Source organism: Cryobacterium sp. Y82, from assembly GCF_002929495.1.
Classification (GTDB): Bacteria; Actinomycetota; Actinomycetes; order Actinomycetales; family Microbacteriaceae; genus Cryobacterium; species Cryobacterium serini.
Map to the genome: position 1 here is coordinate 114,065 of NZ_PJJJ01000027.1, position 44,073 is coordinate 158,137.

General features: G+C 60.6%; 41 protein-coding genes (1 of these 41 running past the window's edge). 10 read left to right on the forward strand and 31 right to left on the reverse strand.

Annotated elements, in window-relative coordinates:
• The 3 genes from CXY70_RS05245 to CXY70_RS05255 all read left to right on the forward strand — a co-directional run.
• Nucleotides 1-366, forward strand: partial view of a phosphotransferase family protein gene (locus CXY70_RS05245; protein ID WP_199183375.1) — the final stretch only. 735 nt of this gene lie to the left of the window's left edge; the window shows 366 of its 1,101 coding nt (coding positions 736-1,101); its start codon lies off the left edge, out of view; it ends in the stop codon at nt 364-366.
• A gap of 45 nt (nt 367-411) precedes the next feature.
• Entirely contained in the window at nt 412-1,596 is a 1,185-nt protein-coding gene (locus tag CXY70_RS05250) for a thiolase family protein (RefSeq protein ID WP_104191327.1), read from the forward strand.
• A 222-nt stretch (nt 1,597-1,818) separates the two neighbouring features.
• A complete protein-coding gene (locus CXY70_RS05255) occupies nt 1,819-3,129 on the forward strand; it encodes an MFS transporter (RefSeq protein WP_104191328.1) in 1,311 nt (436 codons plus the stop codon).
• Between the two features lie 127 nt (nt 3,130-3,256).
• Here the strand turns inward: CXY70_RS05255 and CXY70_RS05260 are convergent, their stop codons facing one another.
• The 5 genes from CXY70_RS05260 to CXY70_RS05280 are packed head-to-tail and all read right to left on the reverse strand — an operon-like array spanning nt 3,257 to nt 8,411.
• Complete coding sequence (locus CXY70_RS05260) at nt 3,257-4,198, reverse strand: aldose 1-epimerase family protein (protein ID WP_104191329.1); 942 nt, start codon at nt 4,196-4,198, stop codon at nt 3,257-3,259.
• 29 nt (nt 4,199-4,227) lie between these two features.
• The gene (locus CXY70_RS05265; RefSeq protein ID WP_233205752.1) at nt 4,228-5,205 is read right to left on the reverse strand and encodes a glycoside hydrolase family 43 protein; all 978 of its coding nucleotides are present in this window, start codon (nt 5,203-5,205) and stop codon (nt 4,228-4,230) included.
• Between the two features lie 6 nt (nt 5,206-5,211).
• Nucleotides 5,212-6,090 (reverse strand): carbohydrate ABC transporter permease, encoded by an 879-nt coding sequence (locus tag CXY70_RS05270; protein ID WP_233205753.1) that lies wholly within the window; start codon nt 6,088-6,090, stop codon nt 5,212-5,214.
• Nucleotides 6,087-7,100, reverse strand: coding sequence for a carbohydrate ABC transporter permease (locus CXY70_RS05275; RefSeq protein WP_104191331.1), 1,014 nt, complete (start codon nt 7,098-7,100; stop codon nt 6,087-6,089). Before CXY70_RS05275 ends, CXY70_RS05270 begins: the two co-directional genes overlap by 4 nt.
• Before the next feature lie 3 nt (nt 7,101-7,103).
• A complete protein-coding gene (locus CXY70_RS05280; RefSeq protein WP_104191332.1) occupies nt 7,104-8,411 on the reverse strand; it encodes an ABC transporter substrate-binding protein in 1,308 nt (435 codons plus the stop codon).
• Between the two features lie 219 nt (nt 8,412-8,630).
• On the opposite strand from CXY70_RS05280, the gene CXY70_RS05285 reads away from it, so the two are divergent.
• Both CXY70_RS05285 and CXY70_RS05290 read left to right on the forward strand, forming a co-directional pair.
• On the forward strand, nt 8,631-9,644 hold the full coding sequence (locus CXY70_RS05285) for a LacI family DNA-binding transcriptional regulator (RefSeq protein WP_104191333.1): 1,014 nt from the start codon (nt 8,631-8,633) through the stop codon (nt 9,642-9,644).
• 55 nt (nt 9,645-9,699) lie between these two features.
• Nucleotides 9,700-11,535, forward strand: a complete 1,836-nt coding sequence (locus CXY70_RS05290) for a glycoside hydrolase family 2 protein (RefSeq protein ID WP_104191334.1) — start codon at nt 9,700-9,702, stop codon at nt 11,533-11,535.
• A 97-nt stretch (nt 11,536-11,632) separates the two neighbouring features.
• Here CXY70_RS05290 and CXY70_RS05295 read toward each other — a convergent pair whose 3' ends face one another.
• The gene (locus tag CXY70_RS05295; RefSeq protein ID WP_104191335.1) at nt 11,633-12,466 is read right to left on the reverse strand and encodes a bacteriorhodopsin-like; all 834 of its coding nucleotides are present in this window, start codon (nt 12,464-12,466) and stop codon (nt 11,633-11,635) included.
• A 254-nt stretch (nt 12,467-12,720) separates the two neighbouring features.
• Here CXY70_RS05295 and CXY70_RS05300 point away from each other — a divergent pair, with 254 nt between their 5' ends.
• A complete protein-coding gene (locus CXY70_RS05300; protein ID WP_199183376.1) occupies nt 12,721-13,932 on the forward strand; it encodes an FAD-binding domain-containing protein in 1,212 nt (403 codons plus the stop codon).
• 108 nt (nt 13,933-14,040) lie between these two features.
• Here CXY70_RS05300 and CXY70_RS05305 read toward each other — a convergent pair whose 3' ends face one another.
• From CXY70_RS05305 to CXY70_RS05350, 11 genes are all read right to left on the reverse strand, one after another.
• Nucleotides 14,041-14,256 carry a DUF2945 domain-containing protein gene (locus CXY70_RS05305; RefSeq protein ID WP_104191336.1) on the reverse strand — a complete coding sequence of 72 codons (216 nt, stop codon included), beginning with the start codon at nt 14,254-14,256 and terminating at the stop codon, nt 14,041-14,043.
• Between the two features lie 255 nt (nt 14,257-14,511).
• Complete coding sequence (locus tag CXY70_RS05310) at nt 14,512-15,120, reverse strand: hypothetical protein (RefSeq protein WP_104191337.1); 609 nt, start codon at nt 15,118-15,120, stop codon at nt 14,512-14,514.
• The gene (locus tag CXY70_RS05315) at nt 15,107-15,673 is read right to left on the reverse strand and encodes an RNA polymerase sigma factor (protein WP_104191338.1); all 567 of its coding nucleotides are present in this window, start codon (nt 15,671-15,673) and stop codon (nt 15,107-15,109) included. Before CXY70_RS05315 ends, CXY70_RS05310 begins: the two co-directional genes overlap by 14 nt.
• Nucleotides 15,674-15,860: 187 nt before the next feature.
• Nucleotides 15,861-16,181 carry a hypothetical protein gene (locus tag CXY70_RS17520; protein WP_146066066.1) on the reverse strand — a complete coding sequence of 107 codons (321 nt, stop codon included), beginning with the start codon at nt 16,179-16,181 and terminating at the stop codon, nt 15,861-15,863.
• Nucleotides 16,182-16,239: 58 nt separating this feature from the next.
• Complete coding sequence (locus CXY70_RS05320; RefSeq protein ID WP_255412015.1) at nt 16,240-16,659, reverse strand: aldo/keto reductase; 420 nt, start codon at nt 16,657-16,659, stop codon at nt 16,240-16,242.
• Nucleotides 16,660-16,696: 37 nt separating this feature from the next.
• The gene (pepD, locus tag CXY70_RS05325; protein ID WP_104191340.1) at nt 16,697-18,193 is read right to left on the reverse strand and encodes a beta-Ala-His dipeptidase; all 1,497 of its coding nucleotides are present in this window, start codon (nt 18,191-18,193) and stop codon (nt 16,697-16,699) included.
• Nucleotides 18,194-18,212: 19 nt separating this feature from the next.
• Nucleotides 18,213-19,232, reverse strand: a complete 1,020-nt coding sequence (locus CXY70_RS05330; protein ID WP_104191341.1) for an ABC transporter permease — start codon at nt 19,230-19,232, stop codon at nt 18,213-18,215.
• Entirely contained in the window at nt 19,232-20,758 is a 1,527-nt protein-coding gene (locus CXY70_RS05335; RefSeq protein ID WP_158250916.1) for a sugar ABC transporter ATP-binding protein, read from the reverse strand. Before CXY70_RS05335 ends, CXY70_RS05330 begins: the two co-directional genes overlap by 1 nt.
• Before the next feature lie 5 nt (nt 20,759-20,763).
• A complete protein-coding gene (locus tag CXY70_RS05340) occupies nt 20,764-21,813 on the reverse strand; it encodes an ABC transporter permease (RefSeq protein ID WP_104191343.1) in 1,050 nt (349 codons plus the stop codon).
• Nucleotides 21,814-21,907: 94 nt separating this feature from the next.
• Nucleotides 21,908-23,062, reverse strand: coding sequence for a sugar ABC transporter substrate-binding protein (locus CXY70_RS05345; protein WP_104191344.1), 1,155 nt, complete (start codon nt 23,060-23,062; stop codon nt 21,908-21,910).
• 176 nt (nt 23,063-23,238) lie between these two features.
• Nucleotides 23,239-24,645: an epoxide hydrolase family protein gene (locus CXY70_RS05350; RefSeq protein WP_158250917.1), complete on the reverse strand. Its 1,407-nt coding sequence runs from the start codon at nt 24,643-24,645 to the stop codon at nt 23,239-23,241.
• A gap of 198 nt (nt 24,646-24,843) precedes the next feature.
• Between CXY70_RS05350 and CXY70_RS05355 the strand changes: the two genes are divergently transcribed.
• On the forward strand, nt 24,844-25,791 hold the full coding sequence (locus CXY70_RS05355) for a 3-keto-5-aminohexanoate cleavage protein (RefSeq protein ID WP_104191346.1): 948 nt from the start codon (nt 24,844-24,846) through the stop codon (nt 25,789-25,791).
• A 19-nt stretch (nt 25,792-25,810) separates the two neighbouring features.
• Here CXY70_RS05355 and CXY70_RS05360 read toward each other — a convergent pair whose 3' ends face one another.
• Entirely contained in the window at nt 25,811-26,410 is a 600-nt protein-coding gene (locus CXY70_RS05360; protein WP_146066067.1) for a hypothetical protein, read from the reverse strand.
• Nucleotides 26,411-26,768: 358 nt separating this feature from the next.
• Between CXY70_RS05360 and CXY70_RS05365 the strand changes: the two genes are divergently transcribed.
• Nucleotides 26,769-27,734, forward strand: a complete 966-nt coding sequence (locus CXY70_RS05365) for a sugar-binding transcriptional regulator (protein WP_104191348.1) — start codon at nt 26,769-26,771, stop codon at nt 27,732-27,734.
• Between the two features lie 54 nt (nt 27,735-27,788).
• Here the strand turns inward: CXY70_RS05365 and CXY70_RS05370 are convergent, their stop codons facing one another.
• The 13 genes from CXY70_RS05370 to CXY70_RS05430 all read right to left on the reverse strand — a co-directional run bounded on the left by CXY70_RS05370 (nt 27,789) and on the right by CXY70_RS05430 (nt 42,611).
• Nucleotides 27,789-28,460: a 2-oxo acid dehydrogenase subunit E2 gene (locus CXY70_RS05370; protein WP_104191349.1), complete on the reverse strand. Its 672-nt coding sequence runs from the start codon at nt 28,458-28,460 to the stop codon at nt 27,789-27,791.
• Nucleotides 28,460-29,329 carry a class II fructose-bisphosphate aldolase gene (locus CXY70_RS05375; protein ID WP_104191350.1) on the reverse strand — a complete coding sequence of 290 codons (870 nt, stop codon included), beginning with the start codon at nt 29,327-29,329 and terminating at the stop codon, nt 28,460-28,462. The genes CXY70_RS05370 and CXY70_RS05375 overlap by 1 nt, the downstream gene beginning before the upstream one ends.
• Nucleotides 29,330-29,368: 39 nt before the next feature.
• Nucleotides 29,369-30,928: a glycerol kinase GlpK gene (locus CXY70_RS05380; protein ID WP_104191351.1), complete on the reverse strand. Its 1,560-nt coding sequence runs from the start codon at nt 30,926-30,928 to the stop codon at nt 29,369-29,371.
• Nucleotides 30,925-32,652: a glycerol-3-phosphate dehydrogenase/oxidase gene (locus CXY70_RS05385; protein WP_199183377.1), complete on the reverse strand. Its 1,728-nt coding sequence runs from the start codon at nt 32,650-32,652 to the stop codon at nt 30,925-30,927. Before CXY70_RS05385 ends, CXY70_RS05380 begins: the two co-directional genes overlap by 4 nt.
• Nucleotides 32,653-32,691: 39 nt before the next feature.
• A complete protein-coding gene (locus CXY70_RS05390; RefSeq protein ID WP_104191352.1) occupies nt 32,692-32,934 on the reverse strand; it encodes a biotin/lipoyl-containing protein in 243 nt (80 codons plus the stop codon).
• An 18-nt stretch (nt 32,935-32,952) separates the two neighbouring features.
• Entirely contained in the window at nt 32,953-33,981 is a 1,029-nt protein-coding gene (locus CXY70_RS05395; protein ID WP_104191353.1) for an alpha-ketoacid dehydrogenase subunit beta, read from the reverse strand.
• Nucleotides 33,978-34,961 (reverse strand): thiamine pyrophosphate-dependent dehydrogenase E1 component subunit alpha, encoded by a 984-nt coding sequence (locus CXY70_RS05400; RefSeq protein ID WP_198417896.1) that lies wholly within the window; start codon nt 34,959-34,961, stop codon nt 33,978-33,980. The genes CXY70_RS05395 and CXY70_RS05400 overlap by 4 nt, the downstream gene beginning before the upstream one ends.
• Nucleotides 34,962-35,035: 74 nt before the next feature.
• Nucleotides 35,036-35,968, reverse strand: a complete 933-nt coding sequence (locus tag CXY70_RS05405) for an HAD-IIA family hydrolase (protein ID WP_199183378.1) — start codon at nt 35,966-35,968, stop codon at nt 35,036-35,038.
• Nucleotides 35,965-37,467 carry an FGGY-family carbohydrate kinase gene (locus CXY70_RS05410; protein WP_104191354.1) on the reverse strand — a complete coding sequence of 501 codons (1,503 nt, stop codon included), beginning with the start codon at nt 37,465-37,467 and terminating at the stop codon, nt 35,965-35,967. The genes CXY70_RS05405 and CXY70_RS05410 overlap by 4 nt, the downstream gene beginning before the upstream one ends.
• A complete protein-coding gene (locus tag CXY70_RS05415) occupies nt 37,464-38,906 on the reverse strand; it encodes an iron-containing alcohol dehydrogenase (RefSeq protein WP_104191355.1) in 1,443 nt (480 codons plus the stop codon). The genes CXY70_RS05410 and CXY70_RS05415 overlap by 4 nt, the downstream gene beginning before the upstream one ends.
• On the reverse strand, nt 38,903-39,826 hold the full coding sequence (locus CXY70_RS05420; RefSeq protein ID WP_104191356.1) for an ABC transporter permease: 924 nt from the start codon (nt 39,824-39,826) through the stop codon (nt 38,903-38,905). Before CXY70_RS05420 ends, CXY70_RS05415 begins: the two co-directional genes overlap by 4 nt.
• A gap of 117 nt (nt 39,827-39,943) precedes the next feature.
• Entirely contained in the window at nt 39,944-41,680 is a 1,737-nt protein-coding gene (locus CXY70_RS05425) for a sugar ABC transporter ATP-binding protein (protein ID WP_233205754.1), read from the reverse strand.
• Nucleotides 41,634-42,611, reverse strand: a complete 978-nt coding sequence (locus CXY70_RS05430) for a substrate-binding domain-containing protein (RefSeq protein ID WP_104191358.1) — start codon at nt 42,609-42,611, stop codon at nt 41,634-41,636. Before CXY70_RS05430 ends, CXY70_RS05425 begins: the two co-directional genes overlap by 47 nt.
• Nucleotides 42,612-42,796: 185 nt before the next feature.
• Here CXY70_RS05430 and CXY70_RS05435 point away from each other — a divergent pair, with 185 nt between their 5' ends.
• Together CXY70_RS05435 and CXY70_RS05440 are read left to right on the forward strand one after the other, a co-directional pair.
• The gene (locus CXY70_RS05435) at nt 42,797-43,069 is read left to right on the forward strand and encodes a hypothetical protein (protein ID WP_104191359.1); all 273 of its coding nucleotides are present in this window, start codon (nt 42,797-42,799) and stop codon (nt 43,067-43,069) included.
• A gap of 52 nt (nt 43,070-43,121) precedes the next feature.
• A complete protein-coding gene (locus CXY70_RS05440; RefSeq protein WP_104191360.1) occupies nt 43,122-43,835 on the forward strand; it encodes a GAF and ANTAR domain-containing protein in 714 nt (237 codons plus the stop codon).
• Nucleotides 43,836-44,073 lie beyond the last annotated feature (238 nt).

Here is a 44,073-nt window from a genome sequence, read left to right on the forward strand (position 1 = left end):
GAAATGGCCACGGTGGGTGACCCGTTGGCGGATCTTGGCTATCTCACGGCAACCTATTCGGAACCCGGAAGTTTTTCTACGCCGCTCGAATTGACCAGCGTGACCCGCGAACCCGGATATCTCACCCGCGATCAGCTCATTTCGCGGTACCGCGAGCGGATGCATCTGGATTTGGACGCGCTGCCCTGGTACCAGACGCTGGCATTGTGGAAAGCCTCCATCTTCTGCGAAGCCATTTACACCCGCTGGCTCAAGGGCGAACGACCGGGCGACACCGGCTTCGGCCCCTCGCTTGAAGAAGGCATCCCGAGACTACTGGACGGTGCCCGGCAGTTTGCCGGCGTCAGCTCGACCGTCGCTTCCTGAACCCATTCACGCCATTCCCCTGCACGTCATAGAAGTGAGATTGCAGTGTCACAGCAGAAGATAGTTATCGTTGACGGAGCCAGAACGCCCGTCGGGAAATACAACGGGGCCCTGGCGGCCGTGCCAGCACACCAACTCGGCGCCATTGCTGCGACCGCGGCAATGGCGCGCAGCGGCGTGACAACGGACGACATCGACGAGGTCATCATGGGCTGCGTCGGCCAAGCCGGTGCGGATGCCTACAACGCCCGGCGCGTTGCTCTGGCAGCCGGCGTGCCCGACCGTACCCCCGCTTTCACCGTCAATAGGCTCTGCGGCAGCGGCCTGCAGGCCATCTGGTCGGCTGCTCAGCAGCTGCGCTGGGGCGGAGCCGACGTCATCCTGGCCGGCGGCGATGAATCGATGTCCCGGATGCCCTTCCTGGATTACAACGCCCGAGGCAATGCTCGACTGGGAGACCGCACCCAAGTTGACGGCACACTGGCCATGCTCACCGACCCGTTCAGCGAAAAGCACATGGGTGTTACGGCCGAGAACGTGGCCAAAAAATACGGGGTGTCCCGGCGGGAACAGGATGAGTTTGCCTGGGAGAGCCAACGCAGAGCGGGCACCGCGGAAGCCCAGACGGTATTTCAGAATGAAATCACGCCGGTACTGATTCCCGGAAAGAAGCCAGTGACTGTGACCGTCGATGAGGCACCCCGCCCGGACACTACCCTTGACACGCTGGAGGGGCTCCGCCCGGCGTTTCAGACGGGGGGCAGCGTGACCGCCGGCAACTCATCGGGAATCAACGACGGCGCCGCGGCCGTTATTCTGATGAAGGACAGCACGGCCCGCGAACGAGGACTCGGTGGCCTGGCTACTCTGGAATATGTCGCGACGGCCGGGATCGATCCGGCGCTGATGGGCTATGCCCCGGCCTTGGCGCTGCGAAAACTCTTTGACGAAACCGGACTCAGTCCGGCAGACATTGAGATCGTCGAGCTTAACGAAGCGTTCGCGGCCCAGTCCGTCGCCGTCATCCGCGATCTGAAACTTGATCCAGAAAAGACCAATCCCTACGGCGGGGCTATCGCCCTGGGCCACCCAATCGGGGCGACCGGCGCCATCCTGACACTCCGTGCAGCCCGACATTTGCAGCGCAGCGGCGCGGAATATGGCATCGTCACGCTGTGCATCGGCGGCGGCCAAGCACTCGCCGCTTTGATCAGGAGGTACGAGGCATGACACCGCAAACGGGAATGTCGAGGATCAAAACGGTGGGTGTTGGCGGCCCGGGCCCAATGGGCCGCGGGATTGCCGAAAGCTGCCTCCGTGCGAGCAGGGCGGTTTGATCGAACGACCGGAGCCAGGTTCTACCCACACGACAAAGTGTCCGGCTTGTGACCCACCGACATCCCGCTTGGGGTGCACTGACGTGAATATCTTAAGGCAAAGGAGCCTTTTCTGATGACCCAGATCGACGAAACCGACAACGACACAGCCAGAGAAACCAGCGGCGTCACCGAACGGTCGAAGCGGCGTGACCTGATCGCCAGTACTCTCGGCAACGTTCTTGAATGGTATGAGTGGAGCGCCTACGCGGTCTTTGCGCCGTTCATAGCCGCTGCGATGTTCAACCCCGAGGATCCCATCTCCGGACTCCTCTCCACCCTCGGAGTTTTTGCCGTCGGCTTCTTAATGCGACCGCTTGGCGGCATCGTCTTCGGCCTGGTCGCCGACCGGCGCGGGCGCAAATTCGTCTTGGTCACGACAATGCTCATGATGGCCGGCGGAAGCCTGGCCATGGCTGTAATGCCGACCTATCAGAACGCCGGTGCCTGGGCGTCCTTCCTGCTGCTCGCGGTCAGGGTCATCCAAGGGTTTGCGCACGGCGGAGAAACCGCGACCGCTTATACCTACGTGGCCGAAATTGCGCCACGGCGTCATCGCGGACTCTGGGGCAGCGCTGTCTTCATCGCCATCTTCGGCGGGTCTGTGCTGGCCTACGGTGTCGCTGGCGGTGTGACCAGCATCATGCCCGACGACAGTGTCGCGGCCTGGGGATGGCGTATCCCGTTCATCCTCGGCGCTTTCCTCGCCCTTGCGGCTCTCTATATGCGACGCAACATGGGTGAGAGCGAGGTCTTCGACGACCACACGGCCGGCACCGACAAGCCAGCCCCGCTCCCGAAAGCTCAGGTTGCCCGAACAATCGTGCTGATGATCGCCATGACTTCCGGGGTGACAGCGGCCCACTACACCTGGACCTCGTATGCTTCCACCTACGCGATCACCCAGAAAGGCATGGACTCGGGCACCGCCTTCTGGATGACCCTGACGGCCCAGTTGATCGCCCTGGCAACCCTGCCACTCTGGGGATGGGTTTCCGACCGAGTCGGTCGGCGCCCGATGATGCTGATCTTCGCCGTCCTCATGATCGCGCTTTCCCTCCCCCTGACTGCCATGATCGGTTCGGCGGGGTGGACGCTCCTGCTCGCCTCGGCGATCGCTTTAGTGATCGTCGCCATCCCCGGTGCTTTGCTCTCGGCAATTCTCTCCGAGAATTTCCCGACCAGAATTCGTACCAGGGCCATCGGTTTCGCCTATTCCATTTCAGTGGCCGTGTTCGGCGGTACCGCTCCCTACTTGAACGCCCTCTTCAACTCGCTGGATGTTGGCTGGCTCTCCAGCGTGTACATCATTGTTCTCTGCGCGTGCACGGGGATCGCCTGTTTCATCATGAAGGAAACAAAGGGCATCGACTTGAAAGACGCTTGAATCTGTCGGCGGTGGTGCGGCTCCATGTTCCACCGCCGGCATGGCGGCCAGTTCTCGCACCTGTCAGAACGCGTCGGAGTGTTTAGAACGGTTGGAGCCGTCTCGGACGGTACGGGGCGGCGGCTGACTAGTCCATGGCTCGAATCGTCCAGGAGGCGCCTGCCGAGCCTCCCGGCTCGAGGACGTTCAGGTCCACCCCGGAGTTGAAGGCATCCGGTGGACAGGTCATTGGTTCCACGGCTAGTCCGATTCTGTCAATAGCGGGTGTGGGTTGATCAGCGGTGTGCACTTGAACCCACGGGCATTCGCCATCAAAGCTCAGTGCCACGCCACTGCCGGCGCTCGTTGTCACTCGAACCGTCGCGTTGCCTTCCTCGTCCCGGTCGAAGCCAGTGAAGGCATGGTCGATAAAGGTGTCATCGATCGTACGTGGCGCGCGAAAATCAAAGGCGGCGAGATCACTTTCAGTGACGTCACGAAGGCGAAGAGGAATGAGACGGTCAGGAGTCACGGTCAGTATTTGCCTGGCGGGGAGTTCGAGCGTCCAGTCGTCGACGCGGCCCTCGCCGGCGACAAGATAGGGGTGCGGAGCGATACCAAACGGGGCGGCGTTGGGGCCGGCATTCACTGCCGTCACTGTCGTTCGAAGGCCCCCGGCGTCGAGCGCAAAAGCCACCTCCAGTGTCACCCGGTGCGGGTATCCAGGTTGCGCCTCGATCGTTGCTCCGAGAACCAGCCGACGCGTCGTCTGCCTCACCACAGCAAAGTCCAGCCAGGACGCGAGTCCGTGGAGAGCGTGTCCCCGCGACGGTTCCGTAATGCTGAGCTGTTGCTCGACGTCATCAAATGTGTACCGTCCATCAACGACTCGGTTCGGCCACGGTGCCAGGATGGCGCCGCGAAAAAACGGTCGCACCTGGTCGGCATCGAACGGAACGATGAGGTTCCGCCCGCGGTACTGGAGCGATCGAAGGCTCGCGCCAATGCTTGCGATCGAGGCGGTGTAGCCGTCAGCCTCGAGAACGAATTGGGTTCCCGACAGCGGGCTGAGCGAGAGAGAGTTTTCCATGGTGCACCATTCAGTTCGTGTTGGAGTGCTCAGTCGGGGATCACGACCCGAGGAATGTCGGCGTCCCAATCAATCTCAGCAACGTGCAATGCGCGGTACGTGTAATCCTTGTCCCACGCATGGAAAACGATGTAGTCCTGACCACCCACGTCCATGACGAGGTCTTGGCCACCGGGCCCGCGATATAGACCGCCCGAAGTGTCGGTCGAAAGGATCGGACCAACTTCCTTCCTCCACGGACCGTCGATTGAGGCAGCTGTTGCCGCACCGACCGCGTATTGGTCACCTCCGTAAGAATTCGCGGAGTAGAGCATGACAAGTCCTGACCCTCGAGCCACAATGGTCGGAGCTTCGATCAGGGCGCCCTCCCACTCTTCGGTCTGCTTGAGAATCCTGATGGGATCGCCCGTGATGCTGCGTCCGTCGGGAGAGAGCGTAGCCGCCTGAATCCAGGTATCGAGTTCGCAACAGTTCCCGTCATTTTTCCAGACGAGGTACAGGACGTCGTCGATGACGACGGTGCTTGCATCGATTGCACCGCCTTGGTCTTCGGGACACACGATCATGGCGTCGCCCTGAACGGTGAACGGTCCGGCCGGGTCGGTGGCCGTGGCAACCCCGATGCACTGCAGCGTTGGCGCAAAGTTCGTCGCCGTGAAGTACATAACGAAGGAATTGTCGGTGAGCCTCGTTACTTCGGGTGCCCAGGTCTTCCCCGGAATAATCCAGTTCGGCAGCTCCGGCAAAGCGTCGGGAAGGACGTCCCAATCGACAAGATCGGTGGAGGAGGCGACTTGCACGTTGCGGTTGTTGTCGTTGGTGGCATACGCAAAGTACGTGCCGTCCACCTTCATCACGTCGGGATCAGCAAAATTCGCGTTGAGTACTGGGGCGCCGGCTGTGGCGAGCGCCGATTGCTCTGCAGCCGCCGTGCAGCCGGTCACCGCGAGGACGGTCATAATTGCTGCCGACACCGAGGCTAACGCTGCGCGGCGAGCTGACTTCATCGGGTGCTATCCCTTGACGCCGGAGCGAGAAACGCCCTCAATGATGAAGCGCTGGAGAAAGATGAACAGCGCGAGCACTGGCACGCTCGCGACGACGGCGCCGGCCATCAGTAGGTCGTAGCGCACTGCATTTGCCGATTGCAGCGTGGACAGGCCAGCGGGCAGCGTTTGTACTTCCGGGCTGAATAAGACGTAGACGGGCCAGAGGAAGTCATTCCAGTTGCCGAGAAAAGCGAGCAGCGCGAGTGTTGCAAGCGCGGGCTTAGCGAGCGGCAGAACTACTTGCGTGAAGATCACGAATCGGTTCGCCCCGTCGAGCCGGGCGGCCTCCTCCAACTCCACGGGCAGGCCAACGAAGAACTGTCGCATGAAGAACACTCCGAAAGCGGATGCCGCCGTTGGAACGATGATCGCGACGAGCGAGTTGAGCCACCCCAGTTCACTCACGATGAGGTAATTGGGAATCACCAGGATCACCGGCGGCACCAGCAAAGTCGCAACGATGATGACGAAGACGAAATTCTTGCCGCGAAACTGCATTCGCGCAAGCGGATACGCCGCGAGAGACGCCGTGATGACGACCAGCGTGGCGTTGAGGGCGGCTGCGACCATGCTGTTTGCGAACCATTGCAGCACCGGAGTCGCGGTCCCTGGGGCCAGGATAGACGCAAAAGCTTGCAGAGAAATCGGATCGGGAATCCACGACGGTGGAATAGCAGTCGCGTCGGCCCGGGTCTTGAGGCTGGTCACGATCATGAAGATGATCGGGCTGATGAACGCGATTGCGATTGCGCCGAGAACGACGACTCGAGTGATATTGCCACTCCGCCGGCGTGCACGGCGTGCTCGAGATGCCGCACGGACCGTCGCCGTGAAATTGCTCACGAGCGCGCCTCCTTCTTGAGCTTCCTGGGCTGTTTCTCGCGAAAAATATAGAAAACAAAGGCACTGATCGCCATGAGGAAGACGGTGAGCACGTAACTCATCGCTGCTGCGCTGCCCATCTGAAAGTTGCGTAGACCCGTGTCGGCGATCTGATAAATGGCCGTGCGCGTTTCACGTCCGGGGCCACCCTGGGTCATGAGATAGGACTGACCAAACATATTGGCGGATGCGAGGAGGGTGATGATCGTGATGAATGACAGAATGGGCTTGAGTCCGGGGATCGTCACGTGCAGAAACTGCATCCACGGTCCGGCCCCATCAACGCGCGCGGCTTCATAGAGCTCGGTCGGGATGTCCTGAAGACCGGCAAGGTAGATGACGGCGTTGAAGCCGAGCGTCCACCAGACGGTCACTCCCACGAGCGCGACCCAGGCCGCAGGCGTCGTTGTTGTCCACGCCGTGTCGTCCGGGAGTCCGAGAAGTCCCAGATAGTGGTTCACGAGTCCAATATTGTTGTCGAGCAGGTACCGCCAGAGTACCGAAATGACGGCGACGCCGAGCACGTAGGGGGCGAAATAGATGGCTCGGAGAAAGTCCCGTCCGGGAAACTTCTTGCTCATGAGCAATGCAACGGCCAGTGGAACGATCAGGAGCAGCGGCACGCTGAGTACCGTGAAGATTCCAGTGGCCCGCATTGATCCCCAGAAGGGTCCGAAAACCGTCGATCCGGGCGAGAACAAAGCGACGTAGTTGTCTAGGCCGACGAAGGGTTTGTTTGGCAAGGTGTAGTCCCAGGAATGAAAACTGATCCACACCCCGAGAACTGCCGGGAGGATGACGAAGCTGCCGAACAATAGCAGGTAAGGGGTGAGAAAGAGCCAGGGCGTTGCTATCCCCTGTTGCCGAGTGCCCGCTCGTACTCCACGTTTCTTCTGCGACTCCGGTTCAGAAGCCGAGGGGCGGCGCGCCCTCCCCGGAGGAAGTGCGCGCTCACCAACCTTCGTCGACATAGGTCAGCCCCCGAACGAGGCTTTGTTGTCGTCCATGAGTTGCGTCGCCGAGTCGGCGGCTTTTTTGAGCGCCTCACTCGGCGTTGTCGTTCCCTGAACCCCGTCGGCGACGGCGATTTCGAGGGTCTCGGCCTGCACTTGGCCGATCCCGGGAATGGGCGGCAGGAAACGCATCGAATCGATCGTCCCCGCGATTGCTTCCTGCGGGAGCCCCTTGAGTGCGCCACCATCGCGCACTGACTGACGAGCGGGGATCATGCCCGAGCCTGCCCACTCAGCCGACTGCTCGCTCATCCAGGCGATGAAGACCTTCGACGCGTTGACCTTGTTCTGGTCGGCGTTGCTCTGGCGCGGAAGGAAGAAGTTGTGGGAGTTGGCCCACACAGCGTCTGTTTCGCCGATTGTGGGAATCGGGGCGACCGCGTACGCAAGACCGGACTCGACGAGATCGTTGATCTGCCAGATGCCATCCCAGGTGATCGAGGTCTCACCGTTCTTGAACGCGACATATTGAGAGTCGATAGCGACGTCACTCGGGCTATATCCGTCGTCCACGAGGGAGCGCTGCCACTCAAGTGCCTCTACCCCGGCCGCTGAATCGAACGTTGCTCCGTCGTCGCCGTACGGTTCACCGCCGTTCTGCCAGAGCACGGAGAGATTCATGAGGTGGCTCGGCCACCTCGTCGGCATCCAGAAGGGAGTTTCATAGCCAGCCGCCTGAAGCTTGACGAGCGCATCCTGCAAGGAAGCCGCATCGGTTGGGGCCTCCGTGATCCCCGCTGCGGCGAAATGTTCGGTGTTGTAGTACATGGCCAGGGAGTGCACGTCGAGCGGAATGCCGTATCGGGCGTCCTTGTAGACGCCGGCATCCCAGACGTCCTTGGTGAAGTCATCCGACGTCAGACCCAACTCCTCGGTGAGATCGTCGATCGGTACGATGACGTTTCGCGCAGCATTGGTCGCGAGCTGGTCCAGGTGCATGACGCCGACGTCCGGGCCCTCTCCAGCGGTCACTGCGGCGGGAAGGCGCTGGTAGAAGTCAATCCATTGCATCGTGTTTGAGACAACCTTGATGTTGTCGTGTTCCGCATTGAACTCAGCGACCATCGTCTCCATGAACGGGCCATCACCACCGGTGAATCCGTTCCAGTAAGACAGCTCAACCTCAGGCCCGGCGTATTCACCGGTGAAGGGCTCACTCGCCGTCTGTTCGGCTCCGCCCGCGGAGCATCCGGCGAGAACCAGCGCGAGTGCGGCACCGAGAGCGGTGACCCCGAGTACTCGTCGCCCGGAGAAGTCTTTCTGCTTCATGATCGTTCGTCCTCCTCATCGAAAACATTGCTCTGCGACTCATGCGCAAAGCCGGCTACATTCTCCCCGCACGTCATGGTGCGGCAAACAAGCGCCTTCCGATAATGTACAGCGCTAGAAAGATATTTGTCTACATCGTGCACATCCGACGTACATGCCGTTTCCAGCGCCGGCCGCAGCCGCCCTAGGATAGACCGGACCGGACCGGACGGAACCAATATGGCAAGAATTCGACTCATTGACGTTGCGGAACTTGCGGGCGTGTCCATGAAGACCGTCTCGAACGTCGTTCACAGCTATCCCCACGTGGCCCCAGCCCTTCGCGAAAAGGTGCAAGCCGCCATTGACCAGCTCGGGTATCGCCCCAACCTGACGGCACGGCGCCTGGCTACCGGCAAAACCGGAATGATTGCCCTGGCCATCCCTGAAATCGACCACCCGTACTTTTCGGAGCTTTCACGCCATCTGGCCGAGGAAGCAACTCGGCGGGGATACCGCGTCATCATCGAGCAGACTTTGAGCGATCCTGATTTAGAGCGAGCGGTACTCAGCGATCGCGAAGCGGGGTTGGTCGACGGCGTGATCTTTCACCCCGTCCGCATGGAAACGCTCGACATTGCCAGGCTCGATGCTGGCACTCCCCTGGTTTTACTCGGCGAGGCCGCTATGCCAGTTATGACCGACCACGTGATGATCGACAATGTCTCGGCCGCTCTCGATGCTACGCGGCATCTTCTGGCAAGCGGATGCCGCCGCATCGCTTTCCTCGGAGTCATCGCGGCCGACATCACTGGTTCGACGAATCAGCGTCTTCTTGGCTACCAACAGGGCCTGCTGGAAGCAGGGATTCGATTGGATCCCGAGCTCGTCTTCACTGCGCTGGAATTCACAGCGGAAGCTGGCCTTAGTTCAGTCGCTGAGGCGATCGAGCGCGGGGTGCATTTCGACGGTGTGGTCTGCCGCGACGACCGGTTCGCGATCGGCGCGCTGAAGGCCCTCCATAATTCCGGCCGATCGGTACCCGGAGACGTGGCTGTGGTCGGCTGGGACAACACCTTTCTGGCTGCATACACCTCCCCGACCCTCACCTCGGTGGCGCCGAAAAAGACCGAACTTGTCGCGGCTGCCTTCGATCTTCTCGAGGAACGGATTGCTGGATACCGAGGCGTTGGTCGGCACATGATCGCGGGGCATTCGCTCGCGGTGCGCGAGAGCGCTCCACTTACTCCGTAGCATCCTCAATTTCGCGAAACTTTACAGCGCTGTAATTTGGCGGCATGATTGCGGTATGTCGCGTTCTCTCCGGATTTCTGCCAGTGCCCAGGGTGGCGTATACCCCCGCCCCCAACTTGTCCGCCCGAATTGGCACGACCTCGCCGGCAAGTGGGCATTCGAACACGACGACCGGGACATTGGCAAAACCGAACGCTGGTTCGCACATGCTTCGCACCTCAGCCAGGTCATCACAGTTCCATTTCCCCCCGAGTCGGAGATGTCCGGAATCAGTGACCCTGGCTTCCACCCTGTCGTCTGGTACTCGCGCGTCATCAGCACAGAAGACATAGCCGCGAGTGGTCGATCTCTAGAGCGTGAACGAGTGATATTGCATTTTGGGGCGGTCGACTACCGCGCATCTGTATGGATCGATGGCCAGTTCATCGGGTCACACGAGGGCGGCCAGACGCCATTCTTTTTTGACGTCACCGAAGCGCTAACGCTCCACAAGGACTGCGTGCTTGTAGTTCGTGCTGAGGATGACCCTCACGACGTCGCTCAGCCGCGCGGCAAACAGGACTGGCTTGAAGAGCCGCACGTGATTTGGTACCACCGTACGACAGGGATCTGGCAGCCGGTCTGGCTCGAGTCAGTGCCGGACCAGCGCATCGAGGCACTGAATTGGACCCCGAATGCACAGGCCGGGAACGTTGAAATCGAGGTGGGCCTGAGCCGACGACCGGCGACCGGAGTAAGCGTGCAGGTAGAACTGTCCATCGCGGGCGAAATCCTTGCCAGGCAGTCCTACTCGACCCTGGAGCCTCGCTCTCGGGCAACCATTCAGATTGCGCGACAGTCAAACGGTCAGGCCTTCGAAGCTCTGTTATGGTCGCCGGAAAATCCGCGACTTATCGACGCGCATGTGTCAATCATTGCTGAGGATGGAAGCGTTCTCGACGAGTCTGACTCGTATTTCGGGCTACGCAGCGCCAGCGTCGCCAGCGGTAGGTTCTTACTCAATGACCGACCTTATTTTGTACGATCGGTGCTCGAGCAGGGCTACTGGCCACAGTCGCATCTCGCTGCCCCGTCAGCCGAAGCTTTGCGTGCCGAGGTGGAGCTGATAAAGGCCCTCGGGTTCAACGCAGCTAGAATTCACGAAAAGGTCGAGGACCCACGATTTCTTTATTGGGCGGATCGGCTCGGACTTCTCATTTGGGGTGAAATGGGGAGCACCTACGAGTTCTCTTCGGAGGCAGTGTCGCGAGTCACCCGCGAATGGACCGACGTGGTGCGCCGTGACCGATCGCATCCGTCAATAGTCACCTGGGTTCCCCTCAATGAGAGTTGGGGCGTTCAACAGATCGCACATGACGACGCCCAGATGAGCTTCGCCCAGTCGCTCTACCATCTGACCCGATCGCTCGATCCGAGCCGCCCCGTCATTTCCAATGACGGCTGGGAGCACGCGATTTCTGACATTCTTACGATCCATGATTACGCCGGTACGGCTGAACAGCTTGATGCCAACTACCGGGACGTCGACGCCATCCGTGCCTTGGTTGCGGGTATGGGGCCGGCCGGCCGGCGCCTTCAGCTCATCCCCCGAGAGATCGACGGCCAGTCGATTATGGTCACCGAATTCGGCGGGGTCAGCTTCGCGCCGGACGCTGCCGATGATTCCTGGGGTTACACGACAGCAACGAGCTATGAGGACTTCGAAAGTCGAGTGTCAGGTCTCGTCGGCAGTCTTCGGGACAACCCAATTCTCTCCGGCTTCTGTTACACCCAGCTCACGGACACCATGCAGGAGACGAACGGACTGACCGACGCGAACCGGAAGCCCAAACTGCCGATCGCCGTTATCCGCAGCATTGTGTCCGGGGAAGGCGCGCCACGGTCCGAGTGACGGCCGTCCCTGCATCAAACTGACTGGTTGAGACTCCGGTCGCTGGCTCACCGCCAGCCGATCGCTGCGCTGGCACCGCGATGAACTTCAGCGGCAACTACGAGTTGGTCGTGGAACGCTTGAAGCTTGCAGCGTCTTCCAAGGACAGTTCGGAGTTGGCGAAGGTCTGATCGTCGGCGAAGGATTTCATGCGCGCGATGCGGTAGATGATCAGGCCGTAGAGGCACTTGGCGAGGATGTCGGCCACGGAGTAGCCGATTTGCAGGCCGACCCAGGCGTCGGATCCGTCGATGCCGATGCCGGGCAGTAGGTAGGCAATCGGGTAAACGCCCCAGGTGGCCAGCAGCAGCAGGCGCAGCAGGCTTATGGTTTTGCGCACCGTGGCGGGCTGACGTTCCAGCGATCGAGTCAGCTCCACAAAGAGCACGTAGAGGATGTACGCGAATGGGATCGAGGACAGCAGGCCGAAGATGCCGCGAGTGAGGTTGTCAGAGGCCATCTCGCCGGGGTAGCCGAGGGCGATCATGAGAGCGGCAGCGGGGATCAGGCGCGTCAGGAGACTGCTTTGCACCTTGCGCGCCAGGGCCAGAACGGCTACGAGCTCAAGCAGCAGCAGCGGCACGGTGAGCAGCCAGTCGACGTAGCGGTAGCCCTCGTTGAAGGATGCTCCGGCAACTTGCGAGTAACTCCCGCGGCCACCGACGGCGTCCGTAACAAACGCGTCGGTGAAGGAGTTGAAAATGCGGAAGTAGTGGTACGCCGCAATGCCACAGACGATGGCCGCGACGGTCATAGCCTGGCGGTAGCGCGGAAGTACTCGCGGCAGGCAGATGACCAGAAAAACAGACGTGAACAGCTGCGAAGCGATCACGAGGGAGAACACGTTATAAATGGTGTCGTACTGGATCTGGGTCAGGGAGTCAGGTATCACGATGTCCTTTGCTGGTCACGAGCATGCGCCGAAACGGCGGGAATCAAACGAGAATAAATAGCTAACTTGGTTATGTGTCACAACGTACTCCGGCCGACAGGAGTTTGCCAGCCAATTGCGAACGAATTCTCGAAACGTTGGCCGACTTTGGGTTTTTCCCTGGACTCTTTCTTCTATATCAACCGACCTGCACCCCTGCACGGGATCGACATCTTGTCTCGAACTTCCATATCGTCGGGCGTTAGAATCACCGAGTGATCATTGCCCTTGCTGGTGTTTCCGCGGAAGCTGTTGTGAATCGACACCTGTCGCACCTCGTGAGCGATCGAATCAGGGCGAGTCCCGACATCCGCGGTGGCCAAACGGCGGCGGATGCTGCCCTCGCCGCGTTCGACGTGGCCGGGTATGCCGCGACGCGCAACCGAGTACTTCCGGAATCGGGTCGCGGAGCCTCCCGACTGTCGCCCTACATTCGTCACGGGTTGCTTCCCTTACCGGAGGTCTGGAACGCGGTCGCAGCAGGACCGGCACCGGATGTCTCAAAATTCCGCGACGAATTACTCTGGCAGGAATACGCCCGACATTTATATGCTCGCGTCGGCATGCATCTGCACCGCAATTTGCGGTTCGACGTTGCATGGTCGGGGGAATTTGCGCCAGCGGCCTGGCCCCGCGAAATGGCGTGCGTTGACTGGGCACTTTCGAGTCTGGAAACGGACGGCTGGCTGGTGAACCAGTCTCGTATGTGGCTCGCCTCACAGTACACGGTGCGATCCGGAGCGGGATGGGTGGCCGGGCAGGAGTATTTTCATCGACACCTGCTCGACGGTTCTCGCGCTGCCAACCTGCTGGGGTGGCAGTGGACGGTTGGCGCAGGCTCGAGCAAACCCTATGGATTCGCACGTTGGCAGGTCGAGAAACGCGCGCCTCAGTTGTGTGCGGCCTGCCCCCTCAACCGCAACTGCCCGATTCAAAACTTTCCGTCAGACCTGGATCTGCGGCCAGTGTCGAATCCGACTCCGCTGCTCGTGCGGGACGACGACCTTGCGACCACCCAAGGTCCCACCACGGTGGTCTCGCGCTCCACGCCACAATCGGTTTTGCTCACCGTCGAATCGCTGGGCGATGCGGATCCGGCTCTTCTCGCGCATCCACAACTGCCGGCCGTCTTTATCTTCGACGAACCAGCTCTTGAAAAACTTCAGCTTTCGAGCAAGAGGCTGGTCTTTTTCGTCGAGACACTGCAGGATTTGGCGACGCGGCGCGATGTGGTCGTACATCTCGGAGACCCAAGATTGATCGCTCCAGAACTCACGGCCGCGATGACCTGGGCTCCGGTTCCAAGCTTCGCGAAATACGCCCCATCCGCCGTGGAGCTTCATCCGTGGCCCTGGCTTGCCCAACCGCACGCCGGATCTGTCCAGAGTTTTTCGGCGTGGCGTAAGAATCTTTCGCGGCCGGAATAGCCTAGGTGTGTTTCACAAACCGGTATGCGCAAGATTGAGTGTGAGGCTGTGCTCCTGTAAACCCACCGCAGGCTGGCCAGGTTTTATTTTGCCAAAGTGGAACGCGCACTAACGTGGTGACAGCTTGCGAAGGGCGCTGGCCTTGTGCGCGGCTTCGGCACCCGTCTTTTCAGATTTCACGATAAATGCCGGCTCGTCTTTCGAGGCGTGAAACGTTTGGCCCGCAAAGTCAAAGTTGCTCGTCTTTTTCTCGACTATTTCACCCTGAGTTCGTCCTTGAGGTGTGGCCCAACTCACCCGGTCGCCCTTGCTGAAGTCTGTCATCCTGGCAGCATACGGACGGAGGCGAATCTGGGCTAGTGCGGTGACGTTGAAATTGTTTGAATTTGGCCACGTCTGTCGCACCGAAGCAGCAGCCGACCACCACCGCGGCGATCGGACCTCTCCGGCTGGACCGACCGGAGAACGATTCCGTCCGACCGGATTCACTCGGCCTCGATGTGGTGCTGGGCACCCCGTCCTGGCCGCGGAGTGCGGATGATCAGGCGCTCAATACGGACCCGCGCGCGCTCGCGTGGATCAGCCAGGGAACGCGGCATCGTAGACCGCGCGTAGCTCGGCGCTGTCGGCCCCGGTGACGCCGCAACCGGTCATCGTTCCATCGACTGCGCCGACGAGGTAGCTCTGGCCGACCTCGAAGGGCACGCCCGAGAAGTCGGAGGTCATCGCATCCACCTGCGCCACCTCCACGCGGTCGGCGACGTCGCCGGCGAAGCGCTCCGTAACCTCCAACATCGCGATGCCGCCACGGATTTGCAGTACCGTCGCGGCGAACGCCTGCTCCTGCGCCGATACGGTCGCCGGCTCGAGCGCGAGGCAGCTGCCGCTCGCGAGGTCTCCGCCCATGGGCGGCTGCAGCGCCTCGACGGTGGGTTCCGCGCCACCGAGAACGAGGGGCGCGACGATTGCCGCCGCGATGGCGAGGCCCGCGGCGACGCCGACCACCGGCATCCACCGCCGAAAGGTGCGTCGCGGCCCCTCGGGGGTGACGGTCGTGGTGGTCAGGGACTGGTCGGTCATGATCTGCTCCATTCTGTGGTCGAGCCACGTCGGCGAGGCGGGGAGCAGCGCGCGGGCCGGATCGGCGCCACGCAGCTGCTCGCGCAGCGCACGGTCATCGTCGTGCATCTTCGCTCCCTTCGTCGAGAGTTACATGTCCGGTCGGGGTGCCGGATTTCAGTAACTCCTGCTTAAGGCGCGCCTTCGCACGGTGCAAGCGGATCGCCGCTGCGTTCGCGCTGATGCCGAGCACAACGGCAATCTGCGGGCTCGTCAACGCGTCCCACGCCCACAGCCGCAGGATTTCGGCGTCGTTTCGACGCAGGCCGGCCAGGGCGGTGGTCACACGGGCCGCCTCGGCGGTGGCATCGACGGTGGATGTTGCGGCGTTCTCGTGTGCAACGACCGGCGGCGGGTCGATGGCGATGATGCGGCCAATGAGGCGGATGCGACGACGCTCGGCACGTCGGGCATTGCTGAGGCACTGTCGCGCGACGACGATCGCCCACGGGAGGGCATCGTCGGGCACCTCGTCAAGGCGGCGCCAGCACACCAGCAGGGTGTCGCCGATCACGTCATCGGCCGTCGCAGTGTCGGTGCGGCGGTGCAGGTAGCGGCGAACAGGGTCGCCGACGAGCAGGACGAGGTCGCGCATCCGCTTTTCGCGCTCTGTGTCGATCACAACTCTCATATTGAGGCATGTCCGGCAGGGGCGCGCGGATTTCATGCGAGATTCTTCCGCACCGTTCTACCCGGTCAGCGTCCTGCCCGTGGCCCGGCAGTGTGAGATCAGATCCCCTTCCCGTTGCCCCTGCCCGGCGCGGTCCGCAACGCCCGCGGGGAAATGGCCGCAGCGCCGTGTACCAAATCTAGTTCGGGGAGACTACTGCTAGCGACGCGACCGCAGCTTCGAAACGATCGAATACGAAAACCTGTCGTGGCTTTTTCAGGTTCAGAACTTCAAAAGCAGAACCACATTTCTCGATGTAACCCAGCACCTTCGCTGGCGATCCCTCGTGGCATCGCCCATCCCCCACACGCCACTCGTGATCGGACAGATTGCGGATTTCCAGATCTTCCACTGCGCACCGGTCCTGGTAAAGATTCAACGCTGGATCCCCTTCGTAGTGGGCGCTTTCGACCGGCCGTACTCCGACCGACTTTTCAGTACTTTGAGTGGTAGCTGTCATTACGGCTCTCCATGCATTCAATAGGTGCGAATTAGTTTCCGCGGGCGTCACCCGGTTATCAGTAAGACGTTTCGTCATCCACAAATGTCATGAAATTGATAAAAACTCCCCACGCACGTGGGTTCCTCGCCAGCCGACGACGGACAGCAAGCGTCCCTGATGACCGATTTCGACGAGCGCAGTGGCCCGACGACTCAACAAACTGAAGAATCGCGCGCTTCTGCACCCAGTCGAGCACGCGAAAGCGCTGCTCGCGCCCCGCTGCGCCGTAAGGCCAAGCCGAAGGCTCGGGGTCGCTTGCGGTGTCGAGCGTCGCAATGTCCTCGATGGAAAGCGCAACGTCGACGCTGCCGAGGTTGTCGGCAAGCTGGCCGGAGGTGCGTGCGCCGATGATTACCGAGCTGACTGCCGGTTGTGCGTTCAACCAGGCCGGCGCGATACGCGACATCGACTCACGCGTTCTCTCTGCATTAGGCAGGGAGGGTCCGCGACCTCGTTGCCAGGACCGCCCGCGCCTATCCCAGTCGCGATAGGACCGTTTTGATCAGCGGCCAGACACGTTCCACGGACTTGTGATTCACCCTCTCCGCGGAGGAATGCAGCGCCTGAAGCTCGGTGCCGATCGAGATAATATCGCCGACAGGCACCCTCCTGCTGAACATACCGAGCTCAAGAGAACACTGCGATACCTCGACGTTGGGCTCCTTGCCGAGCACGTCGCGGTAGGCCCCGGAGGCCGTAGCCAGGAGTTGGGATTCCGGACGATACGGGAACTCCGGAGCGTCGAGGCCGTAAAGTTCGCACACGACCCCACCGCCGGCTAGGGCGACGAGCGCCTGTACTCGCTCGATCAACTCGTGTTTCCGCGAGGTGAGGGCCGACGTGACCGTCGACATCACGCGCGCACCTTCAGAAGTCGGCCGCAACGTTCCGACATTGTTTGACGTCTCTACGCGGCCGGGGACGTGCAGATTCCAGCTCACCACCCCATGAGGAATGAGGCGCAAAACGGATAAAAGGCGAAGCCCGGCGGCGCGTGAAAATGCAACATTGGGACGTATTGCAGCCTTCAGCTCGACACGAATGGCGGGGTCAGAAACCTCGTACTCTCTCTTGAGCTCTCCGTCCAGCTCGGCGATGAGCGCCTCGATCGAATCCGTGTCCGTGTCATTGAAAACTATGACAGCGGATGCATCGGCCGGGATCGCACTATTTTGAGCGCCTCCGAAAGGGTTGGCAATGCGCAACTCATGCGCGCCCGCCAGCCTGTGCACCGCGCGGGCCAGCACCTGCAGAGCGTTCGCCCGTTCCAGCTGAATGTCGAATTCGCAGTGACCACCATTGAGCCCGCGCACCTCCAGCGAGCGAGCCCGGGTCAAGGCCTCCGGTACCAATTCGAACTCGCCCGGGACATCGACAGTGAACGTCACGTCCCCGCTGCACCCCGCGAGGATCTCTTCGTCGGTTATCCAGTTGAAGTCAATCATGCGGCGCCCAGCAAGTTGCGCAACGTTGAACTGTCCGGCACCTACCTTTCCTTTCTCTTCCATGGCTGTAAGTACTGCCTCCAGCGGCGGATGAGGAATATCCTTCGAATCCAGCAGCGCGAGAATGTACGACACTCCGATTCCGTTGTCCGCCCCCAGAGACGTTCCCGTCGCCGAGATGTACTCGCCGTCGACGACGAGGTTCAGCGGTTGGTTCACGAAGTCGAATTCGATCCCTTCGGCTTTTTCGCAGACCATATCCAGGTGGCCGTGCAGGATCAGGGGCGCTGCCTTCTCGAGGCCTCCCTGTCCGGGCTTACGCACGAGAACGCAGTGCAGTTCGTCCTTGGTCGCCTCAAGTCCACGGGACCGCGCGAAATCCACGACCCAAGTGGCGACCTGTTCCTCGTTCCCTGACCCTCTCGGGATGCTGGTGAGCACTTCGAAGAATCGGAAAACCTCGCGGGGTTCGAGGTCTCTGAGCACGCCAGAGTTGGTTGCTTCCAGGACGTCCACTGCAGACATGTGTTATCCCTCTCGTTTGTTACTTGACAATGCTTGATTTGTTGCGGGACATCGTAAGGGCAACAACTCCGATGATGACCGCACCGTAGACCAAACTTTGAGCTTGAGCGTCGATGCCGACGGCGGTCGTCGCGATAGGAACGAGGGCAACGGTCAGCGCTCCGAAAATTACTGTGAGCGGGTTGACTACACCCCCAGAGATTGACGTGCCTCCGATCAGGGCTGCGGCGATAGCGGGAAGCAGAAGGTCGCTGCCGAGGCCCGTGGGCGACGCAGAACCCGCCTGCGCGATGATCGCGATGCCGGCAAGTCCGGCGGCGAACCCAGAGAGAGCGAAGGCCAGCACCTTAAGCGAGCGAGTTCGGACCGCAGAGAAGATCGCGGCAGACTCGTTCTTCCCGATGGCCGTCATCCCTCGGCCTACGCGGGTGTAGCGCAGAAGTACCCAGAGAGCGACCGCAAGGAGCACGCCCATCCAGAACGTCATCGGCACATTCGCGATTCCGCTTTCATACAAAGAGTGAACGCCCTCCCCGTTGCTGGAGACATACACGGTCGTGCGGCCGCTGGCCACGAGCGCGACGGCCTGAAAGATTCCCAGCGTGCCGAGTGTCAGCGCAAAGGACGGTACCTGCGCATAGGCGAGGATCAAACCGTTCACGGCTCCGAAAGCCGTGGTGGCAAGGAGAACGATCAGCGGCGACAGACCCGCTACGGGCCCGAGCGTGAGCGCAAGCAGGATTGCACCCAACAGGCCAATCGCGGCATTCGACAGGTCGATCGACCCGATGTTGAGCACCATTGCCTGCCCGAGGGCCAGCAGGAGAATAGGGGCCGACGACGACGCGATTATCGCTAATCCTCCTCCCCCGATGAAAGCTGGCGTGAGGAGCGCAACGACAAGGAGTATCGCGAGGAAGATGACGATCGGGCCAATGGCATGCCAGCCTCCGATGCGCTTCACGGACGGCAACTTAGCGCGCGCGGGAACGGGGACGGGGACGGCAGTCTTAGTCGTCTCGTTGTCAATCTTGGACATCAGAGCATCCTTTCGAGCAGGTCCAGGGTGGCGGGATTGTCGTGCCCAAGATCGAAGACGCCTGAGATCCGACCGTCTCGCATCACGACGATGTCGTCGGCGATGTTCAATGCTTCGTCGATCGTGTCGGGAATGAGGATGATCGCGGCCCCGTCATCGCATGCCGACCGGATTTGCGCATTGACTGTTTCGGCCGCACCTGGATCAAGGCCTCGGAGCGGGTGGTCCAGTACAAGCGCCTTCAGGTGCGTCGAGTTCAACCACTTGGCGAGAACGACCTTCTGCTGGTTGCCACCAGAAAAGTCCTGCAGCATATGTTCCGGCTCGCGAGGTCGGATGTCCAGCTTCTCAAACCACATGCGTGCCAGAGACCTTCTGCGATGGGGGAGCTCAAACGGCCCGAGAGCTGCAGAGCCGGGATGCGTGAGCGTGATGTTCTGATCGGCCGGCATTTCCCCCACCATTCCCTCAGTCTTGCGTTCTGCGGGGACGTAGCCCACACCGAGGGCAACGGCCTTCTTGATGGACAGGTGGCGCCCGGAGTAGCCCGCAATCGAGAATGATCCGGAATCGAAGCCTTCGGCCCCAAATATCGCTCGCGCCACGGACTCGCGGCCTGAGCCGCTGGTACCCAGAATGGCCAGGACACGGCCGGGGTAGGCATTGATCGACACATCTGTATATTCGCCCGCCCGACTGAGGTCGTGGGTCGAGATGATTGGACTGCTCTCCGGCTCAATACCGCGCCGACTTCGAAGGGCGGCGTGAGTCTCACGACCGACCATGAGGCGGAATAGCTCGTCTTCGGTCACGTCATCGACGGGGCGGTCGGCGATCAATTCACCATCGCGCATGACGACGACGCGATCGCAAATGCGCATAACCTCGTCGAGTCGGTGCGAGACGAAGATCACCGAGCCGATGTCGCGAAGCTTGGAGATTTCCCTCTCCAGGATCGCGGTCTCCGTCCTCTCCAAAATCGCTGTCGGTTCGTCGAGGATCACGAGAGGAGTCGTGTGACTGGCGGCACTCACCCGGATCGCCCGTGCGATCTCAACCATCTGCCGATCAACGAACGATAGATCGCTGACTCGCGTCTTGGGATCCAGGTGCGATCCGATGAGGTCGAGGGCCTTTGCCGCGTCCGCGTAGAGGCGCCGCCAGTTGTACAGCCCGAGTCGATTGACACCGCCCCGGCCGATCGGGGTGTTGACCTCAATGTTCTCGGCAATAGTGAGGTTCGTGAATAGTGATTGCTCTTGGTGAACGACCCCGATCCCCGCGCGCAGGGCATCGGCTGGTCCGCGGAACTGGACTGCCTGCCCGTTTACCGCGATTGTTCCTTCGTCGTGGCGATAGTTGCCCGAGAGGATCTTCAGCAGCGTGGACTTGCCCGCGCCGTTCTCGCCGATGAGTCCAATGACCTGACCGGATTGGATACTCAGGGACACGCCCCGAACGGCACGATTAGATCCAAAGCTCTTGGAGACACCGTCGAGGTGAAGTACTGCAGGAGGTGCGGTCACGTCGCTCACTTTGCCACCCGCAATCTGTCGCGCTGCGACCACGCGGCGAACACAATGGCTGCGACCAGTATCGCGCCGGTAACGGCCGACTGATAGCTCGACTCAACACCGGAGAGAATGAGTCCGTTGTTGAGGATCGTCAGGAGGAATACGCCCAATACTGTGCGCAGGATCCCTCCTTTTCCGCCGCTGAGGTGAGTTCCTCCGATGACAACTGCGGGGATGACGATGAAAAGCACTCCGGAGCCGACAGTGGGCGACCCGATGTCGAGTTGAACAGTGGCGAGGATACCGCCGAGGCCACTCAGCACGGCGGCGATGGCAAAGACGGCGACCTTGACACGGAAAGCGGGGAGGCCCGCCGAGCGAACGATCGTCTCGCTGTTTCCAATCGCGAGGGTCACGCGGCCGATCCGAGTGCTGCGTAGAACGAGTATGCCGAGGCCAATGACGAGCAGCGCCACCCAGAAGGAGTTGGGAAGCCCCAAACTAATTCGCGAGGTCCAGCCTTTCAGCCCCTCGTCCTCAAGACGAGGGAGAAGGTCGGTTCCATAGAGCATGGTGGCGATTCCCAGGCCGACGTACCACATCCCCAGAGTGACGATGAATGAGGGAACTTTCAGTGCGGTGAAAATGAGGCCGCTGGCGACTCCGAGCAGGAGGGCCACGCCGAGCGCGATAACCCAAGCCCATGGCCCAAGGTCCACTCCTCCGCGCGAGTTGGCACTGAGGAGGATCCAGGTCATTCCGGTTGCCCCCATGACTCCCTCGACGGACAAGTCGATGGATCCAAGAAGGATGACCAAGGTCGCTCCCACGGCAACGATCAAGGGAATAGCGGACTGCGTCAGTATGTTTTGAACGTTGGATGCGGTCAGAAAACGTTCATTGAGTAGGGAAAAAACACCGATAAGGACGGCGAGAGCCACGAGTAAGCTCAATGGCTCGGCGAGACTTCGGAAACGAGCGCGACGCTCGATACCGGACTCGCGGATTCTGATCGCGGTGGTGGTTATCCCGCCCGCGCCCTGTTCCGACAAGACTTTGTTAACCATGAGAACTCTCCTCGCAGATACCGATCACATAATGGTGATGTGCCTGATCCGGCCCTCGTCGATCAGACGAGGGCCGGATCCAATAGCCGTGATGTTACGGCTTGGGCATTACTTCGGGTCCACCGCCGCCGGTGAGGGTGGCCGGCTCAGTGTCCCACGGGCCATTCTCGACAAGCTGGTCGACGAAATCAGCTGCAGCGGTGGGGCTGTCGTACTTCAGGTAGTCATCGAGGGTGTCGGGCGTTACACACTTGATATCAAAGAAGCTCGTACGCTTTTCCTTCGGCAGTTCAGACGGGACGATTTCTCCCGTAGCCGCCAGGTAAGCCGTGTACAGACCAATGGCGGAAGCCATGTAGCCACGGTGGAAGGTTTCCCCGACGATGGCGTTGTTGCCGTAGCCCTCTTTCATCATGGCCACCGTGTCGGGATACAGGCCATCGGAAGCGAACTTCACCTTGTCCAGCAGACCTGCGTCGTCGAAGGCCTGGATCGCGCCAAGCTGCATGCCGTCATCGGCACTCCACACGCCATTGATTTGATCCCCGTACTTCGCGATCAGATCTTTTGCATTCTGGTTGGCGAGCTGCGGGTCCCAGTTTGACGGCTGGTTCTCGAGAATCTTGATCCCGGGGTAGTTTTCACGCATTTCAGCCTCAAAGCCCGCGACACGCGTCTGGCTCGTCGTGCTGTCCTGGACGCCAGGGAACATGATGACGTTGCCCTTGCCGCCGAGCGCATCACCGATCGCCTTTGCGTTGCAGCGGCCCGAGTCGACGCCGGGGTGCTTCTGGAAGGCTACGAAATTATCGCCCGAGTCCCAAGGCTCGAAGTTGTCCGGCTTGTTCCACCAGATCGATACGTAGCCACCGGCACGCTTCACAGCGTCCACGATCGTCGGGGTGTCCGAGCTCGCTACGGTGTTGACGAACATCACGACCTTTTTGCCCTGAGCCAAAATTGCCTGGATCTTCGAGATTTCAGTCTGCGACGAGCCCTGGGAGTCGATGATCTCCAGCGGAATGTCGAGCTTTTTGGAAAGTGCCTTCGCTCCCTCAATGTTGGCGATGAAGTAGGGGTTGGTGGTGTTGATGACGGATGCAACGAGGACTAGGTCCTCCTTTGCAATCGGCCCGGAGGAGCCAGCGGCGGTTCCCCCCGCGGTCGACGTGCACCCGGCGAGCGCGAGCGCAGCGACAGCCGCGAATGCGGCAAGGCGGAGCGCGCCACGTTTGTTTTTAAGAGACATCGTTGACTCCTTGATGGTGGGTAAGGCTTGAATTTAGGTCGGTTGCATTTTTATTCAGTGACTCATTTTTGATTCACTGTGAGTGATAGGGGAATCATACGCACGTACGCACGAGGATTTCCCCGGATAGCCCACTCGTGACCGATTCGTTACGATTCGGCACCGAAGGTCGTGCTTCAGCTCAAGGATCGAAAGAAATCCTGAACGTCTTTGACGTAGACCTCCGGTTCCTCCAGGGGAGCAAAGTGGCCACCACTGCTGTGAACCCGGTACTGCTTGAGGTTGAAATACTTTTCCGTCCAGGTCTTCGGAGGCTTGTAAATCTCTCCCGGGTAGATCGAGACCGCCGTCGGCACCCCGACGACCGGGAAGCGGTTATGACTCGGCGTCCAGGGATTTCCGCGGCACTCCCAGTAGTAGCGGGCTGACGTCCCGCCCGTGCCCGTGAGGAAGTACACCGCGGCGGTCGTGACCAGATCTTCCTTGGGCCAGACGTTCTCGAATGCTTTGGTGCCACTGCCACGTTCCGCGAGTCCCCAGAAGTACCGCTTTTCGGTGATCCAGGCCAGTTGGGCGGCCGGTGAGTCGGTGACGAGAGCCGCGAGTGTCTGTGGCTTCGTCAATTGGAGCTCGCCGTAGCCGCTTTCATTCTCAACGAACAACTTGCCGCGATCAAACCACCCGTCTTCTTCAGCGGAGTATTCGCTCGCCGCCGGCAGTCCCAAGGCAGCGTCGTACTCGACGCCATCGGGCTGGTCGGGGTGTTCCGCTAGGTAGTGCGACATCTGGGCGGGAAAGTGCGTGTAAACGCCGATGACGTCTGTTTCATACTTGTGACCGTGCTGTTGGGCGATCAGCGCTCCCCAGTCGCCCCCTGCGGTGGCGTAACGGTCGTAACCGAGGGCCTGCGTCATGAGGACGTTCTCGAGATCGGCGGTTTTCCAGAAATTCCAGCCCGTCTCAGCCAGTGGTGAGGAGAACCCGTAGCCGGGCAGGGAGATCAGAACCACGTCAAACGAATCGGATTCCTGGCCGCCGAATTTCACCGGATCGGTCAGAGGCTCGATAATTTTGCGGACGTCCCAGAAAGTCCAGGGCCAGCCGTGGTGCAGAAGCAGCGGCTTTGGATTCGATCCCTTGCCGCGCACGTGGATGAAGTGTAGGGGAACGCCCATCAGGTCGACCTTGAAGTGTGGCAGCTCGTTCATACGGCGCTCCACATCGCGCCAGTCATACTCGTTGATCCAGTAGTCGATGAGCGTACGGTGATACTCAGTGTTGTAGCCGTAGCGCCAATCCTCGTTTGCGAAGTCTTGAGGAAATCGGGTCCGCTTCAGCCGCTCCATCATGTCGTCAAGATCTGCGTCGGGGATGCGGATCTCGTACGGACGAACATCGAACGAATTCGACAATGTAGAACCTCCTTGTTCCGTGTCGCACACAGGTAGAACTTTATATTCAGTACCTGAGTGTATATTCATGTTATATCCCAGATAGGGATGCGTGTCAACGAATCGCGCGAGCTCAGAAGACTTCCCGCGCAGCGGCTCATTGACTCTCATCGCTGAATCTGTGCCGTTCACGCCGGTGCCAAAAATAGTAATCCGGGAAAAGCTTTGATATCGCCCGGGCATCCGACGCTGTTCAGGTGGCGTGCCGGTTCACGTTGCGCTACGGAAGCTGCGCTATAGTCTGCGCGCAGGGTCCGAATGTCGTGGTCCGGTTTCGCCGAATGAGTTGATCGCTGCGAATGCAGCCATTACGAGAAGGAGAAGTGAACCATGGGCACTGGCCTCGACAAGTACGCAGATATGAAGCCACACTGGGATTACCCGGTCATCATTGAGTCGCACATCAATGGGATTCGCACGAAAGAAATGAACCCGAACACCCCGATTTCCTATGACGAGATCGCGGAAGACGCGATCCGTTGTTGGGAGGCGGGAGCCGGCGCGATCCACGCCCACAACACCAGTTTCGATCTCATGGGCGAAGACGCATTCAAGGACTACATGCGCACCTGGGACCAGGTATTGCGGAAGCACCCGGACATTACCTGGTATCCCACCACCTGTAATAACCTTCGCCTCAAAGGCGACGAGAACGGGCTGCAGCACGTTCCCTTCCTTATCGAAAAGGCAAACGTTCGGATCGCCTGTGTCGATACCGGACTCACGCTTTTTGCTACAGAAACGGACGCCGAGGGCTACCTCATTGGCCCCGAATTCGGATTCAATTACGAGCGCGTTGGCAGCCAAATCAAGATGCTGCGTGATTACGGCTCACCGATGGTCTTCGGCGTCTATGAGCCAGGGCACCTTCGCCACGCCATGCACTATGTCAACAACGGGCTTTCCACGCCCGGCTCTATGTGGGATTTCTACCTCATCGGAGACTATGGCCTCACCGCTAAGGATCCCATCGGGACGAACGGCATGAAGCCGAGTCTTGAGAGCTTGTACTACTACCTCTGGATGATTGAGGAAGCAAAGGTGAAGCACCCGTGGTACATCTCTATCTGGGGCCAGGGGGCACTCGACGACACCTCGATCCTCCGCAGGGCGATCGAACTTGGGGGCCACATCAAGACTGGGTTGGAGTTGTTCTATGACCCGGCCCGCAACCCCACGAACCTTGAGCTACTTCAGCAAGCCCAGGAGATCGCGCGAGAGGTGGGTCGCCCCATAGCGACACCTGACGAGGCTAGAGCGCTCTACAACATCCGGTAACCTGCGCCCGTCACCCAACCTATGGAGAGGATGCGGCCGGGCTATCTGCCCGGATACGGGCTACTCGCGCCAGCACGCCGTCAACGATGGTCTTTTGTGGCAGCGCCCAGGCCGCGTGTCGTTGTTGAAGCCCGGTTACGAGCTCGTGCACCACTTCGTCGAGTGAACCTTGCACGCCTTCGTCGCGAACACTTCCCAGGCTTTCTCGTGACCAATCAAGTTTCATGGCGCTGTAGACCGCGTCCACGACCGGACGAAGTCGGTCGGGTGTTTCCAGCACGATGCAAGCCGTGAGAAGCCTGGACCGGCGCATGGCGCGCTGAGCAAGTCCCACGATTTTCACCTGTCCCCGTGCATTTACGCTGTGGGCTCCTGCGCAATATTCTCCAGGCACTGGACCCACTCGGGCGTCGATGCCCAGATCGCTCAGCACGTCCCGAAAACAGGCGGCGCCAGCATCGAAAGCCGCAATGTGATTGTCGAAGAGAGCCAGGGGTGCCATGAGGTCGATGACGAGGCACGTTTGGTCGTACGCCACCGCCCGTCCCCCCGCGAGGCGAATCACCGGGTCGAAGCCGAGCCTACGAGCAGCTGCCGACGCGCCAGCAAATTCGGGCATCAAACTTTCGCGGCGACTGAATGCCACGGTTGGAACCGGTCGATACGCCCTGATCCGAGCTTGAGGCTTGACATCCTCTTGCATCTCGCGAAGCAGACGCAAGCTTTCATCGATGTCGTCCTGGGCCGTGGTTCCGACCCGGCCCAGTGATAATTCCGGCAGGCCAGTGGGCAGCTGTTGTTTCGCCCCCGTCATGGCGTGCAAACGAGATTTGTGTGGGCACGTCGTGGGATCGCCATCCGTCAATCTCCTTGCCCGGGGATTTGAACTAACCCAAGGCCGTAGTTTAGATCCAAATGGATATTCTTGCAATTGACGAATCTTGATACACTTGAGCGACCTAGGGAGAGGAAGAATCGTGGCTGCTGTTCCCGAACCGCGCCGCTTCATGACGAAGGTGGCGCGTATGTATTACACCCACGGCATCCGTCAGGTCGAGATTGCGTCGAGCCTGGGCATATCGCAAGCCCGCGTTTCCCGGCTGCTGCAAGCCGCAGAACAGGCGAAAATTGTGCGAACGATTGTCGTGATCCCCGAGGGCCTGCACGCGGAAATCGAAGAAGATCTTCAGAAGCGCTACGGGTTGTCCCAGGCTCATGTCGTGGAGGCGCTGGATCCCAACGACGAGGCCGGCATCAATCGCGACCTCGGCGAGGCTGCCGCATTGATCCTCTCGGCGATGCAACTATCGGGGAAAACCATTGGCTTCACTTCCTGGAGCCGGTCGCTGCGGTCACTCGTGTCTACTCTCGAACCGTCGAAAAAGAGATCCACCGCTACTCGCATCGTCGAAATGCTCGGAGACGTCGGCCCCCCACAGCTCCAGCATGATTCCACCCGATCCACGCAGCGCTTTGCCGACCTGATCGGGGGGACGCCCCTGTTCATCCGCGCTCCCGGGGTTCTGTCGTCCGCGGAAATGCGTGAAGCCATGATTAGCTACGACGTGCACACCCGCGAAGCAATCGCAGCGTTGGACGAGCTGGACGTCGCTCTGGTCGGTATTGGCACCTGCAACATCGATGCGCCGTTGGAGCCGGGTGGCAACTTTTTCACAGTAGAGCAATTCGAAATGGCGAAGTCGCTGGGCGCCGTGGGACAGATCAACCTCAGGTTCATCGATGCGGAGGGAATCCCGATCGTCAGCGAGCTCGACTCCCTAGTGATCGGTGTGACCCTGGCCCAGCTTCCGGCCAAGGGCGGACGATTTGCCGTCGCTGGTGGAAGGTCGAAATACGAGGCTGTGCGCGCAGCCCTTCGTGGCAACTGGATCGACACCCTGGTCACGGATATGGAAACCGCGGAGCGCCTCCTGCGCGAGTGATCTGCAGGTGGCGGTTGCCCGCGCAAACGAGCATCCGCCACCGCCTGCGCGCTGTTAGAGCGGCGCCTCCAGCTCCGATTTCAACGCCGCAAGGAACCGGGCCGCAACGGCTCCGTCCAAAGCGCGGTGATCCGACGTCAATGTCAATTCCGCGATGGGGCGCCACGCCCCGCCGTCCTCGGTCCAGACATTTCGGCGGATCGTGGCTCCCACCGCCAGGATCGCAGCCTGGGGGGCATTCACGATGGCGTCGAAGCGTGTCACACCGAGCATGCCGAGATTCGAAATCGTAAACGTTCCTCCGGTGATGTCCTCGCGCCCCAGTCCCCCGGTACGGGCACGGCCGACAATGTCGCGCCTGCGCAGGGCGATCTCTTCGAGATCCAACTGATCAGCGTTGTGAATGATCGGTACTGTCAAACCCTTCTCCGTGGCAACCGCTATTCCAACGTGAGCTCGTTGAAAAGACACCACCGCTTCGCCATCGACGTGGACGTTCACCTCCGGCACGCTGGTCAGAGCATGCGCGGTCGCGCGAACGAGCACGTCAGTCACTGTCGCTCCCGACACGACTTCCTTGGCACGCGATGCCTCCGTCATGTCGACTTCCACCGTGAGGTGGAACACAGGCGCTTCCCACGCCACGACCATGCGTCGCGCCGCGGTGCGACGCATCCCCTTCAGCTCGGTGCGCTGGCCCTCGTCAAGTTCCAATGGTTGCGTCATCACGCCCGCGCTTCGGTCAAAACGGTGGCCGTCGACGCACCGGCACACCCGTACTCACGCATCTTGGCGATCGTCGCTTCGATCATCTGGCGCTTTCCTTCGGACATAGCGTCTTCGAACTGACGGTCACCCTTGGCCCAGGTCTCTTCGATACCGCGTCGGAAGGCATGGCGGAGATCTGTATCGGCGTTCAACTTATGCACACCAGCCGCGATCGCGGCGCTGATATCCGACGCTGGCACGCCCGACGCTCCGTGCAGTACAAGGGGAACGCCCGTGACGTCACGAATATGCTGGATGCGTTCGATGTCCAGGGGTAAAGGGTCCCCGGAGCTGATGCCGTGCATCACACCGGCCGAGATCGCCAGGAAGTCAACGCCGGTTTCCGCGACAAAACGTTCGGCTTCGTCGACATTGGTGTAGTGCGCTGACCAGTCGATCCCATTGGACGCATCGGGAATGCTGCCCAGTTCCGCTTCCACCGGAACGCCGAATGAATGTGCGACCTGAACGACGTAGCGGGTCGTTTTCAGGTTTTCTTCAAACGGCAAGTGCGAGCCGTCGAACATGATCGAGTCGAATCCGAGGCGCAGGGCTTCGAAAACCTCGCCGTATGTACCGTGGTCCAGGTGGATGACCGCATCCGCTTCTGTGCCGTCGAGTTCACGACGGGTCATGCGGTACGCGGCTTCGAGGCCCATGTGCGGAACGATCGCTCGTCCAACTTGCAGGAACACTGGTGATTGAGAGCGAATGGACGCTGCGATCAGCGCTTGTGTGGTCTCAGGGTTGTGCATATTGAAACCACCTACCGCGTAGCCGCCTGCGCGGGCGCGGGCAACGTAGTTTTCGGCTGTATTCGGGGTCATCATGATCCTTTCAATTGGTTCAGTTGTTGGACTGGCACGTCAGTGTGCGGCCAGTATTGGGATGGAGCCTAGGACCGTTCCATTCGTCGGATGAGGCGGTGCCGGCGGCATCATGCGCGCCGATCGCACAGCCGCCTGCCAACCGCCATAAAGCTGGTCGCGGCGTTCGCTACTCATGCGAGGCTCGAATACTCGCTCCACACGCCACGTCTCGCGCACGAGATCTTGCGCGTTCCACAGACCTATTTCTGCCCCGGCGATGTAGGCGACTCCGAGTGCGGTGCGTTCGAGGCCCTCCGGTCGAACGACCGGCAAGCCGAGGATGTCTGCCTGGAACTGGCACAGGAAGTTGTTGCAGACTGCTTTTCCATCTACCTTCAGCGACGTCACGTTCATACCGCCGGCGCGCAACGCGTCAAGATTGTCCCGCGTCTGATATGCCATGGCTTCAAGCGCTGCGCGAACGATTTGATCGATGCCCGTGTCGAGAGTCAAACCAAAAATTGATGCCCGGACATCTTTGTCCCAGTAAGGATCGCAGAGGCCAGCGAACGCGGGAACGAAGTAGACGCCCTGCGTGTCTGTGACCCGTTCGGCAATGCGCTCCATCTCCGCTATAGATCCAACTGCCCGCATCTTGTCACGCAGCCAATGCAGCGTCTGCCCGCTGTGGAATACCACCCCTTCGACTTCGTAGCTGGTCAGCCCCGGAATGTTCATCGCCACGCTGGTGGTCATTCCGGCCAGGAGCAGTGGGCTGCTCCCCACGTTAGCGACGAGCACGCCAGCAGTTCCAAACGTGTTCTTGACTGATCCCTCGTCGAAACATCCCTGCCCAAACAGACCGGCCTGTTGATCGGCGACGACCGCGTGGATCGGTACGGGGTGGCCGACGCCGCCGGGAAGAATGCTGGGGTCAAGGTAGCCGAAGAGTGAACTGGAAGACCGCACCTCGGGGAGTAGCTCCTGCGGGATTCCGTATACCTCGCAGAGGCGGTCGTCCCACTCGAGATCGTCGATGTTGAGCAGCGCCGTTCGCGACGCCGATGTCGCATCGGTGACATGCGCGCGCCCACCGGTGAGGTTCCAAACAAGCCAGGTGTCGACTGTTCCGGCAGCGTAGGCGCCCGTACCTGCAAGCGCTTTGAGCCCCGGGACGTTTTCGATGAACCATGCCAGCTTGGGGGCCGAGAAAAACGAGTCGTTCCGAAGCCCGGTGCGCATGCGGATCTCAGCGTCGAGCCCCATGTCTGACCAGCGTTGTACGATCTCATCGGTCTGGTGTGAAGACCACATGATCGCGTTGTGCACGGGTACAAAGGTGGATCGGTTCCAGATCAGACAGGTCTCGCGGTGAGTTGTCACCCCGACCGTTGCGATATCACGTGCCGTCAGCCCCGTCCGGTCCATTACCTCGTCGATCGCTGCCCGCATCGCACTCCACAGCTGGGCCGGGTCAAGCTCGACCCAGCCGTGGTTCGGGAAAAGGGGCGTGATCGGATTTGATGCCTCGGCGACGATGCGTCCGTCCGCATCGACGAGTACCGCCCTCGCGCTGCTCGACCCTTCGTCGAGCGCGAGAACATAGCGGCCGGTCACGAGTCTGCCCGGCCGCCCTGGAGGCCGGCGCCGCCGACGGTCAACCCATTTTCGCGTTCAGCGGATGTCGCGCGACCCGGAATTTGCGCAGTGGGCCGGCCGGGGACTGCCAGGTGACCGAGCCACTCAACGTAGCCGTCGAGTTCATTCTGGATGCGATTTTCGTCCCAGCCGCTGATGGCCGCGATGATCGTCGCGATCCGCTCGGCGCCTTCGATTCCGTGATCCGGTTCAAACGCCAGCAGAAGTCGTCTCGCCATGACGTCTGTGAGAGTACGCGCAAATTCCTCATTGATTGCAAAAACCACTTCAGCGGCCAAAGCCCCCGACTTCTCATCGACAATCTCGGCCAGACTGGCGTCGTTACCCACGAGAGCCACTATGTTCGCTGCCCGCACTCCGTACAGCGCCAGGAGGCGCTTTGCCACTCGTGGTGGCAAAGCACCGTTCGCAATGAACGCCTTCGAGAACGCCGCATAGTTTGCCACTCGAGCACCAGGAAGTGGGCTCGTCAGCGTGATTGTTTTCACCTTCTTGGCGCCCAGGCTGCGAAGTGCCAAGTCGACGGCGTCCTCTGACAGCTGTCGGAAGGTCGTGAGCTTGCCCCCGATAACGGAGAAGAGGCCTTCGACGCCGTCTTTGGCGTGGTCGTGGATGATGTGGCTGCGCGGAATCTTCCATTCGGGCACACCGGGCGCATAGGGCAGTGGTCGCACTCCGCTGTAGGTGTAAAGAACATCACCGGTGGTGAGCTTGGCGCCCGGCACGAGAGTGTTGACCTCGTTGAGCAGATAATCGATTTCCGACTGTTCCGCGCGAGCAGAGTCCGGCTCCTCGTCAAAGAGGTTATCGGTGCACCCGATCAGGTATCTGTTCATCCACGGTATGACGAGCACCAGACGGCCATCCGCCTGTGACTCGTAGTACACGACGTCATGCGGCGCCCCGGGGAAGGGAGCTACGACAATGTGGCTTCCTTTGGAGCCGCCGATGAATCGAGGTGAACTGACTCCCTCAAAATCCGAGAGCAGGCGGTCGACCCACGGGCCAGCGGCGTTCATGACCACACGCCCATTCACGAAATGGCGCTCCCCTGTGATGGAATCGATGTACTGGACGCCGGTCACACGAGAACCGGACTTGAGTAGCCCGTCGACTCGCGAATGGGTGACGATGTCGGCCCCGTCACTCTTGGCTGCCACCGCGAGTTCAACGCAGAGTCGCTCAGCATATTCGACCTGCCCATCGATGAAGACCGCCGAACCTGAAAGTCCGGCGGGCTCCATCCCAGTGAAGCGGGACAGCACAGCGCGTTTGGTCAGAATGCTGTGGTTGGGCTGCTTCTTGTCAAAGGACAGTACGTCATAGGCGATCATGCCCAGGCGGATCAACCATGACGGCCGCTTGTTGCGAGCATAGAAGGGCATGAGCAGAGGCACGGGCTTGACGAGGTGCGGAGCGAGCTTGAAGAGGCGCTCGCGCTCCTTCAGAGATTCGCGGACCAGGGCGAAGTCCTTGTGCTCGAGGTATCGCAGGCCTCCGTGAATGAGTCGCCCCGACCATGCGGAGACACCACTGCAAATGTCTTCCTGGTCGATGACGATGGTTCGCAGCCCTCGCGCAGCCGCATCGCGGGCTATGCCAAGTCCGTTGATACCAGCACCGACGACGACGAGGTCGTACGGTGCGCGGGTGTCGCGCGCGTTCACCAAAGATGCGCTCATGGCTCCTCCTGCTTCGTTGTTTTTTGTCTAAGCTCGCGTTTATTCGGTTTCGATCACGGCAAGAATGGTGCGGACCTCGACTGAGGCACCTTCCTTAACCAGGATCTCGACCAGGGTTCCCGTAGCAGGTGACTCCAGGGTTTCCTCAACCTTCTCCGCCTCAACCTCCGCCAGTGGTTCGTCCTCGTCGACGTGGTCGCCCACCTTCTTGAGCCACTCCACGATCGCCCCTTCGCTCATTCCCATTCCCCACTGGGGAAGCAACACATCTATGCGAGCCATTAGATTCCTCTTTCGTTATTAGACTGCGGTTGCGACCGGCTGAAGCGCCGGCAGGTCGACCACGCGACGAATGGCGGCCGCGATAGTGGCTCGAGTCGGGTACATCTGCTTTTCCAGCGATGGGCTGAAGGGGATCTGCATGTCCGGTGCGGTCACACGAATGATCGGGGCTTTGAGAGAGTCAAAGATTTCTTCCGCGACAAGCGCACTGATTTCCGCCGCGGCACCGCAGGTACGGTGAGCAGGTTCCGCCACAATCAGTCGACCTGTCTTCGCCACTGATCGCAGAATGGCATTGCGATCGAGAGGGACGAGCGTGCGGGGGTCGATGACCTCAACAGACACGCCTTCCTTCGCAAGTTCTTCTGCGGCAGCCACGGCTTCCGGCACCGAACTCGATATGGCTACGACTGTGACATCGGTCCCCTCACGCGCCGTGCGGGCAACGCCCAGCGGCACCCAGAACTCGTTCTCATCGACGTCCTCCTTCGTGCTCCACAAGAGGCAGGCCTCGAAACTGAGCACCGGGTCGTCGGAGTCGACCGCTGAGCGGAGTAGCCCCTTGGCGTCTGCGGGCGTGGCGGGCGCGATGATCTTGAGGCCCGGAACGTTCATGAACATCGGATACGGACGGTCCGAGTGGTGCGCCCCGGTGTTCAGTCCGTAGAACATGGCAGAGCGAAAAACCACGGGCATCGAGGCCTGGCCGCCGAACATGTACCGATTCTTTGCTACCTGGTTCACGAACTGATCCATAGCCATGTAAAGGAAGCTGGAGTAGGAGAGGTCGACTATCGGGCGCAGCCCGGTCATCGCAGCACCAGCTGCCGCGCCGACAATGCCCTCCTCGGAGATCGGGGTGTTGCGAATGCGGTTCTTGCCGTACCGCTGCAGAAAATCACCCTTGTCGCTGCGGGATTTGCCACCGCCGGTGGTGCCATAGACATTGGCTTCAACGTCTTCGCCGATGATAATGACGCGCTCGTCAGCGTCCATCGCCTCGCGCTGGGCTGCCCCAATAGCACCCAAATAGCTCATCACAGTCATGCTGCGGACTCCTTGTCGGTGTAGAGGTCGTCGAAAGCGACGGAGAGATCGGGGTAGGGGCTCGCGTCCGAGAATGCGACAGCTGCGTCGACCTCGGCGAGCGCAGTGGCCTGCAGGCCATCAAGTTCTTCTTCAGAGAACCCCTGCGACGCCAGATACTGCCGGAAAAGCACGATCGGGTCTTTTCTCAGCCAGGCCTCACGCTCATCGGCGTTCCGGTAGTCCGTGCCTAGCCTCAGCCCTTCGGAGTGCTCGTTATAGCGGTAGGTCATGACCTCCACGAGAGTGGGTCCGTCGCCGGCGCGCGCCCGAGCCACCGCTGCAGATACCGCGTCGTACACAGCCAGAACGTCTTGCCCTTCTTCAACTTTGATCCCGGGCATCCCGAATCCGGCGGCACGCTCGGAGATGATGCCCGATGTAACGGTGTGAGCCGGAGTGCTCAGAGCGTACTGGTTGTTCTCGCACAAAAAGATCATCGGGAGGGCCCACACCCCGGCCATGTTCATGGACTCGTACAGGACACCCTGATTGGCTGCTCCGTCACCGAAGAAGGCGAGCGCCACTTTTCCGTTGTTCAGCACCTTCGACGAAAGGGCTGCTCCATTGGCGATCGGGATGGAAGACCCAACAATGCCGGACTCGCCGAGGCTTCCCACAGCGAAGTCAGCGAGATGCAGCGAGCCGCCCTTGCCTTTGCAGACCCCCGTTGCCTTGCCTACGAGCTCAGCCATGAGCGGGCCGAGCGGTGAGCCTTTTCCGATGGGGTGCCCATGGCTGCGGTGGTTTCCACTCATGTAATCACCGGTGCCGAGGGCCATGGTGGCGCCAACGACCTGCGCCTCCTGCCCGATGCTGGTGTGCACGGTGCCGGGAATGTGGCCTCGTTTCACCATCTTGGATGCGCGCTCATCGAACGCTCGGATTCGCAACATTCGCAGCTGCATTTCGCGCAGGGTATCGCGTGCCAATTCGGCCATTGGAAACCGCCTTTCTCTCGACGTCTTTGTCTGCGTTCGCGAGTGAATATTCATTCGCGTTATGAAACTCTATGCTACGCACTTCCGGGTTCCACTGCAAGCGATACCGATGGAACATCAGACCAACCAAGTTGATGCCGTACAGCCGCCGGAATGACATGGTCCACTCGGTCAAGAATGTAGGTCGGCTGATCCGCTGTAGCGGTGCGCGCCACCGAGTCGAGGTCGGCGTCTCCGGTGAGCACGAGCGCGGAGTCCATCCCGGCATCCACGGCCATTTTCACATCCGTGTAGAGCCGATCACCCGTCATCAGACACTGCTCTGGCCGTAACCCGAGGGTCGCCATTACCGTCTCGAGCATTATCACGCTGGGCTTCCCCGCATTGGCAACACAGGACACGCCGGTGCACGCCTCGATCGCCGCGACGATCGCGGCCGCGTCAGGCTCCCCGCGGCCGCCAGGAAAGGGGCAAAAGCGATCCAGATTGGTAGCCACCAGGATCGCATCCCGCTTCCATAAAGCGTCAAATGCTATTTGAAGCTTGGAATAGTCGAAACTTCGGTCATAGCTCGCCAAGACAATCTCTATCTCGTCCGGGTTGGAAGACGTCAGGATGCCAGCCTCCCGCAGGGCCGCTATCAGCGGCTGTTCAGCAATCGGGTAAACCGTTTTACCGGGGTGTTCGCGCCTGAGCCAGGCGACCATACTCACCACTGAGTTGACGACCTCCTCTGGCGCAACCTGAATGCCAAGTTTCGTGAGCTTGGATACGTACATTGCCCGGTTGAGCGTCGGGTTGTTCGAGAGAAACACCACCCGACGTTTCATCTCGCGGAGGTGTGCCAGGAGCTGGAGCGCTCCGGGAAGAAGCTCCTCGCCCAGATAAATGGTGCCGTCCAGGTCGAAGAGATACGCGTCGTAGACCCGTTCGGGCAGCGTCTGCGGTGCGTAGTCACGCGTCGACGCCGCGGATAGGCCGACGCTGGTCGCCGTTGTCTCACTCACGCCATCACTTCGATCCGGTCATGGAAAAAGGAGCGGAACGCTGGGTAGATCGCTGCATATCGGCGGTAAAGCGTTTCGTAGTCGTCGGCCGCTGCCTGGCTGGGTTCGTATCGGAAATCGGTAGCACTCATGGCCTCGGCGGCGTGGCGAATGCTCGGGAATAGTCCCGCCCCGAAGGCCGCGAGCATGCCGGCACCGAGACAGGTTGTTTCCCTCTGGCGCGACAATACAACGGGTCGGCGCAGAACATCCGCCATTATTTGACACCAGAGTGGGCATTGCGAGCCGCCCCCCATAGCGACGAACTCTTTGACCGTGTCCCCCGTTGCTTGCTCAACCTGGTCTTGACTTAGGCGCAGTTCGAATGCAACGCCCTCCAGGATTGCGCGGTAGATGTGGGCGCGACGGTGCACGCCCTGGAGGCCAACCATGATGCCGCGGGCCTCATGGTCCCAGTACGGCGTGAGCGCACCGTTCCAGTAGGGGACAACATAAAGGCCGTTACTGCCGCGAGGCACGGCCGCCGCTTCCGACTCGAGGTTCGCCTCGACCCCGCCGAGAAACTCCTCCGAGGTATGAATGAACGTATCGATGAACCAGGAGATCATGTAGGTACCTGCCCCCACAAAGGTCTCGTACGCAAAGCTGCCCGGTATCGTACCCAGCATCGCTCGATACGCCCGGTCGGGCTGATAGTGGGAGGAATACGTTCCTGAGATCAGGCCGGTACCGATATTGAGGTACGCTCGCCCGGGCGCCGCGACCCCCGCGCCGAGGCCGGCGCATTGGCCGTCACCGGCTCCCGCGACAATGAGCGTGCCGGGAAGCAGGCCGAGAAGCTCGGCGGCATCGACGGTGAGGCCTCCCATGACGTCTCCGGGAGAGTGCAGGGTCGATAGTTGAGAGCGATCGAGACCGAGGTGCGTCAGGACGGCTGCGTCGTAGTCGCCGGTTCGAATGTCTACGAGGCCAGTGGGGTCCATACTCGCCGTCGAGGTCGCCCAGAGGCCGGTCATGCGGTGAACCAGATAGCCATGCACCTCGACGACGTGCGCCGTGCGACGCAAATTCTCGGGTTCGTGCTCGGCCATCCATAGCAATTTGTAGTACGAAACGGTGGTGTTCGGTGGCTTACCCGTGCGGTCATGCACACGGGTAGAACCAAATCGGTCCACTTGTTCGCCAGCCCTGGAATCGAGCCACAGTATCGCGGGCCTCACGGCTTCGCCATCGTCGTCGAGGCAGACGAAACTCTCGCGCTGGTGGGTCACGCTGAGGGAAACGACACGGCTGATGTCGAGTCCCGCGACGGCACCGCGCACTGCGCTTTGCATAGCTGTCCACCATTGGCGCGGATCCTGTTCGCCGCGGCCCGGTGCGGGGATGCTCAAGTCCAGCTCGGCCCGCCCGCTGGCCACCTCGGTGCCATCCGTGTTCCAGACACTCGCTTTCGCGCCGGTGGTCGAGCAGTCCACCGCGATGACCACGCGATCACTCATGATGTTGGCTCACTCTCCGTCTGAAAGGCCTGTTCAATCACTGCATCCACGTCGGCCGACGTCCACCACCCGAGCAGGAAGAGCAAGTCAATGACAGTAAAGCGATCGCGCATGAAAAGACAGTTCGCTACGGCCCACCGCCAGATATCCGGGGTCACCCAGTCCACAAGGCCCCCCGGCGTGGTCGGTGAGCCAGCGGCGAGAAGACCGGCAGACAACGACGCGGGCGTGGGAACCGTGGCAGCGATAGCGACACCATCCGCGACAACATTGGCGACAAGGCCTTTCATTCGCTCGGGGTCGGCGTTCCACGCTTCGATCTTGCGCGCGTAATCGGACCAGCATTCCTCACCGCGACCGCCTGTCTCGTCGCACACATCAAACGCTCGCTTCACCAGCTGCTCGAGGTCGCTCGCTGCGGGGAAACGGAGGGTGATCTCACCCTCGGCGACTCGGCGGCGCAAGAGGTCCCATGCTGCGGACGCAACCTGAGTTGCAACGCCAACCTGAGCTCCATGGAGGCCGGTCGGTAAATTGTGGGCTGCGGCGTACATGTCGAGCATATGCGAGACGACATGCTCAACACCGGAGAGGCAGGCCGTGGTACCCGCAATTCCTGTGCCCATTCCGCGGATAGCGAGCATCCGCGTGAGGTCGAGCACAGCTCCAGGTGCACCCTCGGAGAGACCGTCTGCCCAGGTGGCGGGGTCTCCCGCGAACTCGAGCAGAAAATCCCGCGGAGTCAGCCGGAAACTGTTGTCGAAGCCCAGGCGGTTGGCGAGATCCCAGTCGGCAGGAGCGGTATAGAGCGAAAGCACCTCACCGAAACCAGCAGTGTTCATGGCAACGGGGGCGTCTGCGATTGTCGTCGTGTCGGCGAGCACTACGTCGGGCCACCGGGACGGGATGGTGCGCTTCACCCCATTGCGCAAGACCACCGAGACGTTGTCGGTAAAGCCATCGACAGATGCTGCGGTCTGCACGATCACGAGCGGGATCCCACCGAGGCGGTCGGTCGCCACCTTCCCGATGTCGGAGATAGTGCCGCTACCGATCGCAACGGCGCAGTCATACCCTTTAATTGCCGCCGTGGCAGTCTCGAGCGCTTTTTCGTCGGCGTGCAGCTGTCCCCCATGGCCAAGCACGACAACGTCCACCACGAACGCTTCGGCAAGGAGCAGGCACAGTTGCTGTTTCAGATCGCGGCCGTCGCGCAGAATGGCCGTCTCGTCGACCAGCACTGCGACTCGGCGCGTTTCCGTTGGCCCTTTCGGTATCAGGCCTTTCACTGCGGAGACTAAATCGAAGCTTGCTTCGGGTGAAATCACCAGTGAGCGGATGCCGAGCGGCACCAGTTCGGCCGCGTCGGCTGTTGAGGCGATGACCGCGCGGATCGCGTCGAGGTCGGTGGGATCGGTGATTGCGGCGAATGTACTCATGTGTGTCTTCTGCTCGACTTTCGGTCGGTGAGCACCGCGGCGGCGATAACGGCGCCAATAACGACGGGCTGGAGGTTGGCGGAGACGTTCAGGAGCGACATTCCGTTATTCAGGACTCCGATTATGAGGAGTCCGACGAACGTGCCCAAAAGGCTGCCCGAGCCGCCAGAAAGGCTGGCACCGCCGATGACCACTACGGCGATAACGTTCAGAAGGTCAGCAGCGCCAGCGGTGGGCTGAGCGGAGTCGAGTCGTGATGTCACCAGTAGACCGGCTATCGCGGCGAGTAATCCGGCGATAGTGTAGACCAAGATTTTGGCGCGGCGCACGGGAAGTCCGGAAAGGCGAGCAACTTCCTCGTTTCCACCGATCGCGTAGAGCGCACGGCCCGACGGCCTGAACTTGAGCCAGAATGCCGCAATAGCAAATATCGCGACGAGAATGACGCCCTCAATAGGAAGGCCGAGAACGCTCGTAGCCGTAACCGCAATGAACCAGTCGGGGAACCCCGTGATTGGGTTGCCATTCGTGATGAACAACGCGAGGCCAGCCGCTGCTGACATAGTTGCCAGCGTTGCGATGAACGGCTGCAGTTTGCCGTAGGCGGTAAGGATGCCGTTGATGAGACCGACGAGGGCACCCACGACGAGGCCAGCGAGGAGCGCAACCTCGAACGGCCACCCGGCCATTTTGTACATGGCGGCCATGGACATCGAACTGAGCGCCAGCACGGAGCCAACGGAGAGGTCGATACCGCCCAGGAGGATGATCAGGAGCGCTCCGACCGACATAACGCCGACAGCTGAAACCTGGCTCAGGATATTGAGCAGGTTGCGAGGGGTCAGGAAGTACTCGGAGAGGAATGAGAGCGCGACGAAGATGACGATCAGGCCGATCAGGGGACCGGGAATTTGGCTCATTGTTCGCCGGAACCGACCGGTGTTGTCGGACGTAACAGACGGCGGCGCGACCGCGCCGTGGGCAGGAGTAGCGTCTGGCCGAGGTGGTGTGACGTTGCGGTCGACTATGGCCATGGTTCAGTTCTCCTGTGTTCTCATCGGCGTTTGATACTCTGCTTCGCCGTCGATCGGCGACTCGAGTGGGGATTCTTTTGGCACGTTGCTGAGCGCAAGGGCCATGACTACTTCCGGTGTCGCGTCCGCGCGGTCGAGAATCGCACGCTGGAGGCCACCTGACATCACGAGCACGCGGTGCGACAGGCCGAGTACTTCTTCAAGTTCTGATGAGACGACGATGACGCCGACACCGGTTTCGGCTAGCGCTCTGATGGTCTCGTAGATCGTCATCTTCGCCCCGACGTCGACGCCCCTGGTGGGCTCGTCGAGAATGAGCACCTTGGGCTCGTTCACCAGCCACTTCGCCAGCAGCACCTTCTGCTGATTCCCGCCAGAGAGAGACCCTACGGGGATGTCGAGCCGTCCGCGGATGTCGAGGAAGTCTCGTAGCTTGTTCGCGGTGGCCGTCACCTTCTTCTTGGTGATGATTCCGGCAGAGCTTAACTTTTTCTCCCACGGAAGGGTGATGTTTTCGGCGCCGGTTCGGTCCAGGTTGAGACCTTGGCCCTTCCGATCTTCGGGAACCATCGCGATCCCTGCGTCGATGCCCGACCGTGGGTTTTTGATGTGAACGACCTCGCCGCGCACGCTGATCTCGCCCGCGTCGGCCTGGTCCGCCCCCGCGATGGTGCGCACCACCTCGGTCCGGCCAGCTCCCACGAGTCCAGCAAAACCGAATATTTCACCCCGCCGAACATCGAAGTCGATGCCCGCGAATACCCCAGCCTTGCTCAGTCCTTTGACAGACAGTGCGATCTCGCCAGTAGCGGCCTGTGGTGCCCGGTGGGCGAAGACGAAGTCGCGGCCAACCATTGCTTTGACCATTTCGTCTTTGGTGATCTCACTTGCTGGCCAATTTCCCACCAACGCGCCGTCCCTGAGGCACACGATCGTATCCGCGACTTCTTTGATCTCTTCCAGGCGATGGGAGATGTACACGATTCCAACGCCCCGTTGTCTCAAAGCTGCAATTTGAGCGAAAACGTGCTGGGTTTCGGATTGTCCGAGTGAAGCCGAGGGCTCGTCGAAAATGATGTATTTCGGTTCTCGAGAGAGGGCACGTGCGATCTCAATTTCCTGCTGCGCCGCGATGGAAAGCCCTGCAACGGGGCGGCGCGGGTCTGTCTGGGAACCGACGAGCTCGAGATATTCTTTCGCCTCGTCGTTGATGCGATTTCGGTCAATCACTCCTCGGCGCCGAGGTAGCCGCCCAATGAAAATGTTTTCCGCTACCGACAGCTCCGGAACCATACGAATCTCTTGATGGATAAGCGCAACGCCGTGTTTCAATGCGTCTGAAGGCCGAGCTGGTTCGTAGGGAACACCGTCAATGGTCATCGAGCCCCCATTGGCTTCCACTATGCCCGCGATGATGGACGACGTCGTCGACTTGCCGGCCCCGTTCTCGCCGATGAGTCCGATGACGGTTCCGGGCCGCAGCGTCATGTCGACGTCCTTGAGCACGGAAATTCCCCAGTAGCTTTTCGAGAGCCCGGTGCAAATGAGACCCGCAGAATCTCCGCGTGCCTGGCCGTCGTCAATTGTCTGTTCTAGTGTCTCTACCACTGTCATCCATTCATCGCGATCGGAATAGGACCGGTGGGAGACATTCCAACGAAGTCTGGACATCTCCCACCGGTGATATGTTCGATTACTTGAAGTCAGGGCCGTAGAACTTTGCGGGATCGTTTTCAGCAACGTTCTCGCTGGTGACGAGCACCGTGTCCTGATACTGGAGTTCGGGAATGTCGCTACCGTTTCCCTCGGCAATCTTCACCGCATCCTGCACGGACATTTGCCCCATGAGATACGGCTGCTGGGCCATTGTGGCCTGGGTGAGTCCGTCTGCGACCGCCGTGAACATCGTCGGGAATCCGTCGATACCCACAAAGACCAGGCCGGAGCGGCCCTCCTGCTGCGCTGCCTTAGCTGCGCCCAGAGCCATGGCGTCGCTTTCGCCGAAAATTCCCTTCAAATTGGGATTTGCCGTCAGGATGTTCTGTGCGGCAGTGAATGCCTTGGTCTCGTCCCACCCGGCTGATTCCTGACCGACAACTTTGACGTCGGGATAGTTCGCCAGTGCGTTCGCGCAGCCTTCGCTGCGCTGCAACTCCGCAGTGGAGCCAAGCGGGCCTTGGAGAATTGCTATGTCGCCCGCGCCACCGATCTGGTCAAACATCCAGGTGCACAGCTTCTCGGCTGCCGCGACACTGTCCGTCGCGATGTACGTTGCAAGTTTTCCGTTGCCAGACTCCGGCTTTTGGTCGACGGCGATGATGGGAATACCGGCGTCGTTGGCCAGCTTGACGCCGGCTGCAGCTGACGTCGCGTCCTGGGCGATGAAAATGATCACGTCAACCTGCTGGGTGATCAGATCCTGAACCTGGTTGACCTGCTGACCGGAATTGTTATTGGCGGAGAGCGTGACGAGCTTGTAACCGGCCTCGTCCGCAGCCTGCTCCATTCCGTCTACGGCCGCGACATAGAAAAGCGACTTTTGGTCCGCGACCGCGATGCCAATCGTTTTGCCATTGTCGCTGCCGTCACCGACGTTGGCTGCTGGGACGACAGTTGGGCTGCAGCCGGTGAAGAGGAGAGCCGCCGACAACGCGGCTGCAGTGACGATCATACATTTTGGACGAAATTTGATGCTGTGCATGGGTTTCTCCCTTGAAACTACTCACGGTTTGGTGTATATTTATTCAGTAGTTGATCGACCATGCGGTCTGAGTCGAGTTTGACATGGCCCTGGAGGTCTGTCAAGCACCTGTTCTGGTTCAAGCCGGATGGCTTGCCTGATAGATCACGCAGGCCGTGAAGAATCCGACGGCGGCGCCGAGTCAAAAGAACATCTGCGTTCGCGCCATGCTTTTCGGGGCTGATCACGCCGGAGTCGCAGCGGTCGAATACGCGCCGGCCGTCGAACGGCCGAAGGTCTCACCGAGGCGGTCGCCCAGCGCGGCCGAGAGCGCGATGGTCGAAATGACGACCCACGGCGGCTGGCTGATCACCCCCAACGGTAAGACCGCTCGTGAAGAACGACAGGGTGTCGCCGCGCAGGAGGAAGCCTTCCTCCCAAAACACTGAGATTCGGGCAGAGGTCGTTACCAATTGTGGGATGAAGTCCAGAATGGCAGGCATGACGATCTTGTCTCGCGCCTCCCTGGTAAGCGGAGCATTTGTGCAACTGGCGGACGCTCTCGTGGGCGAGTACGATTCCGCTGATCTCCTGCGTACTTTGGTTGATCAGTGTGTTGTGTTGCTCGACGCCACGGCAGCGGGTCTTCTGCTGGCGGACCAACGTGGCAATCTTCAGGTCATCGCCTCCACGAGCGAGGAAAGTCGCCGTGTCGAAGTACTTCAACACCAGGCCGGAGCCGGTCCCTGCTTTGACGCGTATCGATCCGGCATGGTAGTCACGCTGAGCGATATTGCAGCGGGCGGCAACGACTATCCCGAGTTTCAGGCGGCGGCGCTGGCCCAAGGCTTTCAATCCGTACATGCCATTCCGATGCGCTTTCGTCCAAATACAATCGGCGCACTGAATTTGTTTCGAAATCGGAAAGGCTCGTTGAGTGATGAGGATGCGGTCATCGGGCAGGCACTGGCCGACGTTGCCACCATCACTCTCCTTCACGAACGCACAGCTAGAAAAAACGCGACGGTGAATGCTCAACTTCAGCACGCACTAAACAGCCGGGTTTTCATCGAGCAGGCAAAGGGGGTCATTGCGGCACGCAACAACATCAATATGGATGAGGCCTTTAAACGCCTCCGTGCGCACGCCCGTTCGCGCCAAGAGCCCATGCACAGAAGTGCCGCTGACGTCATCAACAATCTCGTACTGATCTAGGCGAAGTATCCCCTGCGGCGCAGGAAGCAAAGCAGGCCAGTCACCATCAGTCGAGCGAGTCGAGTGCGCCGGTTGGCTTGGTGACTTTCAGCGCCGTGTCCACGGTGGGGCTGCCGGCGCTGGGTCACTGGTGCGGGCTCGGGTTGTGGGGCAGTGGGTTTGTGGTGGGGTGTGCGATGTGGCGGGCCTCGCGTGCTGTGTGCACGTGGGGCCCGCCTGGTTCCTGCGAGGGAATTCT

Coding starts and splice junctions, on each gene's coding strand:
- CXY70_RS05375 (WP_104191350.1), bottom strand. CDS start 29,329: ATGACCCCGAATACAGCCGAAAACTACGTTGCCCGCGCCCGCGCAGGC.
- CXY70_RS05415 (WP_104191355.1), bottom strand. CDS start 38,906: ATGAGTACATTCGCCGCAATCACCGATCCCACCGACCTCGACGCGATC.
- CXY70_RS05285 (WP_104191333.1), top strand. CDS start 8,631: ATGGCAAGAATTCGACTCATTGACGTTGCGGAACTTGCGGGCGTGTCC.
- CXY70_RS05395 (WP_104191353.1), bottom strand. CDS start 33,981: ATGACTGTGATGAGCTATTTGGGTGCTATTGGGGCAGCCCAGCGCGAG.
- CXY70_RS05330 (WP_104191341.1), bottom strand. CDS start 19,232: ATGTCCAAGATTGACAACGAGACGACTAAGACTGCCGTCCCCGTCCCC.
- CXY70_RS05255 (WP_104191328.1), top strand. CDS start 1,819: ATGACCCAGATCGACGAAACCGACAACGACACAGCCAGAGAAACCAGC.
- CXY70_RS05400 (WP_198417896.1), bottom strand. CDS start 34,961: ATGGCCGAATTGGCACGCGATACCCTGCGCGAAATGCAGCTGCGAATG.
- CXY70_RS05360 (WP_146066067.1), bottom strand. CDS start 26,410: ATGCCCGAATTTGCTGGCGCGTCGGCAGCTGCTCGTAGGCTCGGCTTC.
- CXY70_RS05370 (WP_104191349.1), bottom strand. CDS start 28,460: ATGACGCAACCATTGGAACTTGACGAGGGCCAGCGCACCGAGCTGAAG.
- pepD (WP_104191340.1), bottom strand. CDS start 18,193: ATGTCTGCAGTGGACGTCCTGGAAGCAACCAACTCTGGCGTGCTCAGA.
- CXY70_RS05385 (WP_199183377.1), bottom strand. CDS start 32,652: ATGAGCGCATCTTTGGTGAACGCGCGCGACACCCGCGCACCGTACGAC.
- CXY70_RS05305 (WP_104191336.1), bottom strand. CDS start 14,256: ATGACAGACTTCAGCAAGGGCGACCGGGTGAGTTGGGCCACACCTCAA.
- CXY70_RS05280 (WP_104191332.1), bottom strand. CDS start 8,411: ATGAAGCAGAAAGACTTCTCCGGGCGACGAGTACTCGGGGTCACCGCT.
- CXY70_RS05410 (WP_104191354.1), bottom strand. CDS start 37,467: ATGAGTGATCGCGTGGTCATCGCGGTGGACTGCTCGACCACCGGCGCG.
- CXY70_RS17520 (WP_146066066.1), bottom strand. CDS start 16,181: ATGACAGCTACCACTCAAAGTACTGAAAAGTCGGTCGGAGTACGGCCG.
- CXY70_RS05275 (WP_104191331.1), bottom strand. CDS start 7,100: ATGTCGACGAAGGTTGGTGAGCGCGCACTTCCTCCGGGGAGGGCGCGC.
- CXY70_RS05260 (WP_104191329.1), bottom strand. CDS start 4,198: ATGGAAAACTCTCTCTCGCTCAGCCCGCTGTCGGGAACCCAATTCGTT.
- CXY70_RS05430 (WP_104191358.1), bottom strand. CDS start 42,611: ATGATCGTCACTGCAGCCGCGTTGTCGGCGGCTCTCCTCTTCACCGGC.
- CXY70_RS05340 (WP_104191343.1), bottom strand. CDS start 21,813: ATGGTTAACAAAGTCTTGTCGGAACAGGGCGCGGGCGGGATAACCACC.
- CXY70_RS05345 (WP_104191344.1), bottom strand. CDS start 23,062: ATGTCTCTTAAAAACAAACGTGGCGCGCTCCGCCTTGCCGCATTCGCG.
- CXY70_RS05355 (WP_104191346.1), top strand. CDS start 24,844: ATGGGCACTGGCCTCGACAAGTACGCAGATATGAAGCCACACTGGGAT.
- CXY70_RS05440 (WP_104191360.1), top strand. CDS start 43,122: ATGACGATCTTGTCTCGCGCCTCCCTGGTAAGCGGAGCATTTGTGCAA.
- CXY70_RS05265 (WP_233205752.1), bottom strand. CDS start 5,205: ATGAAGTCAGCTCGCCGCGCAGCGTTAGCCTCGGTGTCGGCAGCAATT.
- CXY70_RS05420 (WP_104191356.1), bottom strand. CDS start 39,826: ATGAGCCAAATTCCCGGTCCCCTGATCGGCCTGATCGTCATCTTCGTC.
- CXY70_RS05390 (WP_104191352.1), bottom strand. CDS start 32,934: ATGGCTCGCATAGATGTGTTGCTTCCCCAGTGGGGAATGGGAATGAGC.
- CXY70_RS05310 (WP_104191337.1), bottom strand. CDS start 15,120: ATGCACGACGATGACCGTGCGCTGCGCGAGCAGCTGCGTGGCGCCGAT.
- CXY70_RS05290 (WP_104191334.1), top strand. CDS start 9,700: ATGTCGCGTTCTCTCCGGATTTCTGCCAGTGCCCAGGGTGGCGTATAC.